Origin of the sequence: Myxococcus eversor (assembly GCF_010894455.1) — a bacterium.
Classification (GTDB): Bacteria; Myxococcota; Myxococcia; order Myxococcales; family Myxococcaceae; genus Myxococcus; species Myxococcus eversor.
In genome coordinates this window covers 382,447-437,278 of sequence record NZ_JAAIXY010000008.1, presented here as the reverse complement: position 1 = coordinate 437,278, position 54,832 = coordinate 382,447, and the positions used below count along the sequence as shown (strand labels likewise).

Below are 54,832 nucleotides of genomic sequence, written 5' to 3'. Positions count from 1 at the left end.
TGAACCACGCGAAGCCGTAGGCGGCGACCAGGGCGGCGGGCACCAGGGCCCCCCGTCCGGTGACGACGGCCGCCACGCCCGTGGCCAGTCCCAGGCTGGTGCCCACGAAGTGGAACCGCCGAGTCACGGGCAGCGAGTGCTCGCGCAAGTAGAACGGCCAGAACTCGCCATAGGTCTGGATGGGCTTGGGCATGGAGTGAAGTTGTGTCCAGGCAGGGGCATCCCGTCAACCCGCTCCAGGTCTGAGCGTGAAATCAGGGCCCTCATGGCCCCCGAGGGCACGGCCAGCGAGCGGGCAAGCGGCCCCATGGGCCCCCTGGCGCGCATTTCCCGACAGGTGGGCCCCCTCCCGGCCGCCAGGGACGTCCAGGCTCCGAGCTCCGAGCCCGGGGCTACTTCTTCTTCACCTTCTGCGCGGCGGTGCGGAAGCACGCCTCGAACTTCTTGGTCTTGCTCTGGACCAGGCCCAGGTGCTTCATCATCGCCATCGTCGCGGAGCTGCTCCTGTCGCGGATCTCCGTATCCATGCACGTCATCGCCTCGTCCCAGCGCGAGCACATGCCCGTGTCGCTGAAGAGGTTCTTGCCCTGGATGCATTTCTCGAGGAGCGGCATGAACCCCTTGGCCGTCGACCGGGCACACGGCATCAGGTGCTTGTCGAAGCAGGCCGACGCCTCCTTGAGGAAGCGCTCCGGGAGCGGCTTCTCACCGATGACGGCGCACACCTTCGCCCGGTCCTCTTGAATCGTCTTGAAGAGCGCCAGCGTGGTGGACATGGTGGGGTCCGGCATCTCGGGACATTCCTCCGCCTGTCCGCGCAGTGGAAAGACGGCGACGACGACGGCGACGACGAACAGCGCTCCCGTGAATCTCGACATGTCGTGCTCCTGGTGCCCCGCCCACCAGAGGATGCCGCCGTGGACGTCCGGGCGTTTCACCCGGGGTTCTAGCGCCAGGGACAGCACCAGAAAAAGTCGGAAAACCAGTACCTCTGGCGCAAGGGCTCGCGGCCTCTCGGGACGGCTTCTCGCGAGCCTCATCGCCCATGGTGCATGCCGTCGCTCCACAGTTTTCCGCTCGTCATGCATCTCGAAACGAGGGCCACTCCTCCTCGTACACGGGTCGTGGGAGACTCGGAGCTGATGACGGATTGGATTCCCAAGCCGAACCCCCAGGTGGACCTGCGCACCCTGGTGCTCAGCGCGGAAGAGGGCTTCGTGCTCTCGCGGCTGGACGGAGCGACCGCGGCGAGGAACCTCCCCGCCCTCACGGGTCTGCCTCCCGAGCGACTCCAGGGCATCCTCACGCGGCTCTTGTCCCAAGGCGCGCTGCTCCCCGCAGCCCAGGGCCCGGCCCCCGCCGCCGCGAGGAATCCCGTCGCAACGAGCCCGACGACAGGCGCCGCGTCTCCGAGCCCCTCCCCTGTCGGTGGACCGGGCCGCGTCGCCCCCTCGCCCTCCACGGTGAGCCCGGGCTACGAGCCCCTCTCGGCCTCCGCCACCTCGTCGGCACCGGAGGAAGAGCTGCCGATGCTCGATCTGCTGCCCCAGGACGCGGAGGAGCACACCTCTTCGGAGTCAGGAGCCGACGCGGTCGAGTCCCCGGACGAAGAGCCCGCCGTGGACGACGAGCCCGAAGTCGCCCTGGGCAACTTCCGCCAGCTCTTCGAGACGCGACTGCATCCGCAGACGGAAGACCACCGCGTGGCCTTGGCGCGCGCGTGCGAGGACCCGGAGCTGTCCGCGCTGTGCTTCGACCCGCTGCCCGCCGTCATCAAGGCGGTGCTGGAGAACTCGCGCGTGGGGCTCGCGCACGCGCGGCTCATCGCTCGCAACCACCGCAACCCCGTGGGCCTGGAGGCGCTGTGTGGCCGCGCGGCCTTCACGGCGGACACGGGCGTGCGCCGGTGGCTGGTGCGCAATCCCCAGCTCCCAGCGGGACTCTTCCGTCGCCTGTGGAGCACGCGGCGGTTGATGGAGCTGTACAAGGTGACCATCGACCGCGACGTGCCGGAGTCCACGCGGCGCTCGTCGCGAGAAGTCTTTCGTCAGCGCTTCACCACCGGCCCCGCCGAGGAGAAGGTGGAGGTCATCCTCAACACGGAAGGCCGAGCCCTCGCGTCGCTCATCGGCATGTCCGTGGATGGCAAGACGGCGTCGCTGTTGTGCGGGCGCACCTACCGCTCACCGATGCTCATCCAGAACATCGCCCGCTGGAGCGCGGCGCCCCCGCCCCTCATCGCGCATCTGCTGAAGCAGGAAGCGGTGCGCCGTCAGCCGCAGCTCCGCATGCTGCTCGCGCGCCACCCCAATGCCCCGGCGGACGTGAAGCGCGGCGGAGGCTGAACCTCACGGCCTGCGAGCGGTGAGGATGGGCTGGTGGAAGCCCGTCTCGTCGGACGAGTACCACCGTGTATCCATCAACCCCGCGCGAGTCAGCGCGCGCTCCACCTCCACGCGCTGGAGCGCGCGGTAGACGGCGGTGTGCTCCGTCGCCTGCCAGCCTCCACCCTCGGGACGGAGGATGAACTGGTGCACCTTGTACGTGCGGCCGTCGGCGGCCCAGTCCCAGACCTGGAACAGAATCCGTCGTCCCTCGGGCGCATCGAGCACGCGCTCCGAGGTGAAGCGAGGCTGCTGCGCCATCAGCAATTCATAGTCGCGCACGCCCAGCGCCAGCATGCCGCCCGGCGTCAGCTTGGAGGCCATGGCGTGCGCGGCGGCATCCAGGTCCTCGTCGGTGAGCAGGTGCGGCACGGCGTTGTCGAAGGCGAGCACCAGTTGGAAGGTGCCTGACACCTGCGTGTCCAGCTTCCGCATGTCGGCGACGCCGGTCGTCATGGAGACGCCCAGGGTGCGCGCTTCGCGCTCCGCGCGGGCCACGGCGGCCGGGCTCAAGTCCGTGGCGTGGACGATGTAGCCCCGGCCCGCGAGCCCCAGGGCCTGGGTGCCGATGCCACACGCGCAGTCGAGCACTCGCCGGGGAGGAGGCTCGCCGCAGCGGCGCAGCAGCGCATCCAGCGCGGCGCCCTGCCGCTCCACCGACTGGGCCCAGTTGGCGAAGAGCAGGTGATACTCCTCGGCCAGCCCTTCGTGGAAGCCCAGCACGGAGTCACTCATGTCGCGAAGGACCGTCCCTCCACGGCCTCGATGGCGGCGCGCAGGTGCGCGGGCACGGGGACTGTTTCATTCGAGAGGTAGTTGAGGGTGACGATGACGGCGATGCCCTTCGTGTACAGCACGCCGTCCTCCTCGCCGAACACCGCGTGCTCCAGCGTGACGGACGTCGTGCCGATGCGGGAGACGCGGGCACAGGCCACCAGCCGGGCCGGGAAGACGACGGGGCGCACGTACTCGGCCTGGGTGGCCTTGAGGATGGGGCCGATACCGCCCGGGGCGCGCGTCTCGCCAGAGCCCGAGGGGCCCGTCATGCCGATACGCACCAGGTAGGAGATGCGAGCCGACTCGAACCACGTGAAGGTCCGGGCGTTGTTGGCGTGGCCGAACGCGTCCATCTCACTCCAGTGGAGGGTGAAGGGGACGGTCACGGGGAAATCTCGGGGGGTGAAATCCGCCATGTCGGGCAGGGTGCCCCAGTCGAGGCCGTGAGGGAACGAAGAACACCGCCTGCCTGCTCTCCAGTCAGGGGCCGTGGCCGTGATAATCCAGCAACACGATGAGTCCACGACTCCTGCTTTCCGCGCTGGCCCTCATGGGGCTCGGTATCGCTCCTCCCTCCTGGGCCCGCGAGCCCGCGCCGAAGCCAGCACCCGGTGCCAGCTCGCCCCGTCCGCCTGTCGACACATCGAAAGACACCACCGCCGTGCGCCACCGCGTCACAGCCGCCGAGGCCCCGCGTCACATCATCGCGGGAGGCAAGGGTCGCGCGACGCTGTTCCTCAACGAGGGCACGGGCGCCACCGCCGCCTCGCTGACGCTGCTGGAGTTGCAGCCCGGAGGCGAAGTCCCCGAGCACACGCACGACGCGAGCGTCGAGATTCTCTACATCGAGGAAGGCGCCGCGGACATGACGGTGTCGGGGCAGACATTGCGCGTGAGCAAGGGGGACGCGGTCTACATCCCCGCGGGAGCGAAGCACTCGGCGCGAGTCATCACGCCGGGCGCGCCCTTCAAGGCCGTGCAGGTCTACGCCGGCCCGGGCCCCGAGCAGCGCTTCACGCAAGGCCCGAGGGAGACCACGCCCCATGGCAAGTGAGCGGGACGGGGCGGCGGCGCGCAAGGACAGCGAAGCTCCCGCGAAACAGTCCAACAAGCTGACGACGGGTGAGCGTCCGCACCTCGTGGAGTCGAGGAACGAGACAGCGCTCATCTCCGAGAGCGGCACCGCGACGAAGCCCCAGAAGCACGCGGGCATGGTGCGCTGGCTGCATCCGGCGCAACTGCTGCGCACGGGCCTGGACGCGCTCGTGGCGGCGGTGTTCGGCGCGCGCGCGGACCATCGCCTCATCGAAGCGGTGGTGCGTCCGCAGGAGCCCTACTTCGACTACTCGCAGGAGACGCTGCCCGACGGAGACTTCTGGCTCGACTACGTCGCGGACACGGGCGACGGCTGGGACTCCACGTACACGGTGGCGCGGCTCCTGGCCCTGCCGGAGCTGAAGCTGCCCGTGCGCGGCCAGCCGAGGGCGGGCGAGCACGAGACGAAGCGTGGACGCGTGCTCGTCTCCGGTGGCGACGGCGTCTACCCCGGCGCCAGCCGCGAGACATACGAGGAGCGGTTGATACAGCCGTACGAGGCGGCCATGCGCCGCTCCGTCGCGCCCAATCCGGACCTGTTCGTCATCCCAGGCAACCATGACTGGTACGACGGCCTGTCCTCCTTCATGCGACTGTTCTGCGCGAACCGGTGGATCGCGGGTCGGCGGACAAGGCAGAGCCGCAGCTACTTCGCGCTGAAGCTGCCACATCGCTGGTGGCTCATCGGCACGGACGTGCAGCTCAACAGCGACATCGACGTGCCGCAGGTGGAGTACTTCCGGCAGATGGCGGAGAGCATGGGCCCGGATGACCGGGTCATCCTCTGCAACGCGGAGCCCGCGTGGATTCTCGCGGCCACGCAGCGGCGCAAGGGCAGCTACCTGGAGAACAACCTGGAGTACCTCCAGGAGAAGGTGCTCGGCCGGCGCATCAGCGTGTTCCTCGCGGGAGACCTGCACCACTACCGGCGCCACGAGGACGCGGCGGGCCGGCAGAAAATCACGGCGGGCGGAGGCGGCGCCTTCCTGCACCCCACGCACGCGCCCAAGGCCCACGTGCTGCGCGACGGGTACAAGCTGGAGAAGAGCTTCCCGGACGAGCGCACGTCGAAGAAGCTCGCGCGGAAGAACCTGTTCCTCATCCGCTACAGCCCGCTGTTCGGCCTGATGACGGGCGCGCTGTACCTGCTGCTCGCGCTGGCGGCCTACGCGGAGGTGGGCTCGCTGGGCGTGTCCAAGCTCGGCGACGTCGTCATGGCGGTGGCCAACAGCATGGTGAGTCGTCCGTGGACGATGGTGCTGGGCCTGGGCACCATCGGCGGGCTCATCGGCCTGGCGGACTCGGCGTTCGGCAAGTGGCGGTGGCTGGCGGGAGGGCTGCACGGAATCGCGCACATCCTCACGGCCTTCTTCGTGGCCTGGGGAGGCACCTACGTCGCGGTGAGCGGAATGGGCATCTGCCCGGACCTGACCCCGGACGGGCTCAACTGCACGGCGGGCTGGGCGCACCTGGCGGGCAAGTTCCTGATGTCCTCGGGGCTGACGTTCCTGGGCGGCTTCCTCGTCGGCCCGTTCGTCATGGGGCTCTACCTGTGGCTGAGCGTGAATGTCTTCGGGGCCCACTCCAACGAGGCGTTCATCTCGCTGGCGCTGCCGGATTGGAAGAACTTCGTGCGCCTGCACATCAACGAGGAGGGACACCTCACGGTGTACCCGGTCGGAATCGAGCGGGTGCCGCGCAAGTGGAAGCAGGTCCACGCGGGCCCTCACGCGCCCGCGTACGAGCCGGACGACGCGAAGGCCACGCCGCCCGCGCTCATCGAGCCGCCCCTCCGCGTCTAGGCCGTTTTCCCGGGTGACGGCCGTGCCACCTCCGAACGCGGCCGTCCCACAAGCGCACAGTGGCCGAGTCCCTCGTGACGACGCACGTCGTCACTCCGCCCGCATGAGTCGCGGCGCCGGGTTGGCACGCGAATGGCTTTGAGGAGGCGCATGCCTTCATTCCTTCAGGACCTGCGCCACGGCGCCCGCTCGCTGCGTCGCAGCCCCGGCTTCACGCTGGCGACGGTGCTGGCGCTGGCGCTCGGCATTGGCGCGAACACCATGCTCTTCAGCGTGGTGAGCGCGCTCCTGCTGCGCCCGCTTCCCCTCCCTGGTGCGGACAGGCTGCTGTCGGTGTGGGGGCAGGACTCGCATGAGGCGGGCCGGAACTCGGCCCTCTCCCGGCTGGACGCCGAGGATTTGCGGCAGAAGGTGAAGTCGTTCGACGGCTTCGCGGCCTTCGACGTCAACGGCGTCACGCTCACCGGGCCGAACCTGGAGCCCGAGCGGGTGGAGAGCGCCGGCATCTCGGAGGACTTCTTCCGCATCGTCGGGGTGAAGCCCCTGCTCGGCCGGGTGCTCACCGACGAGGAGTTCCTGCTCAACGGTCCGCGCGCGGTGGTGATTTCGCACGGGCTGTGGACGCGCCGCTTCGGGGCGGACCCGCGCGTCCTGGAGCGCATGGTGGAGATGGAGGGCAACTCCTATCAAGTCGTCGGAGTGATGCCGGAGGGGTTCGACTTTCCGAAGGAGGGCTCCAACGAGCCGCTGGGACTCTGGGCGTCCCTGTCGTCGCAGGACTTCATCCGTGACAACTGGGACAGCCGAGGCACGCACATGCTGGTGGGCCTGGGACGGCTGGCGGCTGGGGCCACGGCGGAGCAGGCGAACGCGGAGGCGCGCTCGGTGATGGCGGCGTTGTCGCAGGCTTATCCGGACAGCAATCCAGGCAACAGCGTGACGGTGATGGGGCTTCAGGACCGGCTGTCGCTGGACACGCGGCGTCCGGCGCTGTTGCTCCTGGGGGCGGTGTCGTTGCTGCTGCTCATCGCCTGCGTGAACGTGGCGCAGCTCCTGCTCGCGCGGGCGTTGGCGAGGCAGCAGGAGTTCGCGGTGCGCACGGCGCTGGGGGCGGGGAAGCTCGCGCTGGCGCGGCAGCTGTTGGCGGAGGGCGCGCTGCTGGCCGTCTCGGGTGGGGCGCTGGGGTTGTTGTTGGGGACGTGGGGCACGGACGCGCTGAGCGCGGTGTTGCCGGAGTCGGTGCAGCAGGTGCAGGCGGTGCGCGTGGATGGGCTGGCGCTCGCCTATACGGCGGGGTTGGTGTTGGCGGTGACGCTGTTGTGTGGACTGGCGCCGCTGGGCACGGCGGTGAGGGCGAGCCTGGGTGGCCTGCTGCAGAGCACGCGAGGCACGAGCGCCAGCAAGTCGGCGTTGCGCTGGCGCGCGGTGCTGGTGTCCACGCAGGTGGCGCTCGCGTTGGTGTTGCTGGTGGGCGCGGGGTTGTTGGTGCGCAGCGCGCAGCGGTTGGCCTCGGTGGACCCGGGTTATCGGACCGAGAACGTGACGCTGATGCGGTTCAACCTTCCGGCGGCGCGCTACACGAGCGAGACGATGGCGTCGTTCTACGCGCGCTTGTTGGAGCGGGTGCGCGCGCAGGCGGGGGTGGAGGCGGCGGCGCACGTGACGCCGGGCGTGGTGACGGGGGGAGGCATCAGCCTGACGTTGGAAATCCCTGAGCGGCCCACGGCGCCGGGCGAGCAGCGGCGGGACACCGCCTATCGCGCGATGAGCGACGGGGCCTTCGCGACGCTGGGGATTCAATTGAAGCGGGGGCGGGACTTCACGACGCGGGACACGTTGACGTCGCCGCAGGTGGTGGTGGTGAACGAGTCCTTCGCGCGGCGCTTCTTCCCTGGGGAGGAGGTGCTCGGCAAGCGGGTCATGATTGGTTATGGCGACAAGGTGGAGCGCGAGGTGGTGGGGGTGGTGGCGGACATGAGGGGGCGGGCGCTGGACAGTCCGGCGGAGCCGGAGCTCTATGCGCCGCTGGGGCAGACGCCGTGGCCGGCGACGACGCTGATGGTGCGCAGCAAGCTGCCGATGGAGACCGTGGCGGCGGCGGCGAAAGCGGAGCTGCTGCAGTTGGACTCGCAATTGTCGATGCGCAAGCCGACGACGCTGGAGGCGAACCTGGACCGCTCGGTGGCGAACCGGAACTTCCAGCGGGTGTTGTTCCTGGCCTTCGCGGCGTCGGCGGTGGCGCTGGCCTCGCTGGGTATCTACGGGTTGATGGCGTACAGCGTGGCGCAGCGCAAGCGGGAGCTGGGCATCCGGCTGGCATTGGGAGCGATGCCGTCGGACGTGGTGCGGCTGGTGATGAGGCAGGCGCTGCGGATGTGCGCGCTGGGATTGGGCGTGGGCTTGCTGCTGGCGCTGGCCTTGTCCCAGGTGTTGGAGGGGATGTTGTACGACGTGAGCGCGACGGACCCGCTGACCTTCCTGGCGGTGCCCGTGCTCCTGCTCACCGTGGTGGTGCTGGCCAGCTGGCTGCCCGCGCGCAAGGCGTCGAAGGTGTCACCTGGCGTGGCGATGTCCGCGGACTGAGGGCCTGACGCTCGCCCACTCCCACGTCGGGAGTGGGCGAACGCCATCCGCCCAGCCAGTACGCACGACCGCCACTGCGAAGGGCGCGGGTTAGCAACTCTTCGAAGGAGGAGGCGATGCGCTTCGTTTCGGGGAACGTCACATTTCTTCTTGTTGCGGCTCAACGAATGCGGTGCAACTCCGTCCCAGAGAGAGCTGCGAACGCCTGACTCCGCAGCACTCAACTCGTTGGCGACTGCTCCAGTCGTTACGGCGAGATCGCCTTGTAGTCTACTCGGTCACCCATGACTGCCCAATCAGTGACCACACCACAGAGGATGGAGGTCAGGACCAATCCAGCGTTCCTGAAGGTAGTCATGACCGCGTCCCTCAGATTTTCGGCCGTCCAGTGTTCAGGGATGGTTCCCATGACCGTGGTGTTGGGGAGAAAAACGGTCATGTTCGGCGTTGCTACGGTGAAGCCCGCCTTCCCCAGAATGCTATAGGCGGTCTTGTAGTCATCGCTGGTTTGAGGTCTCAAATCAAATGTAATGACTGCACCCTTTGCCATGGCACCACCTCTTTCGTGTCAGCAGCACACTTCGTTCTTCCTGTGAACTATTCATCAAGGAACTTGCACACCTTCTCCTGGCCCATCACACGAAAAAGAGAGGATGAGATCACTGCCCGGGGATTAGTACCTCGCAGCGTGTTCGCCAACGAGACCTCCCTTGGTCATCTTGACTTGGAGGTACTGATCCCTGCGGTGTTCGAACGCTCCCTTCAAACTGCGGTGAATCTCCTGGGCGACGTCTTGTGGCTTGTAATCTCCATCTGCCCTACCCTGAATGGTCAGGATGTGGTTTGCATATTGGAGAGCTCCCTCGGGGTACTTCTTCTTGATGAAGTCCCGTGTGACCGCCTCTTCTTTTTGAAAGTCCTCCTGCGAGCGCACGCCGTATTTCAGTGCGAGTTCGTCGTCCGGGATGATGGGGCGGGCGAATCTGTTCTTGGTGTCGACCTCGAAGAAGGCCCCTCGCTCACCATTCGCGGGATGGGTCCAGGTAAAGCTGACCATGTACAGGTTGGTTGCGACTTCTTTGGCTACCCAGCCCGTCACCACAATTTCGCCTCGTAGCTCTCCCAGGCGCGACTGAATCATGCTGTCGAGCCGAACCGCATGGGAGTTGTCCAGATAGCGATTAACCATGGAAGCAAAATCTTCAACACCTGTTTGCACGCTCTGTTTCGCCAATGCGATTGCCAGCTCCTCGCCCGTCGGCTGGATTGGCCGAATCGCACGGTATCCAAGGACGAGTGAGCCAAGCACTACGAGGGCAACGAGTATGGAGTTGACGAGCGTCTTGGTGGCGGAGATGCCAATAGACTTGATTCCTTCAGACATGGGTCCCCCAGCAGGTGGCGCCGTGACAGCAGATGCACGGTACATCGGCAGTCGGGCATCCGCGCTCCCTCCACAGAGGTATTGCGCTCGACGCATCGGGACGATGGGAGCCCAGTTGGGAGTAGCGGACGGCACCATAATGAGCGATGCGGGCTATTGACGAAACCCCGTGCGCCAAGAGCCGGACCGGCGCAGCAGGGATTCATCTCCAGCGGACACACAAGGGGCCCACGACCTGAACACCGGGCACGTGGGCCCCTCTCGCAAACGACGGCGCGACGTGACGCCTCACCAGACCTGCACGGGAGCGGCCCGGATGAGCGACAGCCCGGTGCCGAGCTGTCCATAGGTGCTGCTGCCCCAGGACCAGACGCTCCGGTCCGCGAGGATGGCGTGGGAATGGTCTCCTCCGGCGGAGACCGCCACGGCCGTCCCGAGCGGGCTCACTCGCGCGGGCAGCAGCTTCGACGTCGACGGGACGCCATCTCCCAGTTGACCCTGGTCATTGCGTCCCCACGCCCAGACCAGTCCTCCCACTGTGATTGCGAGATTGTGCTGCACGCCCGCTGAGAGCGACACCACTCCGGTCAGCACCTTCGTCTGCACGGGCGTGAGCTTGTTGACCGTGGTGTTGTCCCCCAGGTTTCCGTAGGCGTTATTGCCCCACCCCCACACCGTCCCGTCTGACTTCAATGCCAGGGAATGGCCATTGCCGGCCCCGATGGCGGTGACGCCCGTGAGCCCCAGCACCTGGGCGGGCAGCGACCGCGCTGTCGTGGAGTTGATCCCCAACTGGCCATAGGCATTGTGTCCCCACCCCCACACCGTCCCGTCCGCCCTCAAGGCCAGCGAGAACGAGTTTCCCGCCGCGATGGCCATCACCTGCGTCAGCCCCACCACCTGGACAGGCTGGGAGCGCAGGGTTTGTGTCCCATCGCCGACCTCTCCATATCCATTGCCCCCCCAGGCCCACACCGTCCCATCCTCCGCCAGGGCCATGCTGTGAGCGGCCCCCGTGGAGACGGAGAGAAACCTGACCGTGGACAGCACCTGGACGGGGGTGTTGCGTTGGGTCCGCGTCCCATCTCCCAACGCGCCGTTCGAGTTGGACCCCCAGGCCCACGCCGTTCCGTCTGACTTCAGCGCCAGCGCATGGTTGTACGCCATGGAGACCGCCAGCATCCCCGTCAGCCCGGACACCTCGATGGGCTCCGGCCGGGTGATGATGCTCCCGTCTCCCAACTGCCCCCAGACGTTCATGCCCCAGGCCTGGACCCTGCCGTCCGGAGTCAGCCCCAGCGCGACCTGGGAGGCCGCGGCCACCCCACGCGAGCGGAGAATCAAAGAAGGAACGGGGCTCGCCTTCCGGTCGGTCACCCCATCACCAATCTGTCCGGAGTAGTTGTACCCCCAGGACCACAGCGTCCCGTCGTCCTTCACCACCAGGGCATGACTCCCGCCAGCCACCAGGGACCGGACCGTGGACAGGCCAGGAACCTGCGCGGGCAGCGACCGCGCTGGTCCGCTGCCTCCACTCAGTTGGCCGGAGCCGTTGTACCCCCAGGTCCACACCGTCCCATCCGCCTTGAGCGCCGTGGAATACATCCCATTCGCTGACACGGCGACCACGCCCGAGAGTCCTACCACCGGAGCAGGTGTCATCCTCGAAGCGACGGTGCCGTCTCCCAACTGCCCGTAATCGTTGTTGCCCCAGGCCCAGACCGTCCCATCCGCCTTCAGCGCCAGGGAGTGGCTGTTGCCACCCGAGACACCCACCACGTCCGAGAGCCCCAGCACCTGCATCGGAGACAGGAGCCCCATTCCCGTCGGCTCCTCGGGGTCCAACTCCATCCACGATGTACTGTTGTGGCCCCACGTCCAAACGGTGCCGTCGGACTTCAAGGCCAGCGAATGCGCTTCGCCCGCGGCGAGCGAGACGATGTTCAACAACCCTGGGATTCGGGTGGGCACGGTCCGATTGAGGCCTGTGCCATCTCCGAGTTGGCCGATGGAGTTCGAGCCCCAGGCCCACACCGTGCCATCCGCCTTCAGCGCCAGCGCATGACGGAATCCGGTGGCCACGGCCGTGGCCACCAGCCCGCCCTGCACCTGGACTGGGAGAAATCGCGCGGTCGTCGTCCCATCCCCGATGGAGCCGTAGGTGTTGGAGCCCCAGGCCCACACCGTGCCGTCTTCCCTGAGGACCACCGAGTGCAGTCCTCCGGCGGCGACAGAGCCCACCAGAGGCAGCCCCGGGAGCGTGACCTTGAGCGGAGCCCAGCGCGACACGGTCGTCCCATCGCCCAACTGCGCATACGTATTGCCGCCCCAGGACCAGGCGGCGCCATCCGCCTTCACCGCCAGGGAGTGATACTGCCCTCCCGAGGCCTCGACTCGCTCCAGCCACGCGCGCGTCGCCACGGGCACCGACTTCATCAGATACGTCCCGTCGCCCACCTGACCGTCGGTGTTCGAGCCCCAGGCCCAGACCTCTCCACTCGCCTTCACCGCCACCGAGTGCTGTCCGCCGCCCGCTGACACACCCCGGACCTGCGTGAGTCCTGGCACCTGCACGGGCGACAGCCGCTGGAGCATGCCTCCATCTCCCAGCTGCGACCGCGCGTTGCTCCCCCACGCCCACACCGTCCCATCGCCCTTCAGCGCCACGGTGTGCTGCCCGCCGCCCACCACCGCCTCGACTCCGCTCAACGCCGGAATCTGCGTGGGGACCAGAGTCACCGCGGTGGAGCCCAGGCCGAGCTGCCCTTCGTCGTTCTTGCCCCAGGTCCACACCGTCCCATCCACCTTCAACGCCACCGTGTGCGAGCCCCCACCCGACACCGACGTCAGGCCCGTCGGGCCCGGCAGCATGGCGGGCAGCGTGCGGCCCGTGAGGTCACCCGTCCCGAGCTGCCCGTCCGCGTTGCCACCCCAGGACCACACCCGCCCATCCGCCGTCAGCGCCAGGGAGTGGACGTTGCCCGCGGAGATGGCCATCACTCCAGTCAGCCCCTGCACCTGCACGGGGGACACGCGTCGCGTCGTCGTCCCGTCTCCCAGCTGCCCCGTCGCGTTGTTGCCCCAGGCCCACACCGTCCCGTCCGACTTCAAGACCAGGGAGTGGGAGAAGCCCGCGGCGATGGCCACGGCATTCGTCAGTCCTGGCACCGGCACGGGCACCGGACGCGAAGTCGTCGTCCCATCTCCAAGCTGTCCATTCAGGTTGTTGCCCCAGGACCACACCGTCCCATCCGACTTCAACGCCAGCGAATGCAGCTCACCCGCCCCGAGCGCCCGGATGTCGAACAAGCGCCACACCCGCACGGGGAACGGACGCGCGCGCGTCGTGCCATTGCCCAGTTGTCCAAAGGTATTGCCACCCCAGGACCACACCGTCCCATCCGAGCGCAGGGCCAGGGAGTGGTTGCGCCCCGCCAGCACCGTTCCCTGACGGGAGAAGCCTTCCGCGGCGCGCGCGGTGCCGGGCTCGGGTGCCGCTTCGACAGGCTCGCTCCCCGAGCAGCCCCCCAGCCACAGCGCGCACAGCAACCCGCACCACGCCGCGATGCCAGACATCCGTCTCGTGCCACGATTCATGTGTGATTCCCCCTCTTCAAACAGCTCGGGAACCAATCACCCGTGACGACGAAGAACAAGCCCCTGAATGTCTTTCACGACCCCCACGGGCGTGAATGACGTCTCGGGGCCCGGCTGACACCAGTGTCTCGCTTGCATCCAGACGCTAGGTCCTCGCAGACCTCGTTGAATCGGCGAATGAAGGCAGCGGGAGGGGTGCCGGGTGCTCTACTTGCGGGGTCCTTCCTCATCGGGATGGATGATGGAGGGGCTCCGCTTCACCGCGGCGCGCGCCCAGAGGAAAGCGGCTCCTCCTGCCGCCAGGAGCGCCCCGACAACGCCTGCCACGAGCCAACGGGTGGACTGCGACATGAGACACCTCCGAGCACCAGCATGGCCGGGCGGACTGGCCCGCCGGACGCCATCCTCTCCGGACAGGATACTTCCTCCCAGGCCTCGTGCAGGCCACACCACGACGTCCCTTTGTGCCCCTGGTGAGAGTGGCTCCAGGGAGGGGGGCTCCCCCCGCAGGCAACGGTAGGCCCTGCACCGACCTGGAGGAACCAGCGTTCCCTCGGGCTCCAGTCCTGGCGACAGCGGTTCACCCTCGGGTCGTCATCTTCCAGTCAAACCACGCCCACCTCCGTGCCGTCTCCCCTTGGAGTCGCCACGGTGGGAAGGAGTTTTCCCATCCCCACCGGGCATACGCCTTGCTGTCTTTCTGGCAGCAGCGAGATGCCGGGAGGGTGCATGCACGGCGGGTGGCGATGGGCGACGGCAGTGGGCATGGCGGTGTTCCTCGGCGCATGCGGCGAGTCGTCGGGCAAGGATGACGTCGACTCGCCGGATGGCCCTGGCCCCTGGCCCCTGGACGCGGTGAAGGACTACGCGACGGCGTTTGGCATTGGCGCGGGTGTCCGGAGCATCGGCGTCGACGAGGGGCACAACATCTGGCTGCTGAAGGGCGCGGAGATTGGCGTGCTGCGTCCCGGCGACACGGCGCCCACGTGGACGCGTGGCGTGGGACAGGCTGCGGAGGGCTTCGGGAGGGACAAGAAGGCGCTCGGCTCCACCGTCATCTGCGGGGGCGAGGCGGGGCGCGCCTACGTGGGCTACCACACCTACGAACTGCAGCCGGAGGTCCCGGACAAGCCCCACGCATACATCCCCGTGGAAGGAGAGCCCCACTACACCGCGGAGCGCTTCGCGGAGTACCAGAAGGGCGACCTGGACGCGGTGCGCCTGGAGTCCGACGGCCAGGTGGTGCTGGAGGAGCACCTGTGGCGCAGCGCGGGAGTGTCCGGCGGGCAGCAGCAGCTCGGCATCCGCAACACCAATGATTTCCACTACGACGAGGACCGCTCGGTGCTCGCCTGCCAGCGGGTGATGCGCGGCAGGGACCGGGGAGATGTCTACATCGGCACCAACCACGGCGTGACGTTGGTTCGCGGCCTCACATACAACAGCCACCGCCATGCGGCCTGGTATCTGGAGACACCGCGCGCGGACGGCAGCGTGTCCCAGTCGCTTCAGGCGGGCTTCAATTGGGGACTCGGCATCGGGGCCGGCGGTGAAGTGCTCGTGGCCAATGACTGGCTGGTGGGCATCCTCGAGCCGAACGGAGTGCTGGAGGACTTCGACAAGGAGCGCACCTGGGAGGGCCCGGTGCCCTGGAGCTACAAGGGGCACAACTCGCAACTCAACAGCCTGGAGGCCTTCGACCACTGGCGCGCGATTGCTCGCACGAAGGCGGGGACCACCTGGGTGGGCAGCCGTGACTTCGGCCTGTGGCGCATGGAGCAGACGGACCGCTCCAGCGCGAACTATACGCGCATCACCACCCTGCCCTCCGACAACGTGACGGCGCTGGCGGCCACCGACGAGGGCATCGTCTACGTGGGCACCGACGACCAGGGCCTGTGGCGCATCGAGCAGGACGGAGAGACGCTCACTCGCGTGGACTCCGTGAATGGAAAGCAGGTGCTCCAGCTCGTGTATGACCCCACCGTGGCACCGGCCATGCTCTATGTCCTGACCGACACAGGGCTCACCGTGCTGCGGGAGTAACATCATCGACGGTGGCCCTGAGTCTGGCATCAACATGGACGCGCCCGTGCGATTCCGCGGGTGGGGTGGTGGTGATGGGACGTCTCCGCGCGACAGACCGCACAGGGGCGGAGTCGACCCGAGTCCCGAGTGCCACCGCCAGTCGGGCGCGCCCCTGTGGCCTTCCGGAAGCTCCGCGCGTACGGGGTGAGCTCCGAGCGGTGTCTGGATGGACTTGCGCGTAACGCACCATGCGAAGGAGAGAAGGGGAAAGGGGTTGCGGGCGGGTGTCGTCATGCGGCGTGGACACGGCTGGCGCCCCCGCGAGAGACTGCTCCGTGCCCCGAATGCCCATGCAGGATGTATCCCCTACTCCAGGGGTAGTGCGCCTTCGTGAGCAGCGATACCGACGGCATTTCCTCCGCGAGGACGGGCGGCAATTCGCCATCGTGCTGGGCGCGATGGGGGTGACCTTTGCCGTGACAGTGGGCAACGACTTCTCCCAGCTTCAGGGGGCCTGGCTGACTGTCTCCGTCTCCTCGCGAGCCCTGCTCCTCGTGGCTGCTGGGGTGGGGCTGGTCCTCCTGCGCCGCGCCCGGTCGCCCCGGCAGATGGATCAAACCGTCCAACTCGGGCTCGCCGCGATGGTGCTCTTCGGGTCCGTCGTCCATCTGTCGAAGCTGTCGACGGGACATATCCAAGGCCCCGTCATCGCCTGCGCCACCCTCATCTGCTGTTTCTCCTTTGCGATGCGAGGCCCCCTGCTCCCGCGGTCCATCGCCGGCGGTGTGTTCGTGCTTGGGGGGGTGGTACTCGTCACCCTGGCAGGTCCCCAGGCGGCGATGGACACCCAAGGGCGCGTTGCGACCGCGCTCGCGCTCGCCACCCTGAACATCGTCGGCAGCCTCTCGGCCAGCTCGTTCGAGCAGCAGCGGCGCAAGCGCTTCGAGGCGGAGCGGCGGGAGCGGCAGGCGCGCCACGAACTGTCTGTCAAACTGCGCGAGCTCGCTGTGGAGAAAGAGCGCGCCGAGGCGATGTCGCACGCCCGCGCCGCGTTCCTCGCGGCGATGAGCCACGAGTTCCGCACGCCCATGAACGCGGTGATCGGCCTCTCTGACCTGGTCCTCGACACGTCGCTCAGCCTCGAGAGCCGGGCCCACGTGCGCACCATCAATGACAGTGCCCGAGCGCTGCTCCGACTCCTTGAGGAAATCCTCGACTTCGCGAAGATCGACGCGCAGAAGCTCATCCTGTCGCATGCCCCCTTCGAGCTCCGAAAGCTCGCTGCCTCGGTCATCGACATGCTGCGGCCCGCGGCCAGGACCCGGTCGGTCGAGCTGTCATTGGAGCAGGGTCCCGACGTGCCGGCGCATGTCGTCGGCGATGATGCGCGCCTGCGGCAGGTGCTGGTGAACCTCACCTCCAACGCCATCAAGTTCACCGAGCGCGGCACGGTCCGTCTCCGAATCACCGCGCTCCCGCCAGGCCTGGAGCACGCGGCCGGGGACATGATTGAGTTCCGGGTCGAAGACACGGGCATCGGCATCTCGCCCGACGTGCTCGCGCGCCTGTTCCGGCCCTTCACACAGGCCGACTCCAGCATCACACGCCGCCACGACGGCACGGGGCTCGGACTGGCCATCAGCAAGCAGATCATCGCGGCGATGGGCGGTGACATCCTCGTCGAGAGCGAGCCCGGGCGTGGCTCGGTGTTCTCCTTCGCGCTCCAGCTCGCGGCCGCGGCCGCCCCCGAGCCCGCCGCTCCCACCCTCGCCGAGAATCGCCCGCCGCTCGTCGTCCTCGTCGTCGAGGACCACCCCGTGAACCGGGAGGTGGCGCGCGCCAAGCTCGCCCGCCTGGGCTATCCGGTGGACCTCGCCTGTGGCGGCGGCGAGGCGCTCGAGGCCATCGCGAGCAAGGATTATGACGTGGTCTTCATGGACCTGCAGATGCCTGGCATGAGCGGCCTCGAGACCACCGCGCGGCTCGGCGAGGCCACCGCGGGCCGGCGTGTGCCGCATGTCATCGCCATGACGGCGAGCCTCTTCGAGGAGGACCGCGAAGCATGCAGGCGGGCCGGCATGTATGACTTCGTCGGAAAGCCCATCGACGTCGCGCAGCTCGACGCCGTGCTCACCCGCGTGGCCAAGGCGCGCGGCGCCGCCGCCCCCTCGCTGGAGCAGGAGCCCCTCACGAAGCTGCGGCGCATCGGGAGCCTGGGCGAGCCGCGCTTCTTCGAGGGCCTGTTGCACATCTTCCTGGAGAGCACGCGGGGGCGCCTGCCCCGGCTGACGGAGGCGCTCGAACGAGGGGACGCGAAGGACCTCGCCTGGGAAGCGCACATCCTCAAGTCGGCCAGCGCCACCCTCGGTGCGGTTCAGATGTCCGAGGTCTGCGCCAAGGTCGAGGCGGCGGCGAGGCAGGGCCGGCTGGAAGGCCTCGGCGCGGCGCTCGTGACGCTCGCAGCCCAGTTCGTGGAGGTGGAGAAGATGCTCAGGGCCGAGCTCGAAGGCGGGCCTCCCCTGACCATCCAGGAGGCCTCATGAGTAGCCCGTCTCCCAGGGTCTTCCTCGTGGATGACGACCCCTTCCAGTTGCACTACCTGGGCGGAATCCTGCGCACCGCGAACTACGTGGTGGAGGCGTTTGAATTGCCGGAGGTGCTGCTCGCACGCCTCTCCGCGAATGACCGGGGCTGCGCGGTATTGGACTTGCGGATGCCGGGGCTGGATGGCCTGGCACTGCAACGCTCCTTCCTGGATGTTGGCATTCTGCTCCCGCTCATCTTCGTGAGCGGCCACTCCGATGTGCCTTCGGCGGTCACTGCGATGAAGCAGGGCGCGGTGGACTTCCTTTCCAAGCCGGTGGATGCCGAGGCGCTCCTCTCCGTGTGCGCGCGCTCCATCGTACGGGACGCGGAGGCCGCCGCCCGGCGCGCGGCCCGCGAGCACGTCCGGGCGCGGTTGGCGGGCATGTCTTCGCGCGAGCGCGACGTGTGCCACCTGTACGCCCAGGGCCTGCTCAACAAGCAGATCGCCGCCACGCTCGACCTCACCGAGAGCACGGTGCAGGCGCACCGCGCTCGCGCCCTGCAAAAACTCCAGGTGAGCACCGTGGCCGAGCTGGTCCATCTGCTGGCTCAGGCCAACGAGACAGACTGAGCTGCACGCCACGAAGAGAAACCGCCCTTTGTCAATCGGTGTTTTACCGATGGTGAGGCCCACCCTCCGCATGGTGCCATCGTGATGCTCAATCACAGCACCCACCAGTCAGCGGAGATAACGAATGGCCACCACCACGCGTGCGTATGAGTTGTTGATCGGGACAGGCAATGACGGCACGGACGAACATGTCGATATCGAGCTCGTGAATGCCGCGGGAGCTGTGAGCAACAAGGAGCGGCCCGCCAGTGGAGACAGCGGGCGCAACAATTATGAGAAGGGCTCCATCGAGATCTTCGACCCGCTCACGTTCACCTTGGATGGGACGCCGGCGAAGATCAGGGTCCATTTCACCGGGTCGAAATGGAAGCTTGGCGGGCTCTGGTTGACCGACAAGACCACCGGCGAGACATGGTATGCGCTGCCGGACGCCTTGGTCGGTTCGGGCAGCGGTGCCATGCGCTCGCCCGCGACCTTCGATTTGCAGCAGCTCCGAGAAGGGGACGCCCCCGCGCCGGCCTATGACGAGTTCAAGGTCTTCATCTCCACCGCCTCCGGCAGCGATACGGGGACCAATGACAAGGTGTTCCTCAAGCTCTTCGATGCCAGGGCGGTGTCGTCCCTCACGCAGCGTCCCGGCGCCACGGACAACATCGGGAATCCAATCAACGACTGGAAGAGCGGCACCAGGCAGGAAGCGAAGGTCGCGGGAGGGCTCGCGAAGATGGGCTCCATCAGTTACATCCTGCTTTGCAAGTATGGCTCCAATAGCTGGAATCCGACCACGGTCGATGCGGAAGGCGTGTCGCCCTCTGGGCCTTCCCGGCGCTTCGTGATCAACCACCCGTTGACCGAGGCCGCCAACAAGTGGATTTTCGTCAGGGCCAACGCCACCTGACAGGCCCCATGAGCCTCTCTCCCTCTGGGGAGGTATGGCTTGGGTCTGTCCACATCTCCAAAGTCTCACGCCGTGCCAGCCGGCACGACAACCCGTCCCACAAGGACGGAAGAGGAGACCAACATGGCGACGGTGGGACAGCGGTTCAAGACAGGCGAGAAGTGCCCGACTCGGGGCATCTACACCTTCGACGGCTACACGGACAACACGACCACCCCCGCTCCGACCAGCGAAGAGCGCGTCATCACGCTCGACGAGAACGAGACCTTCCCGCCCATCAGATCCACCAACAAAGGGGCGTACTGGAAGCTCACTCGAGTCCTGTAGTCAGCCCCCGCTGCCCCGCCCGGAGTACGCAGCCGGACGGGGCAGCGCCGTTGCCGGGCGTCAGGACGCCTCAAGGCGCGCGCAGCTCCATCCGCAAGGACTGCTTGCCCACCCATTCACCGCGCAGGAGGTTCTTGCCAGCCTCCAGTTGCAGACGCGCCGTAGGGTTGCCGTCCGCATCGCGTTCCTCCAAGGTGAGCTTCCCGCCTTCTGCCTGGCCATCCAGCTCAATCGCCTTGCGATGCTTCTCGTAGAAGTACACGCCGGATACCGAGTTGTCGTCCTGCTTCTCCAGCATCATCACAATCGGCAGCTTGCCGATTCGACCACGCAGCACCTGACTAAAGACATCGCCTGACGACGCTTGACCTTCCCCCAGCAGCACGCTCTTGCCGTAGGCCGTCAGATGCGGACGCAGGGAGTCATACGGCAGTGACAGGCTGACGGTGTTGACGTCATCGAGCGCGCGCGACGCGTGGTTGCTGCAGCGCTCCGCGGTCATGCGGGCTTCCGCCGCATTGAACTCCCAGCGCTCATTGAAAGCCGTCCTGGCGCGCACCTCGTCACTCTCGCCGTCCACGCTGGCCAGACACTCGCGGTTGAACGCGATGCGCTCCTCCAGGTCGTCAATCGTCTCGTGCGCATCCTTCTTCTGGCGTGACGCCTTCAGCTCCTTTTCATGTCGCGCGACCTGCGCACGGTAGAGGCGCTGCTTTTCCTTGTGCATGCGCAGGCTCAGCGCACGAACCCCAGCCGGGGTGAACAACTCCCGGGGATTGAGCTGGCGACCCGTCCGCATGTCGAAGCTGTAGGACACACTGTACGTCTCGCAATAGGCGCCGCAGCCCTCGGCATTGAACTGAATCGTGAGCAGACGCGCATCGTTGCGAGTCACGCTGAAGGTCTGACCGGCGAGTCCCGCCAGGTCGAATCCGTCAGCCGGCAGCTTGGGCTCCGCCTTCACGGGCGCCAGCGCCTTGAACCGGCCGATGAACAGGCTGTCGTTGATGTTGGCGGCCAGCTCCGGCTTGTCGTGGGTGATGAACGGCATCTGGATGACCTCCTGCGGAAAGGCTTGTTCCGCAGCCGGCTTGGGGATGACCGTGAGCGACGTCACTGTCAGGTCGGCCGCATGGGCACCACCCGCGAGCAGCGCGGCCAGAAGGGGGAGCAGCGCGAGACGTACGGGAAGACGCTTCATCGGGAGTCCTTGGACATGACGGCCACAGCGGCATCCTGCCGCATGGCTCCACCGAAGAGCAGCCCATGCACCACGTCGTGGACTCATGCCCAGCGCTATTGCAGGCTTCACTGGTGGGCCGAGCTGACCATGGCACCCTCACGGTCCTGCACGGCCTCACAGCCGCCGTACCCACTCGACCCGGAGGACCCTCCATGCCCCGTTCTGCTTCCTCGCTGCTTGCCCTGGGACTGCTGCCCTTCGCCCTGACTGCCTGTGGTTCCGCCGAGGAGCCCACCCTCGATGACGGCGCCATGGGCGAGGCCGAGCAGACCGTCTGCACCCCGAACATGTCCGTCACCTTCGGAACGGCCGACAACTTCGGCGGGGGACCGGACCCGTTGCCCTACGCCCCCACGGCGATGCCCGAGTTCGTCAACTTCCTCGCGGCCAACAGCATCCCGGTCAGCCAGCTCAAGACGCTGGATGACGCCACGTCCAACCGCCACACCGTGGCCACGCTGCGGCACGGACTCAAGAGCTGTTTCACCCAGACGCCGTCCTGCACGCTGACGCTCTGCGCTCATGCCCGGGCGCTCCCGACGGCACCTCAGAAAGACACCATCACCGTCTACGACACGGACTTCGGCACCTACAGCTTCCCCATCATCGCCAGCACGTCCGTGGTGCCCGCACTCGCGCCGACGTGGAACCCGGGCAACACCGCCCTCCTGTGCATGCCGCTCCCCATCACCTCGGTGGGCGACATGCTCCAGCTCCGCATGCAGAACTCGTCGATGGTGGACTACATCCGCATCAACCTGAACTGCTGAACGCCGTGAGTCGGGTGTAGACCTGACGGCCCGCGGAGCCCCCCCCCGCGGGCCCGAAGGGCACTCAGTCGTTCAGGGGCAGCTCGTGGGCGGCAGGAGGCAGGTGACCAGACCGCAGTCCACGGGGCAATTGAACTGGCTCTCCGGGAAGTCGCAGATGTTGTCACCGCAGTAGCCGGTGGTGGGGACGCAGTCCATGGGGCAACTGAACGGATCCTCCGGGAACTCGCAGAGGGTGTCGCCGCAGGTGCCGGTGGGGGGAGGGGCGCAGTCGCCGGGACAGGTGGACTCCGTCTCGGTGCCATTGCAGATGCCGTCGCCACAACGGACGCAGTCCGCCTCGCACGACTCACCGAATTCACAGACGTTGTCGCCGCAGACCATCTTCCGCAGCCGGAAGCTCTGCAAGCAGCCTCCGCGTCGGTCATCCATGTTCATGATGATGGACGCGGAGCGGGTCGACGTAATCGTGTGCAGCCCCGCGTTCCCGCACTGCCCGTTGAAGTTCTCATCCTCGAACTTCACATCAAGGGCGACATCGCCGCGCCCGGCGAGGCTGAACGACTGGACACACCCACCGGTCCGCTGGTCGGTGTCGATTCCCCAGGCGCTCGTCCACGCCAGACCGGTGGTCACCGGGATTGAACGCAGACCCGGGTTGTCGCACTGCCCGCCGCCCGTGAAGCCGTCCTCGCCACGGAAGTCGACCGAAATCACCAACCCGGAAAGCTCGCCGTGCGGGTCGCTGATACCCAGCTTCTGCGCACAGCCGCCGGAACGTCCATCCGTATCAAGGCCCACCCGGGTCGTCCACTCTCCCAATGACTTGCCTTCGGAGACAATGGTTCCCCCGTTGCACTGGCTATTCGAGCCGCCGCTGTCGCCGCGGAAGTCATGGTAGAAGAGCGCCGCGCCGAGCGACTGCTCACCGGTACCAGGTACATCAACGGGCTGCTCCGCATCCATGGGGCCACAGCCCACGGAGAGGACCGTGGCGAAGGCAATGACTGCCGAAAAAGACTTGTAGCGCCTGAACATGAACCGCACCTTTCGCGAGGCAAGTCCGAGAGGGACTTCGGTCCAAAGAATGACATGAATGAGCGGCAGGACCTATTCCTCACACGCCCCCCCCAACACAGACCCGAGGCAGGAATGACTCCAGGTGGTGTAACGCCGACCGTCTGGTTTGACTGAACCCGCGCGGTCCGCCGCGCCTCGGTGTACACAGGGGCCCCATGAGTACCCCTGTCTCCTTCTTCCTGATTCCCTCCGAGGGACTCGCCGGCGTCCTGACCCGCGCGCGCCTCGCGGCCATGCGCGCCACCGTGGCCGAGGGCCTGGAGGACCCGGAGGAGGACGATGACGAGGTCCTGCTCCTGGAGCTGATGGACCACCTGTCCCGGCACGGCGCGGACACCCTCACCCGGCTCCCCGAGCAGCTCGAGGACGGAGTCTGGGACCTGCTCGACGTGCTCGCGGACGAGTTGGTCCACCTGGGCAAGGACGCGCGAGGGGAACCCCTGGAGCTGGCCACGCAGCTGCATCCCAGCGAGTACGACCTCCAGGCGGCGGAGGCCGTCGTCGGCTCATCCTGCGCGGAGCCCATCCAGCGACTCTGGCGCTTCACCGTCGTCGGCCGCATGCCCGGACAGGACGTCCCCACGAGCACGGGCCTGAAGCGCGCGTACCCGGCCCTCGGCTACTGGACAGGCTCCGAGGTCCGCCAGCTTCGCGAGGGACTGCGCGAGCACCTCGACGGCGCTCCCGACTACAAGCCCCACCTCCGCTCCGCCCGCATCCGCTCGTGGCTTCAGCGAAAGCTGACCCTCGCGCGACGCGGAGACCCGGCCCGCGCGCTCGACGCGGCCACGCACGCCCTGGACAAGGCGTCCCGCCAGGGCGTGGGCCTCCTCTTCGCGCGCTAAAAGCCCCGTCACGCGAGGCCGCGCGCCAGGCGCCCCAACGTGGACACCGCCGCCTCGATGCGCGGCGTCCACGGCTGACCACAGCTCAGTCGGATGAAGTTCCGATACGAGTCCGGCCGCGCGGAGAAGATGGGTCCGGGCGCGATGCTGATGCCCGCTTCGATGGCGCGCGCATGCAGCTCCAGCGAGTCCACCTTCGGCGGCAGCTCTACCCACAAGAGCGAGCCACCCGACGGCCGCGCCACCCGCGTCCCCTCCGGGAAGAACTCCGCCACGCCCCCGGCCATGCTCTCCACCTGGGACATGAGATGGCGGCGCAGCGCGCGCAGATGCCGGTCATACCCGCCCTCTTCCAAGAACCGCGCAATCGCGAGCGGCGGCAGCGACGCCGTGGCAATCGTGTGCGAGAACTTGAGCAGCTCCACCCGCTCACGGAACCGTCCCGGCGCCACGTAGCCCACGCGGAACCCCGGCGCGAGCGTCTTCGAGAACGAGCCACACAGCATCACGTTCCCAGACGTATCGAAGGACTTGCACGTGCGCGGGCGCTCCGCTTCGAAGTGCAAGTCGCCATACAGGTCGTCCTCGATGAGCGGAACACCCCGCGCCTCCAGCATCGCCACCAACCGACGACGCCGCGTCTCGGGCATGCAACTGCCCACCGGGTTGCTGAAGCTCGGCACCACCAGCACCGCCGCCACGCGCCGCCGCTCCAGCGCGGCCTCCAACGCATCCAGCTCCATCCCATGTCGCGGCGAGCACGGAATCTCCAGCGCCTTCAGCCCCAGCGACTCGATGGCCTGCAACGTGCCGTAGTACGCCGGGGACTCAATCGCGATGGTGTCCCCCGTGCGCGCCACCGCGAGCAGGCACAGGTGAATCGCCTCCGCCGCGCCACAGGTGATGATGAAGTCCTCGGGCGCCAGCGCCCCGCCCCAGTCCAGTGAGCGCCGCGCCAGCTGTTGCCGCAGCTCCGGACACCCGGGTGGAACGTCGTACAGCACCCCCACGTCACCCGCCTCCCGGGTGAGCGCGTTCAGCTCCCGGTACAGTCGCCGCGTGGGCAGCAGCTCTGGCGCGGGCCACGCGCCACCGAGCTGCACCGTGCGCGGGTCCCTCATCGCCTGGTAGACGCGAGACACCAGCCCGCTGACGGTGACGGGCGTGGCGCTCGTCGCGGGCCGGGACACCCGCGGCTCCGCCAGGCGAGGTCGCTCGCGACGACGCACGTAGTGGCCCGACTGGGGCCGCGTCTCGATGAGCCCCACCGATTCCAGATGGAGGTACGCCTGCAGCACCGTGGAGATGCTCACCCGCTCGCGCAGGCTGAGCTGGCGCACCGAGGGCAGCCTGTCCCCGGCGCGCAGCGTCCCCGCGGCGATGGCTTCCTCCAGTCGCTCGGCCACCTGCTCGTACAACTTCGGTTTGTGTGCCAGCGCGCCCATGCCACCTCCGTCGAGATGCCGACCCGCGACCCGTATCGGTAGCGTTCCCTCCGCCCGTCGACCAGATACACCTGCCCTCATGCCGGACCGGTACAGTTTCCCACCTCGGAACTGTACCGGTCACAATGACAATCGGCTGCATCTGTTCTGTTCCCGTGGCGAGGCGCATGTTGCCTCTCACGAGGAGGTCATGGAGCCATGGAGTCGATGTTCGCTCTGTCGGGGCGGGGCTGGTGGAGCACGCTGTGGAATCACCTGAAGCCGGAAGCCCACCCGGAGGCGGAGGCTGGCTGCATCAGCCTGTTCCAGGGAGCGCTCTGGAGCCGGCGCCTGCAAGCAAGCGAGGGCCTGTCGCTCACCTGCACCGAGGGCCGGCTCTGGCTCACCTTCGAGCAGGACTCGAGGGACCATGTCCTGGAGCCAGGAGCCACCCTGCGCCTGGAGCAGGCAGGCCACGTCGTGGTGCAGGCCCTGCGGCCCGCGCGCTTCCGCCTCGCGAAAGACGGCCAGCGCCCCTGTCCCCCGTGAGCCCTCACCCCTCCTGCTTCACGGGGACGGGTACAGCCACTCCAGCCGCACGCTGACCCAGAACGCTCAGGAGGACGGCCGCGCCCACGACCAGCAGCACCACGGGAAACAACGCGCCTTGCTCGAACCCGGCGACGAAGGACACGTTCGGCTGGGGCGCGCGGAACGGGAGACTCGCCAGCGCCAGTCCTCCGTGCAGCGTGAAGAACAGCCCGGTCAACGCTCCCACGGGCCGCGAGCGCCACAGCGCGCGCACGCCCATGAGGACACTCCCCAACAGCAGTCCCTCCAGCAAGGCCTGGTAGAGCAGCACCGGATGCCGCGCCGGGAGGATGCGGTGCAGTTCCGTGAGGAGGGACGCATCCGCGCGCGCCAGCCCCGCCACCTCGTGCCCGGGTGCATACGCCAGCGTGGACACGTCGAACGACGGCGTCGCGACGGGCTGGAAGTCGGGCAGCCCCACCTCGGCGGGAAAGCGGACGGCCCAGGGCACGGAGGTGATTTGTCCCACCGGCGCCCCCTCCATGAACCCCGCGAGCGCTCCCAGCAGGAAGCCCAGCGGCGCGAGCACCGCCAGCGCATCCGTCACCTGGAGCCACGAGCGTCGCTGCTGACGCGCGAAGTACACCGTGAAGGCCAGCACCCCCAGCACGGCCCCGAGCACCGACGCGCCGCCCTGTTTGAACTGGAAGAAGACGGAGCCGTCCCGGGAGAAGTCGTCCCACTGGTGCAGGAGCACGTACCCCAGCCGCCCGCCCAGCATCACCCCGAGCAGGCCCGCGTGGAGCACGAACCCGGACACCTCCTGTCTCTCGAAGGGCCCTTCACCTCGCGCGGCCTGGCGCCGGAGCACCGCGAACACGAGCAGGAAGCCCACCAGGTACGCCGCTCCCGTCCAGCGAAGGGAGAGCGTGTCGGAGAAGCGGAACAGGAAGGGACTGAAGCCATGCAGGAAGTGGGTGTCCACGACGCCTCGCGCGCGGCAGGCCACGGGAGGAAGGCACGCGCCCTCCTCCCATGGACACGGGTTTGCGGCTACTTGAAGAAGTCCTCGGGAGCGATGTTCGTGATTTCCGTCCCGACCACCTTCCGGAAGTAGAGCGTGTACGAGCCATTGCTCCCGATATCGGCCTTCTGGTAGCGGAAGCCGTCCAGCTTGCCTCCAGTGCGCAGCTTCTCCCAGTCATTCGCGTTGATGCGGATGGTCGCGCTGGGACCACAGCAGTTGTAGGTGACGTCCGACGTAATCACCCCCCCGCTCCAGGACATCGACATACAGCTCTGCTCATACAATCCGAGCTTCACCGTGGCCGAGCCCTGGTTCATCGTCTTGATGCAATCCTCGGCACCCTGCGCCGTTCCCTGAGACAGACACAGCCAGACCAGACACAATCCCGCCATCATCTTCTTCATGGATTCGCCTCTCGCGTATTTCGAGTCAGGGCTACAGCAGCGGCTTGCTGGCGGTCTCGGTGGCCTTCGTGTCCACCTTCTTGTTCTTCGGCTCCTGCTTCGCGGACTTGTCCTCCTCGATGGTGAGCGTCTTGGGCGCAGCGGACTTGGCCTCCGGCGCCGGCTTCGCGGCGGTGGGAGGAGGCGTCTTGGCGGGCGGAGTCTTGTCCGAGGCGAGGGCGCCGGACGCGACACAGACAAGGCACAACGTCACCCAGCTCTTCATGGGAACGATTCCTTTCAAGACTGAAGGGATTCACGGGCCCCATGAATGACGCGAAGCCACACCACGACGGGCCCACGCGCACTGTCACCGCGTGGCACCCAATTCACAATCACCCTGGCAGGAGGGTTGCTGTTGCGATGCGAACAGCGAAAGTGCTACCGGAGGCTCCTCTTCAGGTAGAGCGCGAACGGCACGTGGGTAACGGCCTCGCCAGTGAGCGGGACCTCCAGCGTGCCGTCATACCGCGCGGGCCTGCGCCCCCGCGAGACCACCTCCGGCTGGATGGTGATGCTCATCCCCACCTTCAGGAACTGCTCCCGCGAGTCCTCCACCTCGGGGGCCTTCAGTCCGAAGTAGAGGTCCAGCTCGTAGCGCTGCGTCAGCTCGTTGGCGCGGAACGCCGCGCGCTCCACGAGCAGCTTCTCCTCCAGCTTCTTCAGGACGCCGGGGATGAAGTCCACCTGGAACGTCCCCTCCAGCGTCTGGATGACATCCTGGACGCTCTTGAGCGACTGGGGGTCGACAGCGATATCGAGTGCCATGGCGCGCCTCCGGCGACACAACCGCGTGGACAGTCCCTCGTCGGAGCGCTCCGCGTCGCGAAAGCCAGACACGTCGAGCCCCGGCCAGGGCGCACGTGATAGCGCACCATCCTGACCAGGCTGGGAGGTCATTTCGCGGTGGCGTCGACTCCGCGACAGGGATGAAGCCCTCGTGTCGGGAAGTCCGCGAGCCGGAGACTGTCTGCCTTCACACGTCGGGCTCGGACCGCGGGGCGACGCGGGAACGCCTTGGCCGCCCGAGGAGGCCCCCTGGAGCGCGAGGGGGCCTCGGGACGATGAGGCGACTCAGGGCACCGTGAGGATTTCGGCGCCCTGCTCGGTGACGAGCAGCGTGTGCTCGAACTGCGCGCTGCGGCTGCCGTCCGCGGTGACGGCGGTCCATCCGTCGTCCCACGTGCGGTGTCCCCAGCCACCCTGGTTGATCATCGGCTCGACGGTGAAAATCATGCCCGTCTGCATGACGGTGTCGGCCTCCGGCTCGTAGTAGTGCGGAATCTGGAGGGCCGTGTGGAACGTCTCGCCGATGCCGTGGCCGCAGTAGGCGCGCACCACGCTCACGCCGTTCTTGGTGGCGTGATTCTCAATCGCGCGGCCGATATCGCTGACGGGACGGCCGGGCTTCACGGCGGCGAGGCCCTCGTTCAGACACTCGCGGGTGATTCGCACCAGTCGCTCGCTCTCCGGCTGCGGAGTGCCCACGAAGTACGTGGCCGAGCAGTCCCCGTGCACCCCATCCAGGAAGATGGTGATGTCCAGGTTGACGATGTCCCCGTCCTCGAGCGCGCGGCTGTCGGGGATGCCGTGGCAGATGACCTCGTTGACGGAGGTGCACAGCGACTTGGGGAAGCCGTGGTAGTTGAGCGTGCTCGGGTAGCCGCCCCGGCGGATGTACGCCTCGTGGGTGATGGCATCCAGCTCGTCGGTGGTGATGCCCGGGCGGACGTGGCCCGCCACCTCCTGGAGCACCTCCGCGGCGGCCTTGCAGGCGCGGCGCATGCGCGCGATGACGTCCGGCGTCTTGATGTCGGAGTCTCCGCCCCGGCGCAGCGGACGGCCTGACACGGCGTAGTCCGGACGCGGGATGTTCAGGGGCACGTCGCGGCGGGGGCTGATGATGCCCGGCCGGATGCCCTGGCGAGCGACTTCGGGGCCCTTCTTGCGAGCCTCGACGGCGTCGGCGCCACGGTGACACTTCTTGTACTTGGAGCCGCTGCCACACCAGCAGACGTCATTGGGACCGGGCAGCACGGCGGGAGGGGTACGGGGACTGGCGGTGGTCATCACTCAACTCCGGTGTGGACCGTGTCCGACTTGCGGGCGCGCAGCCAGCGCAGCACCTGGGGCCGCAGCCACAACCGGGGACGGCCCGTGCCCAGGTCCAGGATGGGGCGGGGCATGTCCGGGTAGCGGCGCAGATAGGTGCTCACGCTGTTGGAGTGGCGCAGCTGCAGCAGGCCGGCCACGCCCTGGGCGTCGATGAGGTCTTCGGTCTTCACCATGGGACACATGAAGGCCCTGTCTATACCCTTAGACACGGCCCGGCGCACGGCTTTTACCGCCTCCCCGGGTGGGGAGCGGCCGGGCGGACAACCCCGCCGAGGCCTGGTGAACAGCCTGAGGGCCTCCAGGGCTGGAGGGGTGGAGCGGGCCCTCCCAGCGCGGCGGGCCCCGCCTCATGGGCGCACGTCTCCCGGGAGCCTCGCGGCCCCTGCCTGGGACGTCACCTGTCGGAGACCCACCATCGCAGGTCTCATGAGGGGCACTCAACCTGCTAGGTTCAGGAACTCCCAGGAGACCTCTGACGACCATGAGTACGCGGAACCCACCGATGAATCCGGACGCCCTTCCTCCGGGCCTCGTCATCTCCAGCGGCTGGCGCGTCATCGAGCGACTGGGCGTGGGCGGCTATGGCGTCGTCTATCGCGTGGAGCCCCTGGACGCGCCCGGGCGCTACTTCGCCCTCAAGCTGGCCCGCGACACGTCCGAGGGCCGAGCGCTGCGCGAGCTCACGCTGCTGCTCGACCGCGCGGTGCATCCGAATGTCGTCGCGGTGCACGCCTGTGGCCGCTGGCCGGACATCGTCACGGGTTACTTCTACTTCGTCATGGACTGGGTGCCCGGGCCGGCGCTCCACGTCTGGGCGGACCACCACAACCCCACCTTCCGGCAGCTCCTGGAGACCCTGCGTCGCGTGGCGCTGGCCCTGGACACGCTGCACGCGGGGGACGTGCTGCATCGGGACCTCAAGCCGGAGCACATCCTCTTGAGGACTCCCGAGGGAGACCCGGTGCTCATCGACCTGGGCGCGGGCGTGTACACCGGTGCGCCCACGCTGACGACAGGGCCACTGCCTCCGGGGACGCTCTACCTGCGCAGCCCGGAGGCCATCCGCTTCCACCAGCGTCACTGGCGTCGCCCGGATGCCCGCTACACCTCCGTGGCCACCGATGACCTCTATGCGCTGGGCGTCTGTCTGTATCGCGCCGCGACGGGCCACTATCCCTTCCTCCCGAGCTGGCCGGCGGACGTGCTGTGCGCCGCCATCACCTCGCAGGAGCCTCCGGCACCTTCCACGGTGAACCCCCGCGTGCCTCCCGCGCTCGACGCGCTGGTCCATCGGATGCTGGACAAGGACCCCGCGCGCCGCTTCCAGAGTGGCGCGGAGCTGGCATCGACGCTGGTCTCTACCTTGGAAGGAGCACCCGGCGGGTCCTGGGATGAGCCCCTCTTCGATTGGGCGGAGCCTCCGCTCGCCTCGGTGGACGGAGAGCCGTCTCCAGCCTTGCGCCGCGTGCGGCGTCCGGAGTGGGCATCACACCTGCGCAAGCCTCCGTCGAGGACACGGGCCCGACTGCAACAACTGTGGGCCACGGTGCTGGGCACCCTGCGTCCTCCACCGCGACCCGCGCCGTGGACCTCGCCCAGACATGCCACGCTGGAGGGCCAGTCGCGACGGATACATCCCCATCCCTATCGACGCCTGCTGTTGCCGCTGGTGGGAGGGGTGGCCTTGAGCCTGATTGGGAGCTGGTTCGGGGTCGGATGGAGACAGACAACTCCACAGGTCACCAATGAAACGACCACCCCCACTGGTCAGAAACTGGCCAGCCCGCGCGAGTCGCCGCACAGTGGCGGAGTCGCGGTTTCGCCATCGGCGGAGCCCATCCCCGCGACCGTCGCCCCCGTGGCGCCGTCACTCCAGGACCTCACTCCCGTGAAGAAGGCCCCCGCCCCGTCCGCGTCGCCCCCCGCTCCCGTGAAGCAGCGTTCTCCCTCCCTGGCCCGTATGTCCAAGGTGGCACTGGCTTGTACGGGGCTCGCCTGCGCCAGCTCGCCGTCTGTGGTGAAACACCAGCCAGCACCGCCCGCCGAGGACTGCCCGCCCGGAGCGCTGGAGACCATGGCGCAACTCAACATGGTGCTGGGTCGTCAGGTGGCTGCCTCCATCGGGGAGAGGGACAATACGGGGCTCGAGGAAGCTGACATCACCCTCCGCGAGTCTCGAATCTCGACCCATCTGGACCAGACGTTCGGATTGCTCCGCCCAGGAGCGCAACTCATCACGAACATCTACATCACCCCCACCCGGGTCTATGGCCGAATCGTCGAGGCGAGATTCAAGGGCAAGAGCTACCCGGTATGCCTCTCATATATGGACCCAGACGTTAGGCTGGTGTATGGCCTTCCCACCAAGGCAGGCAGCGACGATGACCGTGGCGTCGTGACGAACAAGTTCCCCGTGCGTGCCGTTATTCGCTTCCAGGAGACCGGTGACGAGGAGGAGTAGCACGCGCCGTCCACGCCCTCTCCTGCCGCTCGTGGTGTGCCTCGTCGCCATGAGCACGTGCAGCGGGCGCGCAATGGCCCAGCCTCACACGTCATCGCCGTCCTCGGAGGTTCGTCGCATCGAACTGGGGACGCGCCCCGCTCGCTCACCTTCAGAGATTTTTGTTCGTCCCGGAGGCACCACCGTGCTCCTGTTCGACAGAGCTCTCGCACCAGACGCCGTGACGTTGGAGGGGCGGGAGCGCTTTCACCGTGTGGTCCTGGCCGCGGACACCCTCGTGCTGCTGCCCTCGGACAAACTCAAGGATGGCACGCGGCTTCGCCTGACCCTGCGCTACGAGGACGGCTCCGCTCCCAGAGAAGCGAGCTTTCTCCTGGTCGTGGCCCCGGGGCAATTCGATGCCCAGGTGGAGGTCGTGAGCGTTTCCCCGAGCGTACGCGACGAGCGGACCGAGACCGCGCAGCTCGAGGGCGAGCTTCTGAGGCTGCGCGAGGAGAACGCAAGGCTTCGAGCTGAGCAGGGTCCAACGGGCCTGACAGGGCTCTTCGCCACGGGGCTCCTGGACGAGCAGGGTCTTCTCGGCGTCAAACTCGGCCAGTACCACCCGAGGCCACAGTCCATTCTGTCGCGTGGCACCCGGGCTCATGTATTCAGGAGCACCTCCCGCGTCGCGGTGGCACTGCTCCTGGCATCAGCGGGCGGCCATCCGCCATGGACCGCGAGCCAGGCCACGCTCACGGACGCCATGGGTCGCCGCTCCCGTGAACTGCGGGTCTGGCAAGCGAGGCCCCTGACGGCTGACGACACCGATGTGTTGCTCATCCTGGAGACAGAGGCCGGTCCACTCGAACTCCACGAGGCCTACACACTCGAACTGCGCGACGGGAAAGACTCACGGGCCATCATCATCGGCCCCGTGCGCTTTCCTCGGATGTGAACGGGTCACGCCATCCGATTCTCGAGGAACAACTCCAACGTGCGCTTTAAACTTCCTCGAACTTCGCGCCCGTGACTTTCTCACGCTCCATGGCCGCCTTGATGTCCTCAGTGACGATGAGGGCAACTGTCCATCCCCAGGTCCGGAAGACCTTGGCATCCCCCACGTTCTTGCGGTCAATCCGCATCCCCGCCACGCTTCGGTACTGGCCGAGCTTATCCGGTCGAGCGTCCTCTGGCTTCCAAACCAGAATCTCTCTCGATGCCTTGTCGTCGATGCACCGGAGAACCTTCGTGGCCACGAGTATTTGATACTCGTCCGGGCAGCCTTTGATATCCACCGGTAGCAGTTGCACGTCGTCGGGCGCCAGCTCAGCGAAGAGAGTGGCCACCTTGATGTGAACAACAGGAGTCAGGGCAGCACCCGCCATGCTGTAGTCCAACCGCCTTCCAGGCACGTCGATGGGAATCGACAGGCGGCCTGAGACCTGACTGGGTCGTCCCGACGTAAACTCCCTGAGGTTCTCCATTTCGCGGCCCTGGCCATCAAGCGGTTCATCCAGGGACCATTTCCCCCGCTGCATGTCGGGTTCGAGCGAGAAGTATCGAGGTTGTTTGGGCATGGTGGACGCATTCTCTCCGAGGACTTCTCCATATGCCTCGCCCGACGAACTGAGTTGCTCGAAGGTCGTGGACTGGTCCACCTGGCGCACCAGGGTCAACCACCCGTCCAGCAGGCGCCACACCGTGTCCACGCCCAGGTAGGCGATGGCAAGCGCTGTCATGGTCGCGGCGACGCCCTTGGAAAGCGGCGAAGTAACGCACCGTTACAGAGACCCACCACCGAGGGCCCCTCGGAAGTTTCCGAGGGCGTAGCGGCCTGGGCCTTGCCAGTGCCCGCCTCCGGACGCGAAGGCGAGCACCAGCAATGGAACGAACGACAGCCGAGACCCTGCTGGAAAACGCTCGCGCGAGTCAGGGTGTCCACGAGGGCCGGTCAGACCGGGAGTCCCTCGGCCGCGAGCGCCTTGCGCACCGCCGGACGCGCGGAGACGCGCTCCATGAACGCCATCAGATTCGGGAAGCCGGACAGGTCCACCTTCACGTAGTTCGCCCAGCGGGTGACGGTGTAGAGGTAGGCATCCGCGACGCTGAAGGTGTCACCGAAGAGATAGGCGCGCGTGGCCAGGCGCTCCTCGAGGAGCTTGTAGCGCTTGAACAGGTACTCCGTGCGCTCCTCGCGCGTCGCGTCCGGCGTCGTCGGCCGGAAGAGCGGAGCGTACGTCTTGTGCAGCTCGGAGTTGATGTAGCCGAGCATCTCCAGCACGCGGTAGCGCTCGCGGCTGCCCGCCGCGGGCATCAGCCCCGCCTCGGGCCGCAGGTCCGACAGGTACTGCACCAGCGCGGGACCCTCGGTGAGGACCTCGCCCGGCTCCAGCTCCAGCGCGGGCACATAGCCCTTCGGGTTGATCTTCCAGAAGTCGCCGCCCGATTTGAGGACCTTCGTCTGGGTGTCGACCTGTTCGAGCTGGAGCTCGAGCCCCGCCTCGTGCGCGACGATGTGGGGAGACAGCGAACAGGCGCCCGGGGAGAAATAGAGCTTCATCGGATTCCTCGTGGTGGATGGGAGCGACGGCCCATCACTAACGGGCCCAGGTTACTTTTGGATAGCAGCGCGAGTAAGGTAAGCGCACTTTCCACTCACCTCGTGGTAACTCCACTCACCTCGCGGTAACCACCCATGTCCCTGAAGCTGAGGAAGAGCAAGGCCCCACCCCCGCCCCCGGGCTGCCCCATGCATGCCTGCATGTCGTTGCTGGGTGGAGCGTGGTCCACCAACATTGTCTGGCAGCTCTCCGGTGGCCCCCGGCGCTTCGGGGAGCTGCTCCACGACATCCCCGGCATCTCGCCCAAGGTGCTCACCACGCGGCTGCGCGAGCTGACGGGAAAGGGCGCGGTGACACGCGAGGTCCTCCCCACCTCGCCGCCCTCCGTGGAGTACGCCCTGTCCTCGCTCGGCCTGGAGCTGTTGCCGGTGATTGACTCCATCGTCCGGGTGGGGACCCGGCTGCGCGAGGTGGCACTGCCCCCGCATCATCACGACAAACCCACACGCCGCTCCCGACGCCAGGCCTGACCTCCGAGGGGAGCGACACACCGGGCAGAAAAGGCGGAGACGGCCGCCTGCGCCTTGGGAAGGTCCCTCCTTGACGGCGGGGACTCCATCCCTGGCGTCACTGCTCGCGGCGCTGCTCCCTCTGAACCTCGGCCCTGAGGATGAGGTTCGACCTTCCTTCTTGGATGTAGTGGAGTCTCACCTGGAGCCCTGGCTTGAGCGGACCTCCATGTGAGACGGTTTGATTGAATCCCGGAGTGGTGACGTAGTCGCTGAATGAGAACGGGACGTCGCTCACGGTGAAGCGTTCAGAGCCGTGGCCCGTGTATGGCATTGGGACAAAATCAGCCACGACGCCTTCCGTGACGAGGGTGTTCCCCGAGGCCAGCGCGCCGCGCACCCGGAAATACCCGTTCAGGGTCGACGCGGTCACCAGGACCGTCCAAAAAAGCGAGAAGAAGAAGAATGTCCGGCCAAAGACGCGGGAGCTGGCCGTTCGGAAGAGGAATCGGGTCCAGGCTGGCAATCCTGGGGATCGCTGCTTCCACCAGAGGAGGGCCCCCAAGACAGTGAACGCGGTGCCCAGCGCGATTCCTTTGAATTGAATCGGAGAATGGGCCGCATCAAAGACGAGTTCGTAGCTCACCCGGGCGAGACTAGCCCTGAAGGACACGACTGAGGAGCCTCAGAGGTTGGAGGCCCCCCCGCGACACGGGTGTATCGCGTGAGACCCGAGACACCGGTGCTCAGAACCGGCCAGCCAGCCCGCCCAGGACATCCCCGCCCCTTTGGGTGACGATGGGCACCACCTGGAGGCCGGCTTCGTGGCGTTTGCGTCGTCGCTCGACGCGCAGGTGATGGGAGACCTCGTAGCCGACGATTCCGCCGACCAGGGCCACGGAGGCGGTGAAGATCAACGAAGAGGTCGCGGAGAAGTTCCCCTCCCCCCAGTTCTTGCTGATGAGTGCTCCCCCTCCCGCCGCGACGCCCACCAGGGTCCAGCCAAGCTGGCCTTCTCCATCCAGGAGGCTGCCTGCTCCGAGGATGCCGACCCCCATTCCAATCGGCATGCCCAGGAGGGTGATGGCGCGCCCGACCAGCGAGCCGCCCACCGAGCCGGGAAACCTGCCTTGCGACTCGCAATTCTCCACTCCGCAATCGTCTCCATTGAGATTGAGGATGAAGAGGCCCGGCAGGGCACCCACGACCACGCCCAGGGCGCCTCCCACCCATTCAAGTGGGAGACGGGCCTCGGTGCCGGACTTCGGCTCCCGGAATGATGCTGACGGTTGGAGAGGCTCGACGCGCTCTGGCGTTTCCTCCACCGGCAGGAGCGGCGGTGCCTCTGCGGGGATGTAGCGGTCTGACCCGGTGTCGGGCGCCTGCGCCATGGCCATCCACGGGACGAGCAAGAGCACGGTCAACCAGTGCGTCCGAGTCATGTGTGGATTCTAGTTCCGGCGATTCCCGTCACCGGGTCAAGAGTGGGTCTCGGAGGTCCAAACTGTCTCCCCGACAGCGCGCGTCGCGCGTGGGTAGTCCGTATACCCCTCTGCTCCTGGCCCATGGAGCAGCTCCATCCGCGTCTGCGCCAGCGGCAGCCCCTCTTTCGCGCGCGTGGAGCGCACGGCTCCCGCGCCTTCAGCGTCGCAGCGTCGCGCACGTCATGCAGTAGCGCGCCTCGGGAATCGCGCGCAGGCGATGTCTCCCCATCGCCCCACCACACCGCTCACAGCGACCGAAATACCCTCCAGCGATTCGCTGGAGCGCCGCGTCGATGTCGAGCAACTCCTGCCGCTCCGCATCGGAGAGCAACGTGCCAGGCTCCGGGACACTCGGCGGGGTCCGGGTCCGTGACCTCAGGCGTTCGCCCCGCTGCAACAGGGCGTCTCGCGCCTCACGAGCCAGACTGTCCATGCTTCGCTCCCGCCACCCCACGCCGGGCGCATCCGTCGCTTCCATCGCGACCTTCCTTCCCAGAGGGAGAGTGAGGGCCGGGCATTTCAGAAAACATGCCACGTCACGCCAGAGCCTCCCGCCGTCCACCAGCCGCAAGGCTTGCGCGGCCCACAGGGACCTCCGCAGCCCTTGCGGAAGCGCGGCCCGCCCTGCTCCCCGCCGCTACTGCTCGAAGGGATAGATGACCTTCCAGTCCCTCTTCATGTCCGCGAGGAACCAGCCGCGTCGAGGCGCCTCGTCCAACCCTCGCGAGAGCTTTCCGCTGTGAGCGTTCCGGTCATACGCCCACTCCCGCTTCGCGTCGGTGTGGTGGACGAAGAGCCCGAACCGCGGCCCCTTGCCCGAGGTCGTCCATTCGAGCATCTCGAAGTCCCCATCCGAATTGCCGAACGCCGCGATGGGGCGTCGACCGATGACCTGTTGGATGCCCACCGGCTTGCCCGCCTTGTCGTCGAGCAGGTCCAGCTCCGGCAGCAACATGAGCGACGGTGTGCCGTCCCGGACCTCGTAGCGCAGCTTCGCCCGACTGCCGATGACCTGCTCGGGGGGAATGCCATACACACGCTCTGCCCAGGCGCGCATGAAGCCCACGTCCCCCCCTGACACGATGAATATCTTGAAGCCGCTGGCCCGCAACATCGCGAGCACCTCCAGCATCGGCTGGTAGACGAGCTCCGTGTAGAGCCGGTCGAACCTCGGGTGCGTCGCCATGGCGATCCACTGCGTCACCGTGGCATCGAACTGCTCCGTGGTGACGCCCGCGTGCGTGGCCGCGAACAACTCCATCAGCCCGCGCTCACCGCTCGCGGCCACGGCCTTGAGGTCTCCCTCCAGCACCCCCTGGAACGGCTGCTGGTGCTTCCACTCGGGATGCTGGGGCGCGAGCGCCTTCACGCGGTCGATGACGAAGGCCAGCTCCACCGGGACGGGCTGCTCACTCCACAGCGTGCCGTCGTTGTCGAACGTGGCGATGCGCGCGTCGGCGGGCACGAAGTCGGGGCCTCCCTCGCGGGTGACGCGCTCCACGAAGTCCAGCAGCGCCGCCTTCGTCGGGCCGTCGTTCCATGAGGGCAGCGGGTCCTCGCTCCCGGCGATGAGCGCTGAACCGGAGCCCCCCTGCGCCAGGCTCGCCGGCTCGTGCGACGCATGGTGCGTGGACTTGCATCCCGCCGAGACGAAGAGGGCACACAACGTCACCACCAGCAGTGAGCGAGCAAAAGCCCCCCCATACCCGCGGCCCGACATTCCCCGCAGTGAAGCTCCGGCCATTTGCGTCCCCCCGTGAGGCCATGCCTGACGCGCGGCCTCGCGCCGCAACCTGCGCATCCCTCCGTGAGAGTCCATCGTCCCATCGCTGGCTGGAAACACACGGTGCTTCGCGGGGCGGACCACGGGCACTCGCCGCCACCCACCTTCCTCGACCGGCCACGAACAGTCGGCACCGTGGAGAATCATTTTCCAGCCAGGTGTTCCCCGCCCACGCGTCCCCTGGACACAAGGACGAGACCTGCTCGGCTGGCCCGTCTTCCAGGCGGGGGCACACCGCCGAGTCATCCTCCGGGACAAGCGTCAGGTCCGGTTCCGCACTGGGCACGTGGCTTGAACGAAGCCGCGCCCCATGCGACTGAAAAGACAGGGGTTGTTGTCATCACTTCTCGCTGGAGCAACTCCAACCCAGGAGTTCGCCACGAAGAAGACCTGTTCCAGAATCCTTCCGCTCGCCATGCTGCTGTGGAGTGTCGGCCTCTGCGCCTGCGGAGACAGCGCCCCGGAGCTTCGGCGCTACGAGCTGCGGCTCCAGGGAACCACGAGCCGCTTCTCCACCACCTACCTGAGCGCGAGCGCGGTACAGGTGACCTTGGAAGGAGCGCAGTTGCGCACGGAGCTGCTCCCCTCCTCGCAGGAGATGGACGTGGCCGACCCCACCCATGCCCACCTGGTGGCCTGGTTCTGGCTCACGTCCGAGCAGGTGCGTGACGGCGTGCTCGAGGCCACCGTGATTCTGGATGACTTCGGCGCCTTCGAGGCCACCGACGGCTCCGCGGGCTTCGTCGATGCCCGCGAAGCCCCGCTGCGCCTGAAGCTCCAGGGCGACGCGCTGGAGCGCAATGGCCGGGCCGTCATCCACATCGACCTGGACAGGTCGCTCGGCGCCGAGCGGCAGGGGAGTCGTCCCCTGCTCCCTCATCTGCGGCTGGTGTACTGACGCCTCACCCCGTCGGCGGGTCGTAGGACCGGCCCCCGAAGGGAGGCGAGGCCATGATGTCCTTCGCGAGCCTGTCACTGAAGGCGCTGCCCTCGCGGGTGAACGCCTCCGCCTCGGCCTCGGTGAGCCGCACGCGCACCGCGGACATCGCGATACCGCCCACGACGACCTCGATAACCAACGTCCCGTCCTCCTCGCGCAGCACGCGGTAGAGGAGCGGACTCTGATGGACGACCTGCTCGCGGCTCATGGAACCTCCACCTCGTGCACGGAGGAAAGACGCGTCACGGAATCTCGGTCACCACGGCCTGGGCCACCGGCGCGTTGATGACCATGACCTCCGGCACGCCGCCGGACGTGTAGCCGCCGAACTTGAAGCAGTCCGTGTCCTGCTCGGTCTGGCACTTCCACACGCCCGGGTCCGCGTCCACCGGCAGGCGCACGCACGAGCCCGACGCGCGCAGGTTCAACGTCATCATCCGCAGCGGCCCCTCGAAGTTCTTCGCCGGCAGCCCCAGCGCCTGCCCCAGCACCGCGGGGTCATGCGTCGCGCCCGTCATCGACTTCTTCACCGCCTCCTGGATGACGGACGAGGGCGCCGCGAACAGATAACAGCCGCTGTCGTCGCAGCGACCAAAGTTCTTCGCGCCCGACTGCACCACGAAGGTCTGGTACGGGCCTTCCTTCATCAGCCACGACACCGAGCCCTCCGGGAAGTTCTTCGCCAGGTGCTGCTCGATGCTCCACGGCGCTGCGCGCTGGTCCGCCTCCTTGGAGACCTCCTGCTGCTTCGCATCACACGTCTCCGCGACGGGCGTCGTCGGCTCCGGCGTGACGGCGGGCGCCGCGTGCTTGCATCCCACCAGGAGCAGGGTGCTGACCAGCAGACCACGAATCATCCAGGACATGATGAACCTCGTTTCAAGGGTTGATGGGGCGCGCACACTAGTCCAGGAGAACCTGACTTCGACCACTCATTGCCGGAGAGTGAGCAATGGGCCACGAAGCGGCCCCGAGTCATACGTCACCGCGTGGCAAGGGGCGGCGTGGACCTTGTGCGTGGCAGGCGACGAGGCCGAAGACAGGCATCGACTTTTGGCGCGGGACGGGGCAAGCCAGGGAGTCATATGCGCTCGCAAACTCCCGGTCCCCCGCCCGAGCGGGGCTTGTTCTGCAACCGCACCCTCAACCTGCGCGCCATCAAGGCCGTGGGCTACGACATGGACTACACGCTCATCCACTACCGCGTGGAAGCGTGGGAACGCCGCGCCTACGAGCACATCCGTGACAGGCTCGTCGCGCAGGGCTGGCCCGTGGGTGACCTCCAGTTCGACCCGGCGCTCGCCATCCGGGGGCTCATCATCGACACGGAGAAGGGCAACCTGCTCAAGGCCAACCGCTTCGGCTTCGTGAAGAAGGCCCTGCACGGCACGCGCTCCATGGACTTCATCACCCAGCGCGACGAGTACTCCCACACCGTCATCGACCTGCACGAGCGCCGCTGGGTGTTCCTCAACACGCTCTTCTCGCTGTCGGAGGCGTGTCTGTACTCGCAGCTGGTGGACCGGCTGGACGCGGGCCAGTTGCCCGGGCCCATGGGCTACGCGGACCTCTACGAGCATGTGCGGAAGAACCTGGACGCCACGCACATGCAGGGGCAGTTGAAGGCGGAAATCATCGCCGACCCGGAGCGCTACGTCCTGGACGACCCGGAGACGCCGCTGGCGCTGCTGGACCAGAAGAACGCGGGCAAGAAGCTGCTGCTCATCACCAACAGCGAGTGGGCCTACACCGAGCCCATGATGCACTTCGCCTTCGACAAGCACCTGCCCGACGGCATGACGTGGCGGCAGCTGTTCGACGTGGTGATTGTGTCCGCGCGCAAGCCGGAGTTCTTCACCACCCGCTCCGCGCTCTTCGAGGTGGTGGAGACCCAAGGCGAGGCGCTGCTGCGTCCGCACTCCTCCGGCCCCTTCAAGTCCGGCACGCCGTACTTCGGCGGCAGCGCGCTGGAGCTGGAGCGCCACCTGGGCATGAGCGGCGACGAGATTCTCTACGTCGGCGACCACATGTTCGGCGACGTGCACGTGTCCAAGAGCGCGCTGCGCTGGCGCACGGCGCTCATCCTCCGCGAGCTGGAGGACGAGGTGCGCGCCATCGCCGCCTTCCGCCCCACCGAGGCGCGGCTGGGCGAGCGCATGGTGCTCAAGGAGAAGCTGGAGTGGGAGAGCTGCCAGCTGCGCCTGGAGCTGCAGCGGCGCCGCGCGAACTACGGGCCCCGGACGGATGCGCTCACGGAGTCGGAGCTGGTGGCCCGGCTGGGCGAGCTGCGCGAGTCCCTGGAGGGCCTGGACACGGAGCTGGGCCCCATGGCCCGCGCCGCCACCGAGCTGTCCAATCCCATCTGGGGCCTGCTCACCCGCGCGGGCAATGACAAGAGCCACCTGGCCCGCCAGGTGGAGCGGTACGCGGACATCTACACGTCGCGCGTGTCCAACTTCCTGTTCGCCACCCCCTTCGTCTACCTGCGCAGCCCCCGGGGCAGCCTGCCGCACGACCCCAGCCTCCCCGGCGGCACCCCCGTCTTCCCCGCCCCCGATACCGGCGGAGGCATGGCGGAGGCCGAGTAACCGGCCCCGCAAGCGAGCCTGGGCTTGCCTGCCTGCTCTGGGTAGGCAACCCAGGTCCGCGAAATTACTGGATTTTCGTTCAGTACCCCAGACAGAGGGGCAAGCAGGCATTTCCCCTCTGAAAGGCCATGTCAGACCCCCCAGCTAAGAGTTGGGGGGTGAGCCACTCGAACCAGAACAGCTCCTCAACGCGCGTGCTCGAGCAGCGGAACCTGCTCGGAGGGATGGACCTCAAGCCCGTGCTCGGCGGTGGAGGGCGCAAGCGCGCCCGCAGCTTCCATGTCGCCACGGAGAAACGGGTGGGCTTCGCCGCGGCGCTGGCGCTGGTGGTGGCGCATGGCCGCGAGAAGGCCAAGGAGATTGGCGTCACGTCGCTCAAGCAGTGCCCGCGCTGCGACCACGTGGGCCCCACGGAGCAGGACTTCGGCTACCGCATCATGAGCGGCGAGCGCCGGCCCCAGTCCTGGTGCCGGGGTTGCCGGGGTCAGCACCGGGAGGCCGAGGCCAGCGAGTCCACGCAGACGACCAGCGTCTCGCACGGCGAGGTGGGCTGGCTGTTCCCGCCCGAGAGCACGACGAGCACCCGCCCGCCCCGGCGTGGCAAGCGCTCGTCGACGTGAAGCGGGTGGAGTGAAGAACCTTTCCGCCGAGGGCCTTGGGGCTCCAGGCTCCGGGTCGACCCCGTGGCCGGGCCCTCTCCCTCGGGGGAGAACGCCGAGCGGCCGGGCGGTCCCCCGAGTACGGAGCACGGAGCACAGCCCCTGCTCCTGTCCCTGGAGGGAGTTGGAAAAGCCGTGGCGCCGTCCTTACCTCACCAGGGAAGGAGGCATCATGGCCGTTCGGACCAAAATGGCGGGAGTGAAGAACAAGCGACGGGTGGCTTCGGCGGACGAAGCCCAGCCCAACGTCCAGGCCAGCAACGGGCGCAAGACGCTGCCCCGGGATGAGGCGGCCGCGCTGCGCCGCACGAAGAACCTGTCGCGAGTGACGCTCGGCCCCGCGGCGGAGACGCATGAGCCCAAGAGCAACACCCGGCGCCGCACGTCGCTGAACGGGCGCAAGAAGGCGCCCAGCGAGATGGCCATCAAGCATCGGGGCGGACCGCGCAAGCGCGCGCGCCTCCACGGCGGCTGACACGTCAGCCAGGGCCCTTCGCAACCACCTGCGCCGCCCCGTCCGGAACTCCGGGCGCGGGCGGTGTCGTCGTTTCAGGGGCTCAGCCCGTGACGCGCTGGCGGCGCAGGCGGGTGACGAAGGCCTCGAAGGCGACGTAGGACAGGGGCAGCAGCAGGGCGAAGGAGACGGTGAGGCCCGTCAGGTAGGGGAAGGACAGGGGCTCGCGCAGGTGGGCACCGATGGACGCGAAGAGGCTCCCCGGGTGCGTGAGCACGTGCCAGCTGTTCCACCGCTCCACGCGGCCCAGGTAGATGCCGTAGCCGCACAGGGGCGAGGTGACTCCAACGAAGGTCCAGGCGCTGCGCCGGCCCCAGCGCTCCTCCAGCCACTGCTTCCAGATCTCCAGCGAGAGCAGGCCGAGCATCCACCCGGTGGCGGCGAACAGGGCGAGCAGGGCCGCGTCGAACCAGAGCGGGATGCCGGGCCGCTGGTGCAGGTGGATGAAGTCGGTGAGCAGGTAGGGCGCATTGGGGAACAGCGCGAGCCAGCCGGCGGCGAGCGGCGCCAGCACCCAGCCGCGTCCATGGCCCCGCACCATGAGGACCCGCGCGAGCAGGGCGAGGACATAGGGCGCCCAGGCGAGGAACAGGTTCCACGCGAGGAAGGCGAAGCTGGCGTGCTCGCTCCAGTCGAGGCGGATGGCCAGCAGGCACGCCGCGAGGACGGTGCACAGCACCGCGGGCAGCAGGCCATGGCGACGCGACACGGACAGCAAGGACATGGGAGGGGACATGGCGTGCGGTGGCGGTGCCGCGCCCCGTGGCCCGGTGGCCACGGTGGACGGCGCGAAGTGTGGATGTTGCTTCGGGTGCCTGACATCGGAAGCCCGTGCACGGAAGGTTGAGCAAGGCGCGGGCCAGTGTGGACGTGAGTCCCGACGACCACACGGAGCTCACGGGCCCGGAGGCCAGAGCGCGCTGACGCTCGGGTCATCTGGCAGATAGACGACCCAGATTCCTTCTCCCGGGCGACGCTGGAGGTCCAGGACATGCGGCGACGGCATGGCACCGTGCAGCAGTTCTCCGTGCACGGTGAAGACGTACTCGAGTCGCACCACGCTGCCTGCCTTCACGCCAGGGACGAAGTCTCGCTCCACCCGGGTGAGCTCCGCCGCGGCGGGCAGGCCCCAGCGCAGCGCATGCAATCGCTGGCGTTGCTCGCGCCGGAGCGCCGGGGGCCAGGCCGTGCGCCGCAGCAACATCCCCAGCCCTCCGAGGATGACGGCCGGCACACCCAAGGGCCTCAGGTAGGCCACCGCCACTGGCACCATCAACAGACCCACGGTGAGCAGGAATGTGCCCAACGCGTGCCTCGAGCTGCTCGCCGGACGCCACACGGCCTGGCGCTGCGCCCGGGTGAGTGCGCGCGGTGGCAAGGGTGGCGGCGCGCCTCGGGCCGCGCGCAGGACTTCCGACAGCGAGCCTCCGCAGACCGAGCAGCGCTCGTCAGGCCCTATCAGGACGACGTGCGCACATGAGGGACAGACCCAACGGGCATCCACGGACTCCCGCGTCGGCTGGCCACGTCGTTGCACAACGGAGCATGGGAGCACCACCCCGTGCTCTCGCGCAACCGGGCCAGGGGCTGAACCCGCTGCGTACCTCGGATGCCGCCGTCAGGACCCGCGGCGCATTGTCGTCACTTTGAACTGAGCGCGCCCGGCAGAAAAAGTCCTACACGCTCATCAATGACGGTTCGAGTCCGTCCACCTCCACTTGCTTATGGGGGTGACGCCGCGGGTGCGGCACCTGACTCTTAATCAGACCCCAATGGCTTGTTCACTCGGGCGCGCTCAAGCCTCCCCTTCCTGATGTCACCTCATCCCACGGACGACCCACCACTTCGGTGCGGGCTCGGGCGTCGCCGGGGACTCGAGCCGTGACTCAGCTCCGAGGCACTCCCGACAACGCCAGCACCCGTGACTCCAGTTCCGGGTGATTCGCGAGCGCCTGCTCCACCCAGGCCGAGACGAGCTGGGAGACGTCGGCCTTCGCCTCCGGATTCGCGAGCTCCTCCTGCGTGGGCCCGTGCCATACGGTGTGAGGCACGACGAGTTCCACCACCGCCGTGAGGTGTCGCAGCAACGCCGCATCCGTGAAGGACAGCTCGTCCTGTCCGGGACCACGGGCCTTCATCCTGGCACGCAGGGCCTTGCGCAAGCCGAGCACGAGCCCGTCATGGTGCGTGCCATCACGTGTGCACGGGCGCAGATTCGCCCACGACTTCACCCCCTGGCCGAGGGCTTCGCCCCACTGAAGCGCGAGCCGCACCCGCGTCGTACCCGCCTGCCCCTCGAAGCTCCAGGGCGCGTGGATGGGTCGAGAGGACTCGGAGAGCTCGGCGCAATAGTCCGGGAGTCCCCGCTCGCGGTGGTAGCGCTCGTCCAACCCTGAGGCTTCGTCACGGAGCCGCCAGGTGATGCCCGCGTGAAAAGCCGAGAACGACGCAAGGGTCTTCCTCAACCACTCCAAGGGGAAGCGGTGAGGCTGTTTGAAGATCGTGGCGTCCGGAGTGAACGAGATGTGGAGGCCACTCTCCGAGGAAGACGACCCCGCGACCGCATGGGGCTCGCTTTCGGCAAGCCCTTCGCGGAAGCGCTGACACCAGCGCTGCCCTCCTGCCCAGGCAGTGACTTCGAGCGGAGAGGCGAGCGCGTTGATGAGTCCCAGGTCCACGTAGGGAACCGAGAAGACGACGCCTCGGGGCATTCCAGGCTGCGCATCCGTATCGATTTTGAAGTCCACGAACGTGAGCCACCGCCCGACCTCCGCGATGGGCGACGCACCGGAAGGCAGGGGGCACGGCCAGCCATCAAAGGAAATCCCGCAGGAACCATCCGCGCCCAGGGACACGGAGACCTCCCGCACGCGGCCTTCCCTGGCCGCGATGATTCCCAGCAAGAGGAGGGACTCAACAAGCCGGGACAGGCCGTATTCTTCCGTGCTGCCGATGTACATCGCGGGCCGCCGGCGGATGGCCTGACGTAATTCCTCTCCACTGGTAAGCATGTCCGGACAATACCAGACACGAACCCAGGACTCAGCCGTTCATCGCTCTTCGGCCGCGATTTTCGAGGGCCGAAATCAACGCCGCCTCTTGACTCCCGCCAGCGTCAGCACCCCGAAAATCACGAGGCCGGGAGCACTGGAACAGCCACCCTCCGAGGCCTCGTCCGGTGCCTCGGGCTCGGGGTCTGGAGGCGGTGGTGCGCAGGGTGTGAAGCAACGACAAGCATCGTCTCCCTCCGACTCCAACCGGGCGCAGACACCTCCCGCTCCGCACGCGGAATCCTCGGTGCAGGTCGCACCGAAAGCACCCTCTCGAAGCGCGGGCAGCAAGCACCGACCTGGGGCTCCCTCCGTCGTGACGCAGGTGAGTCCAGAGGGGCACTCTGCGTCCTCTTCGCAGGCTTCACGGCACAGCGCCTCGGGCGCGAGCGTGGACACAGGAGCGGGTGGTGTGCTGGCGAGAAACGGAAGGATGAAGTCCTCCAGCAGCGCGTCCACTCGCACGTTCACGGCCTCGGCACGACAAGCCACGTCACCGCTCACGGTGAGCCCGACGAGGACTCCGTCGCTCGCGAGCACGGGGCCTCCGCTGTCACCCACGCAACTCATGCCTGGTGCTGGGCCTGCTCGAAAGGCCGCGGGCTCCACGCTCGCAATCTGAAGCACTCCCTGACGTCGACGACCCGACGGCGCATTCACGTCCTTTGTGTCGCCATAGCCCACGGCCCGCACGCGCGCGCCCTCGGCCAAGGCCACGTGGGCATCCGGAAGAGCTACAGGCGTGACCTCGACTGGAGCCGCGAGCCGCAGCAGCGCCGCGTCGTAGGCATGGGTGCTCGGCACATAGCGCGGATGGATGACCGCTCGAGATACTCGGAGGAAACGACCAGCGCCATCTGGCGTCGGCGACACCACCGTTCCGAAGAACACCTCGTGCGCGCCCTCCGTTCCGAACAGGTCCAGACAGTGCGCCGCCGTCAGCACCACATCCGGCGCGATGAGCACTCCGGAGCAGAGCAGCATCGGTGACTCCCCACTGCACCGGGTCCGGCGAGCGACCAGTGCCACCGTGGCGACATCATCGGGCGCGTCCGTGCCCTGGACGATGGGATGTGACACCTGCCCTGGCATGGCGAGTGTCGCTCCGTGCTCGTCCGCGACGGGTGCACAGGAGACCAGTCCCATCAGCACCCCGAACACGAGATATCTCGCGATGCGAAGTGAGGACCCGCCACGTGGCCCGCTCCGAAGAGGGGCGCGAAAGCGCATGCCAGGGACAGCGGTCATGACTCGCTCCGGGGCAATCGTCCGCCAGCGGAGATTCGGTGCGAATGCCCGCCAAGCGTCAGACCGTACACGATGACCTCGCTGGCGTAAGACAGTCCTTCGTCCAGCGGTCCCTCGGTGGTTTGCTCACGGGCGAGGCTCATTGGCCAGACCCCGCGCCCACCCACGAGGCACCTGTTCCGTCCGGCATCATGACTGAAAGCCTCCCGCACCTGGCATGGGGACTCGCCCTTCGCCGCTGACGGGCCACTTCACCGAAGCCCAGCCCAAGGAACACCGATGCCCTTGTCGATTCGACCCGAGACGCCCGCCGACAGCGCCACCATCGAACGGCTCACCACCGCCGCGTTCCAGGACGCACCCCACACGAGCCACACCGAGCAGTTCATCGTCAACGCGCTCCGACGGGCCGGCGTGCTGTCCGTGTCCCTGGTCGCGGAGGATGACGGGGTCATCGTCGGCCATGTCGCGCTCTCTCCCGTCCACCTCTCGTCCGGAGAGCCAGGCTGGTACGGCCTGGGCCCCATCTCCGTGCTGCCCGACCGCCAGGGCCAGGGCATCGGCGCCCGGCTCATGACGTCGGCGCTGGCCGAGCTGCGGAACCTCGGCGCCTCGGGCTGTGTGCTGCTCGGCGACCCGGCCTTCTACCAGCGCTTCGGCTTCCTGCCTCGACCCGGCCTGGTGCTGCCCGACGTGCCCGCCGAGTACTTCCAGGCGGTCTCCTTCACCGGACACTGGCCCGTCGCACAGGTGACCTATCACGACGCGTTCAACGCGACGGAGTGAGCAGGGCACCTCACGGCGCCGGACGTCCTTCCCGAGCAGCCTCCTCCGCCGCCGCTTCGGTCAGCGTGCGAACCTCCTCACGCAGCTTCACCAGCCGGACCCGGTGACGCTGGAGGAGCGTCTCCACCTGGCGCACGCGCTCCGGGTCACCCCGCGCATCCACGGTGTCCCGCTCGTGCTCCAGCCGCTCCACCTCGCGCCCCAGCAGCGTGGTGATGTGCGTCGTCTTCTCCAGCTTCCACTGCGCCGTCTGGGGCAGCTCCGGCTGAAGCTCGTCATTCATTTGCGGCGGGGGATTCGCCACCTCCGGCTCCGGCGCCACATCCCCGGGCCGCAGGGCCACCACGGTGGCGTCACGTGGGGCCGCCTCGGACTCCGGCGGGGACTCGGGGGCCTGTGCCACCGCCGCCACGGCGCGAGCGGGCGGGGGCGGTGACGGCGGCGCGGAGGCCGCCTCCACCACCTCGGGGGCACCAGGAGCCTCCGACGGGGGCGCGGGCCACAGCAGGCCCAGCGTCAAGGCCACGCCGAGCGCCACTCCCGCCGCCAGCATCAGTCGGTTCCGACTCTTCATCGCTCGCCCTCGTCAGAAGCGGACGCGCCAGCCACCGGCGTGACGCTCCACGCGCAACAACCACGGCTCCTTGCTGACCTCGCCGTCACGCGCGATTCGCGCCCGCACCAGCACCGCGTCCGCATCCCTGCCATCCAACTTGGACTCGACGATACCGACCAGCGACAGGCCGTGCTCGTGCATCTCCCGCACGGCCTCCTCGCACGGACGCATGCTCCCCCCGGTGGCCAGCAGCGGTCCCAGCACCGCGCAGTCCTCCGAGGGGAGCGCCTCGAAGAAGCGCCGCACCGTCTCCTCCGCGGCCTCCGTCTTCGAGGCCGTGGACGAACACGCGAGCAGGGCCCACACGGCGGCCCCGCTCACCCACACGCCCCTGCTTCCACGACGAATGCCCATGTCTCAGTAGCAGTTGGAGGCGAACAGCTCGTCGTCCGTGGCGGACACGAACTGGTCATCACACCAGGCGCTCGCCAGCACGTGGCCGTTGCGCACGCAACCGTCGTGGTTCGTGGCATCCAGCGTGTACTGGGTGTCACCACCGCACCCGCCGCCGCAGCGGCCGAAGCAGTTGCCCATCACCTTGGGGCGCGACCAGTGGTCAGGCTCGCCGCACAGCCAGGTGCTCCCGCTCATGTAGAACTCGTCGCCGCCGCACGACGTGTGGTCGCCGAGCTGGGCGATCTGCTGGTTGCCCGCGAAGTTGAAGTTGCCCTTGTTGCAGTCGTGCTTCGCGTACGAGTACCAGTTGTAGACGCCCCCGCAGCTCCCCGTGTTCTTGCCGTTGCAGCGCGCATAGCTGCACAGCATGGTGTAGCCACGGCCCTGCTCGCCCATCACCGTGCGCTGGAGCTCCACGGTGGACGGGTGCTGCGCCCACAGGCCCACCGCGCGGCGCAGATACATCGCCTCCGGAGCCGCCGCGTCACCCGTGGGGAGCTCGGCGCTCAGCGCGTCGTAGAACGCCGACAAGAGCTCCCGGTCCGCGTCCGTCAACTGCGTGTCGGCGGCGCCCTCGTCCGCGAAGCCATCCATCGTGGACACGCCACTGGCCGGGTCCAGCAGACCGGCGAGCGTCATCCCGCGCAGCCGCACCTCCAGGCTGTACACACCGGGCTCCACCTCGCGCGCGGAGAACGAAACCTCGCCTCCGTCCCGAGCGAAGGTGCCTCGCGTGTCGCCCGTCTCGGCGGACAGCGACAGCCCCTCCTGCCTGGGCTGAGAAGGCTCACCGCCCGAACCACCACAGGCCCACAGCATCAACGTCGCGACCGCACAGAGCACCTTGCGCATACCGTTGCATTCCCTCCGGCCAGGGGACTCGGCCCCGAAAGACAAGCGGTGGTACCGGGCGCCCCGCTCTCACTCAAGGCCGGGTGCGTCACGTTTTCCTCGACTCGCACGACCCGTGTGAAACATGAACCATGTCTCACGGGTGAGCAGAGACCCGGCCCTGTTTCACCGCGCACCCGGGACACGGAAGATGGGCAGCGTGCCGGCGACCCGCTCCAGCTCCACGCCTCCGTCCGGCAGTGACTCCCTCGTACCGACGACGAGCAATCCCCCGGGCGCGAGCCGGGACACGAGCCCCGCGAGCACCTCGCGCTGGAGCGACGGCGCGAAGTACGTGAAGGCGACGTTGCGACACAGGATGAGGTGGAACGGCCCCGGCGGCATGCGGGCCCGCAAGTCTTCGTGGAGGAAAATGAGACCCTCACGGTACTCGGGGGTGAGACATGGCTCGACGGCGGGGCCGGAGAAGACGCGGGGCCGCCAGTCCGTGGGCAGTTCGCGCAGGGTGCCCTGCGGGTAGCAACCGCGTCGGGCGCGGGCGAGCAGGGCCGCGTCCGCCTCCGTGGCGAGCAGCTCCAGCCGGGCCTGGGGAAAGCGCGGCAGGAGGCCCAGGCGGAAGAGGATGCTCACCGTGTAGGGCTCCTCGCCGGACGCACAGCCCGCGCTCCAGACGCGGAGCACGGGGGAGGATTGGAGCAGCGCGGGGAGCAGCTCGTCCCTCAGTGCATCGAAGACGCGTGCGTCGCGGTAGAAGCGGGAGATGGTGACGCGACAGAGCGCGTCCAGCACCGCCCACTCCTCCGGGTCCGACTCCAGCCGGTCGCGATACTCGGCGACGCGCACGAGCCCCAGCTCCTGGAGCCTCCGCCCCATGCGCTTGCAGACCTGCCCGCGCACCCGGTGAAACCCCTCCAGGCGCAATCGCAGCCGGGGCGCGGCCCACCGCAACAGCTCCCTGCAGTCGTCGTCCTTCAACGCGTGCTCCCGTTCACACCCGGCCCCTTCACCCTCTCCGTATACCTCCTGCCCTCGCTGACAGGTCCACCAAGAGAACGTCCGGCGCGCCGGGGGACAGGCGAGCGAAGCAGGCCGGGATGTGGCATGACGCTCGGACGTTTGCGATGGAACCCGGAGGAATCTGCCCTTGAAGAGACTGACTGCGCTCACCCTGACGGCGGCCCTGGCGGCGGCCGGCTGTACGCATGGCTCCGCGGCCACCGAGCCGACCACCCCTCCCGAGCAGGCCACCGCGCCCGCCGCGCCCACGCCGGAGGCCGCTGCTCCCGCCGCCCAGCCGATTCCCCCGCCCCGCACGGCCGACGTGCTCGCCGGCACCGCGGAGGCCTTCACCGCCGCGTGCACCGCCGACATCGAGCGGGCCCAGGCGCAGGTCACCGCGCTGAAGAAGCTGGACGCGCGCAAGGACGGCAAGGCCGTGCTCGCGGCGTATGACGAGGCGACGGGCTCGCTCATCTCCGCGGCCAACCGCTCCAGCCTCGCCCGCGAGGTCCATCCCCTGCCGGCGTTCCGCGACTCCGCCCGCGAGTGCGAGCAGCGCGTGGACACCACCAACGTGGAGATTTCGCAGGACCGCGGCGTCTATGACGCCCTGTCCGCCGTGGACCTGTCGCAGGCGGACGGGCCGACGAAGTACTGGATGGAGCGCACGCTGCTCGACTTCCGCCGCGCCGGCGTGGACCGCGATGACGCCACGCGCGCGAAGGTGAAGTCGCTGAACGAGGAGCTGCTCAAGCTGGGCCAGCAGTTCGGCAAGAACATCGCCGAGGGCGTGCGTCAGGTGTCCCTCACGCCGAAGGAGCTGGACGGGCTGCCCGCGGACTACGTGAAGTCGCACCCGGTGGGGAAGGACGGCAAGGTGGTCATCACGACCAACTACCCGGACTACTTCCCCTTCATGACGTACGCGAAGGACGGCAAGGCGCGCGAGAAGCTGTGGCGCACCTACCGCCAGCGCGCGTTCCCGGCCAACCAGGAGGTGCTGTCGCAGCTCATCTCCAAGCGCTACGAGCTGGCCACGCTGCTGGGCTATCCGAGCTGGGCCGCGTACACCACCGAGACGAAGATGACGCGCACGCAGCAGGCGGCGTCGGAGTTCATCGACCGGCTGGCGGCGGCCACCCAGGCCCGCGCGAAGCAGGAGTTCGCGGACCTGCTGGCGCGCAAGAAGAAGGACGTCCCGAGCGCCAAGACGCTGGAGCCGTGGGACCAGGACTACTACGAGGACCGGCTGCGCGCGGAGCGCTTCGGGTTCGACTCGCAGGAGGTGCGGCCCTATCTGGAGTACGGCCGGGTGAAGGCGGGGGTGATGGACATCACCTCGCGCATCTGGGGGATTGAGTACCGCCGCGCCGACGACGCGAAGGTGTGGCACCCGGAGGTGGAGGCCTACGACGTGCTCGAAGGCGGCACGCTCCTGGGCCGCATCTACCTGGACATGCACCCGCGCGACGACAAGTACAAGCACGCGGCGCAGTTCGACCTGGCGTCGGGTCAGGCCGGCAAGCGGCTGCCGGAGGGCACCCTGGTGTGCAACTTCGCGCGCCCCGGCGAGCTGATGACGCATGACGAGGTGGAGACGTTCTTCCACGAGTTCGGCCACCTGCTGCACGCGGTGTTCTCCGGCAAGCAGCAGTGGAGCGGAATCACCGGCATCCGCACGGAGTGGGACTTCGTGGAGACCCCGTCGATGCTGCTCCAGCAGTGGGCGGGCAATCCCCAGGTGCTCAAGGAGTTCGCCAAGCACTACCAGACGGGCGCGGCGATTCCGGCGGAGATGGTGCAGAAGCTGAACGCGTCGAAGGAGTTCGGCAAGGGCCTGTGGGCGCGGCGGCAGTTGTTCCTGTCCGCGGTGAGCCTGGACTACTACTCGCGCAAGCCGGGCTTCGACACGACGACGGCGCTGGTGGAGCAGCAGACGAAGCTCAGCCCGTTCAAGCACGAGCACCGCCCGGGCACACACTTCGAGTTGGCCTTCGGGCACCTGGATGGGTACTCGGCCGCGTATTACACGTACCTGTGGTCCTCGGTCATCGCGAAGGACCTGGAGACGGAGTTCCAGAAGAAGGGCTACCTGGACCGTGAGACGGCGATGAAGTACCGCCGCACCGTGCTGGAGCCGGGTGGCTCCAAGCCCGCCGCGGAGCTGGTGAAGGACTTCCTCGGTCGCGACTACGGCTTCGACGCGTACCGCGCCTACGTGGACGCGGCGAAGTAGCCTCGCGTGTTGCTCCTGGGGAGCCCGTGACTCACGGGCTCCCCTCGTCGTCTTCCTTCGCGAGCGCGGCGTCGAGCTCCGCGCCCAGCGGGTAGATGACCAGGTGCCGCGAGGGCTCGCTGCCGTGGCTCACCGCCTCCAGCGGGTAGCGGCTCACCAGGCGGTGCTGGAGCTTGCGCACCCGGGACTGGCGCGGCGCCAGGGTCACCGAGACACCTTCGCTCAAGGCCCGCTGCACCGCGTGCTCGGCCTCCGTGACGGCGTCGCGGACCTCGTCCTCGTCCACGCCTTCCAGCACGTTGAAGAACGCCTTCAATGCGCGACGCAGCTCCGTGGAGCTGGCGCGCTTCACCGCCTCCACGCGCGCGCCTGTCTTCGCGACCACCCGCCGCATCCTCGGGTCGTTCGCGCGAGAGCGCAGCGTCACCACCAGGTCCGCGGACTCCAGCCGGCTCACCAGCCGGACCTCCACGGGTATCTCGCGCAGCACCCGGAGCAGCAAGTCGCGGTTCACTCCGTGGGGATAGAGGCGCGTGAGCCCCTTGGGCTCCTCTGCGGGCCAGGCGTCGGGGGACTCGTCGACGCGTCGTGCGGAGAAGCGCGTCGACCGTGTCGCGGGAGGCATCGAGGGAGTGCCTGTGTCCCGAGACTCGGGCGAGCCGGCAGGCTCGGGATTTGTCCCTGGCTCCGAGACAACAGGCCGCGCGTGTTCTTCGGCATCCGCTTCCGTGGTCAGAACAAGCGGCTCGACTTCTTGCTCCGCTGCGACAGGAGCCCTCGACTCATTCAGGCCGTCACTTGAGTTCGACGGGGGCATGGCTCGCACACCACCGGGCCTCGTGATGCCCATCAACGAGGGCCGCTCCGCTCCCGCGCCCTGCCCCACCGGACGCCTCACCATCGGGCCGCGTCCCATTTCCACGGGAGGCAACGCCTTCGCCGGCTCCACCTCCACGCGGCCCGTCACCGCGTCCTGCCTTCGCCGCTCGCCGCCCACGTCCTTGACCGCCAGCAATCGGTCCACCGCCTCCGCCGTGTCGGCGTGCACGCGCACCTCGTCGCGGCTCACCATCTCCACCACGATGTCGAACGTGGGCGGCGCCTTGCGCTCGCTCACCGTCTTCTGCGTGCGCCGACGCCGGGCCTCGTCGTCGCTCAGCGTGACCGTATGAACCCCGCCCACGAGGTCCGACAACGTGGGGTTCAGCACCAGGTTCTCCAGCGTGTTGCCGTGCGCCGTCGCCACCAACTGCACGCCGCGCTCCGCAATCGTCCGCGCCGCCGACGCCTCCGCCGACGTCCCAATCTCATCCACGATGATGGCCTCGGGCATGTGGTTCTCCACCGCCTCGATCATCACGTCGTGCTGCCGGTCCGGCCTGGACACCTGCATCCGCCGCGCACCCCCAATCCCCGGATGCGGCACGTCCCCGTCCCCGCCAATCTCGTTCGACGTGTCCACCACCATCACCCGCTTGCCCAAATCATCAGCGAGCACCCGCGCCACCTCGCGCAGCTTCGTCGTCTTCCCCACTCCGGGCCGCCCCAGCAGCAATAGATTTCGTCCCGAGCCGATGAGGTCCTTTAGACCGGGGCGTGCTGCGGCTGTCGGGCGCCTATCCGGCCGGCAACTTCAACGAGGTGCTCGCCCAGGTCCA

Annotated in this window: 54 protein-coding genes (1 of these 54 cut by a window edge); 21 read left to right on the top strand and 33 right to left on the bottom strand. The window is 67.9% G+C overall.

The annotated features are described in order from the left end of the window. Window positions 1-193 carry the 5' end (the start) of an Mpo1-like protein gene (locus tag G4D83_RS19200; RefSeq protein WP_163866218.1) on the bottom strand. 215 nt of this gene lie to the left of the window's left edge, so only the first 193 of its 408 coding nucleotides appear in the window; the start codon lies at window positions 191-193; its stop codon lies off the left edge, out of view. A gap of 199 nt (window positions 194-392) precedes the next feature. Continuing rightward, entirely contained in the window at window positions 393-878 is a 486-nt protein-coding gene (locus tag G4D83_RS19195; protein WP_163866217.1) for a hypothetical protein, read from the bottom strand. A gap of 264 nt (window positions 879-1,142) precedes the next feature. Here G4D83_RS19195 and G4D83_RS19190 point away from each other — a divergent pair, with 264 nt between their 5' ends. Next, window positions 1,143-2,345, top strand: a complete 1,203-nt coding sequence (locus G4D83_RS19190) for a hypothetical protein (RefSeq protein ID WP_205522659.1) — start codon at window positions 1,143-1,145, stop codon at window positions 2,343-2,345. Window positions 2,346-2,348: 3 nt separating this feature from the next. Here G4D83_RS19190 and G4D83_RS19185 read toward each other — a convergent pair whose 3' ends face one another. Continuing rightward, a complete protein-coding gene (locus G4D83_RS19185; protein WP_163866215.1) occupies window positions 2,349-3,119 on the bottom strand; it encodes a class I SAM-dependent methyltransferase in 771 nt (256 codons plus the stop codon). Next, window positions 3,116-3,577 (bottom strand): acyl-CoA thioesterase, encoded by a 462-nt coding sequence (locus G4D83_RS19180; RefSeq protein ID WP_176434203.1) that lies wholly within the window; start codon window positions 3,575-3,577, stop codon window positions 3,116-3,118. Before G4D83_RS19180 ends, G4D83_RS19185 begins: the two co-directional genes overlap by 4 nt. A gap of 98 nt (window positions 3,578-3,675) precedes the next feature. Here G4D83_RS19180 and G4D83_RS19175 point away from each other — a divergent pair, with 98 nt between their 5' ends. The 3 genes from G4D83_RS19175 to G4D83_RS19165 all read left to right on the top strand — a co-directional run bounded on the left by G4D83_RS19175 (window position 3,676) and on the right by G4D83_RS19165 (window position 8,641). Then, window positions 3,676-4,215: a cupin domain-containing protein gene (locus tag G4D83_RS19175; RefSeq protein WP_205522658.1), complete on the top strand. Its 540-nt coding sequence runs from the start codon at window positions 3,676-3,678 to the stop codon at window positions 4,213-4,215. Window positions 4,216-4,372: 157 nt separating this feature from the next. After that, window positions 4,373-6,058, top strand: coding sequence for a metallophosphoesterase (locus G4D83_RS19170; protein ID WP_240356428.1), 1,686 nt, complete (start codon window positions 4,373-4,375; stop codon window positions 6,056-6,058). Window positions 6,059-6,208: 150 nt separating this feature from the next. Next, window positions 6,209-8,641, top strand: coding sequence for an ABC transporter permease (locus G4D83_RS19165; protein ID WP_163866212.1), 2,433 nt, complete (start codon window positions 6,209-6,211; stop codon window positions 8,639-8,641). A gap of 247 nt (window positions 8,642-8,888) precedes the next feature. Here G4D83_RS19165 and G4D83_RS19160 read toward each other — a convergent pair whose 3' ends face one another. The 3 genes from G4D83_RS19160 to G4D83_RS19150 all read right to left on the bottom strand — a co-directional run bounded on the left by G4D83_RS19160 (window position 8,889) and on the right by G4D83_RS19150 (window position 13,622). After that, complete coding sequence (locus G4D83_RS19160) at window positions 8,889-9,191, bottom strand: hypothetical protein (RefSeq protein ID WP_163866211.1); 303 nt, start codon at window positions 9,189-9,191, stop codon at window positions 8,889-8,891. A 123-nt stretch (window positions 9,192-9,314) separates the two neighbouring features. Next, entirely contained in the window at window positions 9,315-10,025 is a 711-nt protein-coding gene (locus G4D83_RS19155; protein WP_163866210.1) for a hypothetical protein, read from the bottom strand. 288 nt (window positions 10,026-10,313) lie between these two features. Continuing rightward, the gene (locus tag G4D83_RS19150) at window positions 10,314-13,622 is read right to left on the bottom strand and encodes an RCC1 domain-containing protein (protein ID WP_163866209.1); all 3,309 of its coding nucleotides are present in this window, start codon (window positions 13,620-13,622) and stop codon (window positions 10,314-10,316) included. A 729-nt stretch (window positions 13,623-14,351) separates the two neighbouring features. Here G4D83_RS19150 and G4D83_RS19145 point away from each other — a divergent pair. The 5 genes from G4D83_RS19145 to G4D83_RS19125 all read left to right on the top strand — a co-directional run bounded on the left by G4D83_RS19145 (window position 14,352) and on the right by G4D83_RS19125 (window position 20,032). Further along, window positions 14,352-15,668: a hypothetical protein gene (locus tag G4D83_RS19145; protein ID WP_163866208.1), complete on the top strand. Its 1,317-nt coding sequence runs from the start codon at window positions 14,352-14,354 to the stop codon at window positions 15,666-15,668. 458 nt (window positions 15,669-16,126) lie between these two features. Further along, the gene (locus G4D83_RS19140; RefSeq protein ID WP_163866207.1) at window positions 16,127-18,193 is read left to right on the top strand and encodes an ATP-binding protein; all 2,067 of its coding nucleotides are present in this window, start codon (window positions 16,127-16,129) and stop codon (window positions 18,191-18,193) included. Next, window positions 18,190-18,807: a response regulator transcription factor gene (locus G4D83_RS19135; RefSeq protein WP_163866206.1), complete on the top strand. Its 618-nt coding sequence runs from the start codon at window positions 18,190-18,192 to the stop codon at window positions 18,805-18,807. The genes G4D83_RS19140 and G4D83_RS19135 overlap by 4 nt, the downstream gene beginning before the upstream one ends. A gap of 124 nt (window positions 18,808-18,931) precedes the next feature. Further along, window positions 18,932-19,705, top strand: coding sequence for a hypothetical protein (locus G4D83_RS19130; RefSeq protein ID WP_163866205.1), 774 nt, complete (start codon window positions 18,932-18,934; stop codon window positions 19,703-19,705). A gap of 123 nt (window positions 19,706-19,828) precedes the next feature. Then, complete coding sequence (locus tag G4D83_RS19125; protein ID WP_163866204.1) at window positions 19,829-20,032, top strand: YjzC family protein; 204 nt, start codon at window positions 19,829-19,831, stop codon at window positions 20,030-20,032. A 70-nt stretch (window positions 20,033-20,102) separates the two neighbouring features. On the opposite strand, the gene G4D83_RS19120 is transcribed toward G4D83_RS19125, so the two are convergent. Next, entirely contained in the window at window positions 20,103-21,233 is a 1,131-nt protein-coding gene (locus tag G4D83_RS19120) for a hypothetical protein (protein WP_163866203.1), read from the bottom strand. Between the two features lie 194 nt (window positions 21,234-21,427). Between G4D83_RS19120 and G4D83_RS19115 the strand changes: the two genes are divergently transcribed. After that, window positions 21,428-22,045, top strand: a complete 618-nt coding sequence (locus G4D83_RS19115; protein WP_163866202.1) for a hypothetical protein — start codon at window positions 21,428-21,430, stop codon at window positions 22,043-22,045. 72 nt (window positions 22,046-22,117) lie between these two features. Here G4D83_RS19115 and G4D83_RS19110 read toward each other — a convergent pair whose 3' ends face one another. Further along, window positions 22,118-23,083, bottom strand: coding sequence for a hypothetical protein (locus G4D83_RS19110; protein ID WP_176437299.1), 966 nt, complete (start codon window positions 23,081-23,083; stop codon window positions 22,118-22,120). Window positions 23,084-23,280: 197 nt separating this feature from the next. Between G4D83_RS19110 and G4D83_RS19105 the strand changes: the two genes are divergently transcribed. Then, window positions 23,281-23,970: a hypothetical protein gene (locus G4D83_RS19105; protein WP_163866201.1), complete on the top strand. Its 690-nt coding sequence runs from the start codon at window positions 23,281-23,283 to the stop codon at window positions 23,968-23,970. Window positions 23,971-23,978: 8 nt separating this feature from the next. Here G4D83_RS19105 and G4D83_RS19100 read toward each other — a convergent pair whose 3' ends face one another. Continuing rightward, the gene (locus G4D83_RS19100; RefSeq protein ID WP_163866200.1) at window positions 23,979-25,415 is read right to left on the bottom strand and encodes an aminotransferase-like domain-containing protein; all 1,437 of its coding nucleotides are present in this window, start codon (window positions 25,413-25,415) and stop codon (window positions 23,979-23,981) included. Window positions 25,416-25,613: 198 nt separating this feature from the next. Here G4D83_RS19100 and G4D83_RS19095 point away from each other — a divergent pair, with 198 nt between their 5' ends. Then, the gene (locus G4D83_RS19095; protein ID WP_163866199.1) at window positions 25,614-25,943 is read left to right on the top strand and encodes a DUF2917 domain-containing protein; all 330 of its coding nucleotides are present in this window, start codon (window positions 25,614-25,616) and stop codon (window positions 25,941-25,943) included. Between the two features lie 4 nt (window positions 25,944-25,947). Here the strand turns inward: G4D83_RS19095 and G4D83_RS19090 are convergent, their stop codons facing one another. The 6 genes from G4D83_RS19090 to G4D83_RS19065 form a co-directional block, all read right to left on the bottom strand. Then, on the bottom strand, window positions 25,948-26,910 hold the full coding sequence (locus G4D83_RS19090) for a prolipoprotein diacylglyceryl transferase (protein WP_163866198.1): 963 nt from the start codon (window positions 26,908-26,910) through the stop codon (window positions 25,948-25,950). A gap of 68 nt (window positions 26,911-26,978) precedes the next feature. Then, window positions 26,979-27,356 carry a hypothetical protein gene (locus tag G4D83_RS19085; RefSeq protein WP_163866197.1) on the bottom strand — a complete coding sequence of 126 codons (378 nt, stop codon included), beginning with the start codon at window positions 27,354-27,356 and terminating at the stop codon, window positions 26,979-26,981. Window positions 27,357-27,387: 31 nt separating this feature from the next. Further along, window positions 27,388-27,621: a hypothetical protein gene (locus tag G4D83_RS19080; protein ID WP_163866196.1), complete on the bottom strand. Its 234-nt coding sequence runs from the start codon at window positions 27,619-27,621 to the stop codon at window positions 27,388-27,390. A 155-nt stretch (window positions 27,622-27,776) separates the two neighbouring features. Beyond that, window positions 27,777-28,163, bottom strand: coding sequence for a hypothetical protein (locus tag G4D83_RS19075; protein ID WP_163866195.1), 387 nt, complete (start codon window positions 28,161-28,163; stop codon window positions 27,777-27,779). A 306-nt stretch (window positions 28,164-28,469) separates the two neighbouring features. Further along, window positions 28,470-29,465, bottom strand: coding sequence for a type I methionyl aminopeptidase (gene map / locus G4D83_RS19070; protein ID WP_163866194.1), 996 nt, complete (start codon window positions 29,463-29,465; stop codon window positions 28,470-28,472). Then, window positions 29,465-29,683, bottom strand: coding sequence for a hypothetical protein (locus G4D83_RS19065; RefSeq protein WP_176437305.1), 219 nt, complete (start codon window positions 29,681-29,683; stop codon window positions 29,465-29,467). Before G4D83_RS19065 ends, map begins: the two co-directional genes overlap by 1 nt. A 308-nt stretch (window positions 29,684-29,991) precedes the next feature. Here G4D83_RS19065 and G4D83_RS19060 point away from each other — a divergent pair, with 308 nt between their 5' ends. Both G4D83_RS19060 and G4D83_RS19055 read left to right on the top strand, forming a co-directional pair. Continuing rightward, window positions 29,992-31,971, top strand: a complete 1,980-nt coding sequence (locus tag G4D83_RS19060; protein WP_163866192.1) for a serine/threonine protein kinase — start codon at window positions 29,992-29,994, stop codon at window positions 31,969-31,971. 49 nt (window positions 31,972-32,020) lie between these two features. Continuing rightward, window positions 32,021-32,908, top strand: a complete 888-nt coding sequence (locus G4D83_RS19055) for a DUF2381 family protein (RefSeq protein WP_275902379.1) — start codon at window positions 32,021-32,023, stop codon at window positions 32,906-32,908. Window positions 32,909-32,954: 46 nt separating this feature from the next. Here the strand turns inward: G4D83_RS19055 and G4D83_RS19050 are convergent, their stop codons facing one another. Both G4D83_RS19050 and gstA read right to left on the bottom strand, forming a co-directional pair. After that, window positions 32,955-33,530, bottom strand: coding sequence for an imm11 family protein (locus G4D83_RS19050; RefSeq protein WP_163866252.1), 576 nt, complete (start codon window positions 33,528-33,530; stop codon window positions 32,955-32,957). 374 nt (window positions 33,531-33,904) lie between these two features. After that, window positions 33,905-34,513, bottom strand: a complete 609-nt coding sequence (gene gstA, locus G4D83_RS19045; RefSeq protein WP_163866190.1) for a glutathione transferase GstA — start codon at window positions 34,511-34,513, stop codon at window positions 33,905-33,907. Between the two features lie 135 nt (window positions 34,514-34,648). Here gstA and G4D83_RS19040 point away from each other — a divergent pair, with 135 nt between their 5' ends. Then, window positions 34,649-35,044: a winged helix-turn-helix transcriptional regulator gene (locus G4D83_RS19040; protein WP_163866189.1), complete on the top strand. Its 396-nt coding sequence runs from the start codon at window positions 34,649-34,651 to the stop codon at window positions 35,042-35,044. Window positions 35,045-35,141: 97 nt separating this feature from the next. Here the strand turns inward: G4D83_RS19040 and G4D83_RS19035 are convergent, their stop codons facing one another. The 4 genes from G4D83_RS19035 to G4D83_RS19020 form a co-directional block, all read right to left on the bottom strand. Beyond that, window positions 35,142-35,669 (bottom strand): hypothetical protein, encoded by a 528-nt coding sequence (locus G4D83_RS19035; RefSeq protein ID WP_163866188.1) that lies wholly within the window; start codon window positions 35,667-35,669, stop codon window positions 35,142-35,144. A gap of 100 nt (window positions 35,670-35,769) precedes the next feature. Then, a complete protein-coding gene (locus G4D83_RS19030) occupies window positions 35,770-36,465 on the bottom strand; it encodes a hypothetical protein (protein ID WP_163866187.1) in 696 nt (231 codons plus the stop codon). Window positions 36,466-36,664: 199 nt separating this feature from the next. After that, the gene (locus G4D83_RS19025) at window positions 36,665-36,985 is read right to left on the bottom strand and encodes a TraR/DksA family transcriptional regulator (protein WP_240356417.1); all 321 of its coding nucleotides are present in this window, start codon (window positions 36,983-36,985) and stop codon (window positions 36,665-36,667) included. A 159-nt stretch (window positions 36,986-37,144) separates the two neighbouring features. Further along, window positions 37,145-38,227: an HAD family hydrolase gene (locus G4D83_RS19020; RefSeq protein WP_163866186.1), complete on the bottom strand. Its 1,083-nt coding sequence runs from the start codon at window positions 38,225-38,227 to the stop codon at window positions 37,145-37,147. Between the two features lie 373 nt (window positions 38,228-38,600). Here G4D83_RS19020 and G4D83_RS19015 point away from each other — a divergent pair, with 373 nt between their 5' ends. Continuing rightward, on the top strand, window positions 38,601-39,188 hold the full coding sequence (locus G4D83_RS19015) for a hypothetical protein (RefSeq protein ID WP_163866185.1): 588 nt from the start codon (window positions 38,601-38,603) through the stop codon (window positions 39,186-39,188). Between the two features lie 4 nt (window positions 39,189-39,192). On the opposite strand, the gene G4D83_RS19010 is transcribed toward G4D83_RS19015, so the two are convergent. Together G4D83_RS19010 and G4D83_RS19005 are read right to left on the bottom strand one after the other, a co-directional pair. Further along, window positions 39,193-39,438: a hypothetical protein gene (locus tag G4D83_RS19010; protein ID WP_163866184.1), complete on the bottom strand. Its 246-nt coding sequence runs from the start codon at window positions 39,436-39,438 to the stop codon at window positions 39,193-39,195. Window positions 39,439-39,472: 34 nt separating this feature from the next. Then, the gene (locus G4D83_RS19005) at window positions 39,473-40,096 is read right to left on the bottom strand and encodes a hypothetical protein (RefSeq protein ID WP_163866183.1); all 624 of its coding nucleotides are present in this window, start codon (window positions 40,094-40,096) and stop codon (window positions 39,473-39,475) included. 219 nt (window positions 40,097-40,315) lie between these two features. On the opposite strand from G4D83_RS19005, the gene G4D83_RS19000 reads away from it, so the two are divergent. The 3 genes from G4D83_RS19000 (at window position 40,316) to G4D83_RS18990 (ending at window position 42,952) form a co-directional block, all read left to right on the top strand. Further along, entirely contained in the window at window positions 40,316-41,818 is a 1,503-nt protein-coding gene (locus tag G4D83_RS19000) for an HAD-IG family 5'-nucleotidase (protein WP_163866182.1), read from the top strand. 128 nt (window positions 41,819-41,946) lie between these two features. After that, on the top strand, window positions 41,947-42,438 hold the full coding sequence (locus G4D83_RS18995; protein ID WP_163866181.1) for a hypothetical protein: 492 nt from the start codon (window positions 41,947-41,949) through the stop codon (window positions 42,436-42,438). 211 nt (window positions 42,439-42,649) lie between these two features. Further along, window positions 42,650-42,952, top strand: a complete 303-nt coding sequence (locus tag G4D83_RS18990) for a hypothetical protein (RefSeq protein ID WP_163866180.1) — start codon at window positions 42,650-42,652, stop codon at window positions 42,950-42,952. A gap of 82 nt (window positions 42,953-43,034) precedes the next feature. On the opposite strand, the gene G4D83_RS18985 is transcribed toward G4D83_RS18990, so the two are convergent. From G4D83_RS18985 to G4D83_RS18970, 4 genes are all read right to left on the bottom strand, one after another. Next, a complete protein-coding gene (locus G4D83_RS18985; protein ID WP_240356416.1) occupies window positions 43,035-43,715 on the bottom strand; it encodes a DUF1361 domain-containing protein in 681 nt (226 codons plus the stop codon). Window positions 43,716-43,886: 171 nt separating this feature from the next. Continuing rightward, window positions 43,887-44,297, bottom strand: a complete 411-nt coding sequence (locus G4D83_RS46205) for a hypothetical protein (protein ID WP_217911831.1) — start codon at window positions 44,295-44,297, stop codon at window positions 43,887-43,889. A 580-nt stretch (window positions 44,298-44,877) separates the two neighbouring features. Beyond that, window positions 44,878-46,002 carry a DNA topoisomerase IV subunit B family protein gene (locus G4D83_RS18975; protein ID WP_240356415.1) on the bottom strand — a complete coding sequence of 375 codons (1,125 nt, stop codon included), beginning with the start codon at window positions 46,000-46,002 and terminating at the stop codon, window positions 44,878-44,880. A gap of 75 nt (window positions 46,003-46,077) precedes the next feature. Then, a complete protein-coding gene (locus G4D83_RS18970; RefSeq protein ID WP_240356414.1) occupies window positions 46,078-47,202 on the bottom strand; it encodes a S1 family peptidase in 1,125 nt (374 codons plus the stop codon). 366 nt (window positions 47,203-47,568) lie between these two features. Between G4D83_RS18970 and G4D83_RS18965 the strand changes: the two genes are divergently transcribed. Further along, entirely contained in the window at window positions 47,569-48,075 is a 507-nt protein-coding gene (locus G4D83_RS18965; RefSeq protein WP_163866177.1) for a GNAT family N-acetyltransferase, read from the top strand. A 10-nt stretch (window positions 48,076-48,085) separates the two neighbouring features. Here G4D83_RS18965 and G4D83_RS18960 read toward each other — a convergent pair whose 3' ends face one another. From G4D83_RS18960 to G4D83_RS18945, 4 genes are all read right to left on the bottom strand, one after another. Then, window positions 48,086-48,649, bottom strand: a complete 564-nt coding sequence (locus G4D83_RS18960; RefSeq protein ID WP_163866176.1) for a hypothetical protein — start codon at window positions 48,647-48,649, stop codon at window positions 48,086-48,088. A 12-nt stretch (window positions 48,650-48,661) separates the two neighbouring features. Further along, a complete protein-coding gene (locus tag G4D83_RS18955) occupies window positions 48,662-49,045 on the bottom strand; it encodes a hypothetical protein (protein WP_163866175.1) in 384 nt (127 codons plus the stop codon). Window positions 49,046-49,048: 3 nt separating this feature from the next. After that, window positions 49,049-49,939, bottom strand: coding sequence for a hypothetical protein (locus G4D83_RS18950; RefSeq protein ID WP_163866174.1), 891 nt, complete (start codon window positions 49,937-49,939; stop codon window positions 49,049-49,051). A 165-nt stretch (window positions 49,940-50,104) separates the two neighbouring features. Beyond that, the gene (locus G4D83_RS18945; RefSeq protein ID WP_205522657.1) at window positions 50,105-50,914 is read right to left on the bottom strand and encodes a CheR family methyltransferase; all 810 of its coding nucleotides are present in this window, start codon (window positions 50,912-50,914) and stop codon (window positions 50,105-50,107) included. A 169-nt stretch (window positions 50,915-51,083) separates the two neighbouring features. On the opposite strand from G4D83_RS18945, the gene G4D83_RS18940 reads away from it, so the two are divergent. Next, on the top strand, window positions 51,084-53,174 hold the full coding sequence (locus G4D83_RS18940) for a M3 family metallopeptidase (RefSeq protein ID WP_205522656.1): 2,091 nt from the start codon (window positions 51,084-51,086) through the stop codon (window positions 53,172-53,174). Window positions 53,175-53,205: 31 nt separating this feature from the next. On the opposite strand, the gene G4D83_RS18935 is transcribed toward G4D83_RS18940, so the two are convergent. Further along, entirely contained in the window at window positions 53,206-54,708 is a 1,503-nt protein-coding gene (locus G4D83_RS18935) for a R3H domain-containing nucleic acid-binding protein (RefSeq protein WP_240356413.1), read from the bottom strand. Window positions 54,709-54,832: the final 124 nt, after the last annotated feature.

What these genes read in the sequence shown, in the direction of transcription:
- G4D83_RS19195 (WP_163866217.1), bottom strand. Translation starts at nt 878, where the DNA reads ATGTCGAGATTCACGGGAGCGCTGTTCGTCGTCGCCGTCGTCGTCGCC.
- G4D83_RS19190 (WP_205522659.1), top strand. Translation starts at nt 1,143, where the DNA reads ATGACGGATTGGATTCCCAAGCCGAACCCCCAGGTGGACCTGCGCACC.
- G4D83_RS19185 (WP_163866215.1), bottom strand. Translation starts at nt 3,119, where the DNA reads ATGAGTGACTCCGTGCTGGGCTTCCACGAAGGGCTGGCCGAGGAGTAT.
- G4D83_RS19180 (WP_176434203.1), bottom strand. Translation starts at nt 3,577, where the DNA reads ATGGCGGATTTCACCCCCCGAGATTTCCCCGTGACCGTCCCCTTCACC.
- G4D83_RS19175 (WP_205522658.1), top strand. Translation starts at nt 3,676, where the DNA reads ATGAGTCCACGACTCCTGCTTTCCGCGCTGGCCCTCATGGGGCTCGGT.
- G4D83_RS19170 (WP_240356428.1), top strand. Translation starts at nt 4,373, where the DNA reads ATGGTGCGCTGGCTGCATCCGGCGCAACTGCTGCGCACGGGCCTGGAC.
- G4D83_RS19165 (WP_163866212.1), top strand. Translation starts at nt 6,209, where the DNA reads ATGCCTTCATTCCTTCAGGACCTGCGCCACGGCGCCCGCTCGCTGCGT.
- G4D83_RS19160 (WP_163866211.1), bottom strand. Translation starts at nt 9,191, where the DNA reads ATGGCAAAGGGTGCAGTCATTACATTTGATTTGAGACCTCAAACCAGC.
- G4D83_RS19155 (WP_163866210.1), bottom strand. Translation starts at nt 10,025, where the DNA reads ATGTCTGAAGGAATCAAGTCTATTGGCATCTCCGCCACCAAGACGCTC.
- G4D83_RS19150 (WP_163866209.1), bottom strand. Translation starts at nt 13,622, where the DNA reads ATGAATCGTGGCACGAGACGGATGTCTGGCATCGCGGCGTGGTGCGGG.
- G4D83_RS19145 (WP_163866208.1), top strand. Translation starts at nt 14,352, where the DNA reads ATGCACGGCGGGTGGCGATGGGCGACGGCAGTGGGCATGGCGGTGTTC.
- G4D83_RS19135 (WP_163866206.1), top strand. Translation starts at nt 18,190, where the DNA reads ATGAGTAGCCCGTCTCCCAGGGTCTTCCTCGTGGATGACGACCCCTTC.
- G4D83_RS19130 (WP_163866205.1), top strand. Translation starts at nt 18,932, where the DNA reads ATGGCCACCACCACGCGTGCGTATGAGTTGTTGATCGGGACAGGCAAT.
- G4D83_RS19125 (WP_163866204.1), top strand. Translation starts at nt 19,829, where the DNA reads ATGGCGACGGTGGGACAGCGGTTCAAGACAGGCGAGAAGTGCCCGACT.
- G4D83_RS19120 (WP_163866203.1), bottom strand. Translation starts at nt 21,233, where the DNA reads ATGAAGCGTCTTCCCGTACGTCTCGCGCTGCTCCCCCTTCTGGCCGCG.
- G4D83_RS19115 (WP_163866202.1), top strand. Translation starts at nt 21,428, where the DNA reads ATGCCCCGTTCTGCTTCCTCGCTGCTTGCCCTGGGACTGCTGCCCTTC.
- G4D83_RS19110 (WP_176437299.1), bottom strand. Translation starts at nt 23,083, where the DNA reads ATGTTCAGGCGCTACAAGTCTTTTTCGGCAGTCATTGCCTTCGCCACG.
- G4D83_RS19105 (WP_163866201.1), top strand. Translation starts at nt 23,281, where the DNA reads ATGAGTACCCCTGTCTCCTTCTTCCTGATTCCCTCCGAGGGACTCGCC.
- G4D83_RS19100 (WP_163866200.1), bottom strand. Translation starts at nt 25,415, where the DNA reads ATGGGCGCGCTGGCACACAAACCGAAGTTGTACGAGCAGGTGGCCGAG.
- G4D83_RS19095 (WP_163866199.1), top strand. Translation starts at nt 25,614, where the DNA reads ATGGAGTCGATGTTCGCTCTGTCGGGGCGGGGCTGGTGGAGCACGCTG.
- G4D83_RS19085 (WP_163866197.1), bottom strand. Translation starts at nt 27,356, where the DNA reads ATGAAGAAGATGATGGCGGGATTGTGTCTGGTCTGGCTGTGTCTGTCT.
- G4D83_RS19080 (WP_163866196.1), bottom strand. Translation starts at nt 27,621, where the DNA reads ATGAAGAGCTGGGTGACGTTGTGCCTTGTCTGTGTCGCGTCCGGCGCC.
- G4D83_RS19075 (WP_163866195.1), bottom strand. Translation starts at nt 28,163, where the DNA reads ATGGCACTCGATATCGCTGTCGACCCCCAGTCGCTCAAGAGCGTCCAG.
- map (WP_163866194.1), bottom strand. Translation starts at nt 29,465, where the DNA reads ATGACCACCGCCAGTCCCCGTACCCCTCCCGCCGTGCTGCCCGGTCCC.
- G4D83_RS19065 (WP_176437305.1), bottom strand. Translation starts at nt 29,683, where the DNA reads ATGGTGAAGACCGAAGACCTCATCGACGCCCAGGGCGTGGCCGGCCTG.
- G4D83_RS19060 (WP_163866192.1), top strand. Translation starts at nt 29,992, where the DNA reads ATGAGTACGCGGAACCCACCGATGAATCCGGACGCCCTTCCTCCGGGC.
- G4D83_RS19055 (WP_275902379.1), top strand. Translation starts at nt 32,021, where the DNA reads ATGAGCACGTGCAGCGGGCGCGCAATGGCCCAGCCTCACACGTCATCG.
- G4D83_RS19050 (WP_163866252.1), bottom strand. Translation starts at nt 33,530, where the DNA reads ATGCCCAAACAACCTCGATACTTCTCGCTCGAACCCGACATGCAGCGG.
- gstA (WP_163866190.1), bottom strand. Translation starts at nt 34,513, where the DNA reads ATGAAGCTCTATTTCTCCCCGGGCGCCTGTTCGCTGTCTCCCCACATC.
- G4D83_RS19040 (WP_163866189.1), top strand. Translation starts at nt 34,649, where the DNA reads ATGTCCCTGAAGCTGAGGAAGAGCAAGGCCCCACCCCCGCCCCCGGGC.
- G4D83_RS19030 (WP_163866187.1), bottom strand. Translation starts at nt 36,465, where the DNA reads ATGACTCGGACGCACTGGTTGACCGTGCTCTTGCTCGTCCCGTGGATG.
- G4D83_RS19025 (WP_240356417.1), bottom strand. Translation starts at nt 36,985, where the DNA reads ATGGAAGCGACGGATGCGCCCGGCGTGGGGTGGCGGGAGCGAAGCATG.
- G4D83_RS19020 (WP_163866186.1), bottom strand. Translation starts at nt 38,227, where the DNA reads ATGTCGGGCCGCGGGTATGGGGGGGCTTTTGCTCGCTCACTGCTGGTG.
- G4D83_RS19015 (WP_163866185.1), top strand. Translation starts at nt 38,601, where the DNA reads ATGCGACTGAAAAGACAGGGGTTGTTGTCATCACTTCTCGCTGGAGCA.
- G4D83_RS19010 (WP_163866184.1), bottom strand. Translation starts at nt 39,438, where the DNA reads ATGAGCCGCGAGCAGGTCGTCCATCAGAGTCCGCTCCTCTACCGCGTG.
- G4D83_RS19005 (WP_163866183.1), bottom strand. Translation starts at nt 40,096, where the DNA reads ATGTCCTGGATGATTCGTGGTCTGCTGGTCAGCACCCTGCTCCTGGTG.
- G4D83_RS19000 (WP_163866182.1), top strand. Translation starts at nt 40,316, where the DNA reads ATGCGCTCGCAAACTCCCGGTCCCCCGCCCGAGCGGGGCTTGTTCTGC.
- G4D83_RS18995 (WP_163866181.1), top strand. Translation starts at nt 41,947, where the DNA reads ATGTCAGACCCCCCAGCTAAGAGTTGGGGGGTGAGCCACTCGAACCAG.
- G4D83_RS18990 (WP_163866180.1), top strand. Translation starts at nt 42,650, where the DNA reads ATGGCCGTTCGGACCAAAATGGCGGGAGTGAAGAACAAGCGACGGGTG.
- G4D83_RS18985 (WP_240356416.1), bottom strand. Translation starts at nt 43,715, where the DNA reads ATGTCCTTGCTGTCCGTGTCGCGTCGCCATGGCCTGCTGCCCGCGGTG.
- G4D83_RS18975 (WP_240356415.1), bottom strand. Translation starts at nt 46,002, where the DNA reads ATGCTTACCAGTGGAGAGGAATTACGTCAGGCCATCCGCCGGCGGCCC.
- G4D83_RS18965 (WP_163866177.1), top strand. Translation starts at nt 47,569, where the DNA reads ATGCCCTTGTCGATTCGACCCGAGACGCCCGCCGACAGCGCCACCATC.
- G4D83_RS18960 (WP_163866176.1), bottom strand. Translation starts at nt 48,649, where the DNA reads ATGAAGAGTCGGAACCGACTGATGCTGGCGGCGGGAGTGGCGCTCGGC.
- G4D83_RS18955 (WP_163866175.1), bottom strand. Translation starts at nt 49,045, where the DNA reads ATGGGCATTCGTCGTGGAAGCAGGGGCGTGTGGGTGAGCGGGGCCGCC.
- G4D83_RS18950 (WP_163866174.1), bottom strand. Translation starts at nt 49,939, where the DNA reads ATGCGCAAGGTGCTCTGTGCGGTCGCGACGTTGATGCTGTGGGCCTGT.